Origin of the sequence: Streptomyces purpurascens (assembly GCF_045040895.1) — a bacterium.
GTDB classification, from domain to species: domain Bacteria; phylum Actinomycetota; class Actinomycetes; order Streptomycetales; family Streptomycetaceae; genus Streptomyces; species Streptomyces purpurascens.
On the sequence record NZ_CP108341.1, the window covers coordinates 7,571,126 to 7,627,893 of the forward strand.

The 56,768-nt window shown below is 70.5% G+C and carries 49 protein-coding genes and 4 pseudogenes (2 of these 53 running past the window's edge); 31 read left to right on the forward strand and 22 right to left on the reverse strand.

Going from position 1 to position 56,768, the window contains the following annotated elements; translation table 11 throughout:
- From OHU35_RS34445 to OHU35_RS34455, 3 genes are all read left to right on the forward strand, one after another.
- Nucleotides 1-1,383: the end of a DEAD/DEAH box helicase gene (locus OHU35_RS34445; protein ID WP_189721286.1), read on the forward strand. The gene continues 1,488 nt to the left of window position 1, outside the view; the window shows 1,383 of its 2,871 coding nt (coding positions 1,489-2,871); its start codon lies off the left edge, out of view; it ends in the stop codon at nt 1,381-1,383.
- Nucleotides 1,380-3,620 carry an SWIM zinc finger family protein gene (locus OHU35_RS34450; protein ID WP_189721284.1) on the forward strand — a complete coding sequence of 747 codons (2,241 nt, stop codon included), beginning with the start codon at nt 1,380-1,382 and terminating at the stop codon, nt 3,618-3,620. The genes OHU35_RS34445 and OHU35_RS34450 overlap by 4 nt, the downstream gene beginning before the upstream one ends.
- A 171-nt stretch (nt 3,621-3,791) precedes the next feature.
- A complete protein-coding gene (locus OHU35_RS34455) occupies nt 3,792-5,903 on the forward strand; it encodes an acyltransferase family protein (protein ID WP_189721282.1) in 2,112 nt (703 codons plus the stop codon).
- A gap of 173 nt (nt 5,904-6,076) precedes the next feature.
- On the opposite strand, the gene OHU35_RS34460 is transcribed toward OHU35_RS34455, so the two are convergent.
- Both OHU35_RS34460 and OHU35_RS34465 read right to left on the reverse strand, forming a co-directional pair.
- The gene (locus tag OHU35_RS34460) at nt 6,077-7,018 is read right to left on the reverse strand and encodes an SDR family NAD(P)-dependent oxidoreductase (RefSeq protein WP_189721280.1); all 942 of its coding nucleotides are present in this window, start codon (nt 7,016-7,018) and stop codon (nt 6,077-6,079) included.
- A 250-nt stretch (nt 7,019-7,268) separates the two neighbouring features.
- A complete protein-coding gene (locus tag OHU35_RS34465; RefSeq protein ID WP_189721278.1) occupies nt 7,269-7,685 on the reverse strand; it encodes a DUF4345 domain-containing protein in 417 nt (138 codons plus the stop codon).
- A gap of 91 nt (nt 7,686-7,776) precedes the next feature.
- Between OHU35_RS34465 and OHU35_RS34470 the strand changes: the two genes are divergently transcribed.
- Nucleotides 7,777-8,406 carry a TetR/AcrR family transcriptional regulator gene (locus OHU35_RS34470; RefSeq protein WP_405508083.1) on the forward strand — a complete coding sequence of 210 codons (630 nt, stop codon included), beginning with the start codon at nt 7,777-7,779 and terminating at the stop codon, nt 8,404-8,406.
- Between the two features lie 60 nt (nt 8,407-8,466).
- Complete coding sequence (locus tag OHU35_RS34475; protein ID WP_229872749.1) at nt 8,467-9,261, forward strand: DUF1963 domain-containing protein; 795 nt, start codon at nt 8,467-8,469, stop codon at nt 9,259-9,261.
- Nucleotides 9,262-9,287: 26 nt separating this feature from the next.
- Here OHU35_RS34475 and OHU35_RS34480 read toward each other — a convergent pair whose 3' ends face one another.
- Entirely contained in the window at nt 9,288-9,665 is a 378-nt protein-coding gene (locus OHU35_RS34480) for a VOC family protein (protein WP_189721274.1), read from the reverse strand.
- Between the two features lie 757 nt (nt 9,666-10,422).
- A pseudogene (locus OHU35_RS34485) lies at nt 10,423-10,837 on the reverse strand (GTP-binding protein); the annotation flags it as partial.
- 171 nt (nt 10,838-11,008) lie between these two features.
- Between OHU35_RS34485 and OHU35_RS34490 the strand changes: the two are divergent.
- On the forward strand, nt 11,009-11,164 hold the full coding sequence (locus tag OHU35_RS34490; protein WP_010059700.1) for a hypothetical protein: 156 nt from the start codon (nt 11,009-11,011) through the stop codon (nt 11,162-11,164).
- 386 nt (nt 11,165-11,550) lie between these two features.
- Here the strand turns inward: OHU35_RS34490 and OHU35_RS34495 are convergent, their stop codons facing one another.
- Both OHU35_RS34495 and OHU35_RS34500 read right to left on the reverse strand, forming a co-directional pair.
- Complete coding sequence (locus OHU35_RS34495; RefSeq protein WP_189721272.1) at nt 11,551-12,048, reverse strand: aldehyde dehydrogenase family protein; 498 nt, start codon at nt 12,046-12,048, stop codon at nt 11,551-11,553.
- Nucleotides 12,006-12,299, reverse strand: a pseudogene (locus OHU35_RS34500) (ATP-binding protein); the annotation flags it as partial. The gene OHU35_RS34495 and the pseudogene OHU35_RS34500, both read right to left, overlap by 43 nt.
- A gap of 331 nt (nt 12,300-12,630) precedes the next feature.
- On the opposite strand from OHU35_RS34500, the gene OHU35_RS34505 reads away from it, so the two are divergent.
- The 6 genes from OHU35_RS34505 (at nt 12,631) to OHU35_RS34530 (ending at nt 16,556) form a co-directional block, all read left to right on the forward strand.
- Nucleotides 12,631-12,759, forward strand: coding sequence for a hypothetical protein (locus OHU35_RS34505; RefSeq protein WP_372498742.1), 129 nt, complete (start codon nt 12,631-12,633; stop codon nt 12,757-12,759).
- 11 nt (nt 12,760-12,770) lie between these two features.
- On the forward strand, nt 12,771-13,058 hold the full coding sequence (locus tag OHU35_RS34510; RefSeq protein ID WP_372498745.1) for an ATP-binding protein: 288 nt from the start codon (nt 12,771-12,773) through the stop codon (nt 13,056-13,058).
- Nucleotides 13,059-13,713: 655 nt separating this feature from the next.
- Complete coding sequence (locus tag OHU35_RS34515; RefSeq protein WP_023586116.1) at nt 13,714-13,917, forward strand: cold-shock protein; 204 nt, start codon at nt 13,714-13,716, stop codon at nt 13,915-13,917.
- A 338-nt stretch (nt 13,918-14,255) separates the two neighbouring features.
- The gene (locus OHU35_RS34520; protein WP_405508087.1) at nt 14,256-15,746 is read left to right on the forward strand and encodes a DEAD/DEAH box helicase; all 1,491 of its coding nucleotides are present in this window, start codon (nt 14,256-14,258) and stop codon (nt 15,744-15,746) included.
- Nucleotides 15,747-15,792: 46 nt separating this feature from the next.
- On the forward strand, nt 15,793-16,197 hold the full coding sequence (locus tag OHU35_RS34525; RefSeq protein WP_405508089.1) for a CBS domain-containing protein: 405 nt from the start codon (nt 15,793-15,795) through the stop codon (nt 16,195-16,197).
- Nucleotides 16,198-16,247: 50 nt separating this feature from the next.
- Complete coding sequence (locus tag OHU35_RS34530) at nt 16,248-16,556, forward strand: SCO5918 family protein (protein ID WP_189593233.1); 309 nt, start codon at nt 16,248-16,250, stop codon at nt 16,554-16,556.
- Between the two features lie 101 nt (nt 16,557-16,657).
- On the opposite strand, the pseudogene OHU35_RS34535 reads toward OHU35_RS34530, so the two are convergent.
- Both OHU35_RS34535 and OHU35_RS34540 read right to left on the reverse strand, forming a co-directional pair.
- Nucleotides 16,658-17,017 (reverse strand): annotated as a pseudogene (locus OHU35_RS34535) (hypothetical protein).
- Nucleotides 17,018-17,051: 34 nt separating this feature from the next.
- Nucleotides 17,052-17,443 (reverse strand): annotated as a pseudogene (locus tag OHU35_RS34540) (ATP-binding protein).
- A gap of 1,240 nt (nt 17,444-18,683) precedes the next feature.
- Between OHU35_RS34540 and OHU35_RS34545 the strand changes: the two are divergent.
- Together OHU35_RS34545 and OHU35_RS34550 are read left to right on the forward strand one after the other, a co-directional pair.
- The gene (locus OHU35_RS34545; RefSeq protein ID WP_189721264.1) at nt 18,684-19,022 is read left to right on the forward strand and encodes a MerR family transcriptional regulator; all 339 of its coding nucleotides are present in this window, start codon (nt 18,684-18,686) and stop codon (nt 19,020-19,022) included.
- A gap of 244 nt (nt 19,023-19,266) precedes the next feature.
- A complete protein-coding gene (locus OHU35_RS34550; RefSeq protein WP_189721262.1) occupies nt 19,267-19,470 on the forward strand; it encodes a cold-shock protein in 204 nt (67 codons plus the stop codon).
- A gap of 276 nt (nt 19,471-19,746) precedes the next feature.
- On the opposite strand, the gene OHU35_RS34555 is transcribed toward OHU35_RS34550, so the two are convergent.
- A complete protein-coding gene (locus OHU35_RS34555; RefSeq protein ID WP_189721260.1) occupies nt 19,747-20,307 on the reverse strand; it encodes a hypothetical protein in 561 nt (186 codons plus the stop codon).
- A gap of 257 nt (nt 20,308-20,564) precedes the next feature.
- On the opposite strand from OHU35_RS34555, the gene OHU35_RS34560 reads away from it, so the two are divergent.
- Complete coding sequence (locus tag OHU35_RS34560; RefSeq protein WP_372498746.1) at nt 20,565-21,347, forward strand: hemolysin III family protein; 783 nt, start codon at nt 20,565-20,567, stop codon at nt 21,345-21,347.
- 297 nt (nt 21,348-21,644) lie between these two features.
- Here OHU35_RS34560 and OHU35_RS34565 read toward each other — a convergent pair whose 3' ends face one another.
- Both OHU35_RS34565 and OHU35_RS34570 read right to left on the reverse strand, forming a co-directional pair.
- Nucleotides 21,645-23,330, reverse strand: a complete 1,686-nt coding sequence (locus OHU35_RS34565; RefSeq protein WP_189593230.1) for a ribonuclease J — start codon at nt 23,328-23,330, stop codon at nt 21,645-21,647.
- A 746-nt stretch (nt 23,331-24,076) separates the two neighbouring features.
- Nucleotides 24,077-24,928, reverse strand: a complete 852-nt coding sequence (locus tag OHU35_RS34570; RefSeq protein WP_405508091.1) for a YihY/virulence factor BrkB family protein — start codon at nt 24,926-24,928, stop codon at nt 24,077-24,079.
- Between the two features lie 440 nt (nt 24,929-25,368).
- Here OHU35_RS34570 and OHU35_RS34575 point away from each other — a divergent pair, with 440 nt between their 5' ends.
- Together OHU35_RS34575 and OHU35_RS34580 are read left to right on the forward strand one after the other, a co-directional pair.
- On the forward strand, nt 25,369-25,632 hold the full coding sequence (locus tag OHU35_RS34575) for a hypothetical protein (RefSeq protein WP_405508093.1): 264 nt from the start codon (nt 25,369-25,371) through the stop codon (nt 25,630-25,632).
- 532 nt (nt 25,633-26,164) lie between these two features.
- Nucleotides 26,165-26,842 carry a class I SAM-dependent methyltransferase gene (locus tag OHU35_RS34580; protein ID WP_405508094.1) on the forward strand — a complete coding sequence of 226 codons (678 nt, stop codon included), beginning with the start codon at nt 26,165-26,167 and terminating at the stop codon, nt 26,840-26,842.
- 235 nt (nt 26,843-27,077) lie between these two features.
- On the opposite strand, the gene OHU35_RS34585 is transcribed toward OHU35_RS34580, so the two are convergent.
- From OHU35_RS34585 to OHU35_RS34595, 3 genes are all read right to left on the reverse strand, one after another.
- Complete coding sequence (locus tag OHU35_RS34585) at nt 27,078-28,391, reverse strand: replication-associated recombination protein A (RefSeq protein ID WP_189721250.1); 1,314 nt, start codon at nt 28,389-28,391, stop codon at nt 27,078-27,080.
- Nucleotides 28,392-28,491: 100 nt separating this feature from the next.
- Entirely contained in the window at nt 28,492-28,860 is a 369-nt protein-coding gene (locus OHU35_RS34590) for an MmcQ/YjbR family DNA-binding protein (protein WP_405508096.1), read from the reverse strand.
- On the reverse strand, nt 28,857-29,252 hold the full coding sequence (locus OHU35_RS34595) for an MmcQ/YjbR family DNA-binding protein (protein ID WP_189721246.1): 396 nt from the start codon (nt 29,250-29,252) through the stop codon (nt 28,857-28,859). The genes OHU35_RS34590 and OHU35_RS34595 overlap by 4 nt, the downstream gene beginning before the upstream one ends.
- An 88-nt stretch (nt 29,253-29,340) precedes the next feature.
- On the opposite strand from OHU35_RS34595, the gene OHU35_RS34600 reads away from it, so the two are divergent.
- Complete coding sequence (locus OHU35_RS34600) at nt 29,341-30,273, forward strand: AraC family transcriptional regulator (RefSeq protein ID WP_229872747.1); 933 nt, start codon at nt 29,341-29,343, stop codon at nt 30,271-30,273.
- Between the two features lie 55 nt (nt 30,274-30,328).
- Here the strand turns inward: OHU35_RS34600 and OHU35_RS34605 are convergent, their stop codons facing one another.
- Complete coding sequence (locus OHU35_RS34605) at nt 30,329-31,321, reverse strand: aldo/keto reductase (RefSeq protein WP_189721242.1); 993 nt, start codon at nt 31,319-31,321, stop codon at nt 30,329-30,331.
- A gap of 125 nt (nt 31,322-31,446) precedes the next feature.
- Between OHU35_RS34605 and OHU35_RS34610 the strand changes: the two genes are divergently transcribed.
- Complete coding sequence (locus OHU35_RS34610; protein ID WP_405508098.1) at nt 31,447-32,070, forward strand: TetR family transcriptional regulator; 624 nt, start codon at nt 31,447-31,449, stop codon at nt 32,068-32,070.
- An 83-nt stretch (nt 32,071-32,153) separates the two neighbouring features.
- Here the strand turns inward: OHU35_RS34610 and OHU35_RS34615 are convergent, their stop codons facing one another.
- Together OHU35_RS34615 and OHU35_RS34620 are read right to left on the reverse strand one after the other, a co-directional pair.
- Entirely contained in the window at nt 32,154-33,176 is a 1,023-nt protein-coding gene (locus OHU35_RS34615; RefSeq protein WP_189726298.1) for an alcohol dehydrogenase catalytic domain-containing protein, read from the reverse strand.
- A gap of 73 nt (nt 33,177-33,249) precedes the next feature.
- Entirely contained in the window at nt 33,250-34,686 is a 1,437-nt protein-coding gene (locus OHU35_RS34620; protein WP_405508100.1) for a carboxylesterase family protein, read from the reverse strand.
- Nucleotides 34,687-35,115: 429 nt separating this feature from the next.
- On the opposite strand from OHU35_RS34620, the gene OHU35_RS34625 reads away from it, so the two are divergent.
- From OHU35_RS34625 to OHU35_RS34640, 4 genes are all read left to right on the forward strand, one after another.
- Nucleotides 35,116-35,823 (forward strand): tyrosine-type recombinase/integrase, encoded by a 708-nt coding sequence (locus tag OHU35_RS34625; protein WP_359887944.1) that lies wholly within the window; start codon nt 35,116-35,118, stop codon nt 35,821-35,823.
- A gap of 456 nt (nt 35,824-36,279) precedes the next feature.
- Nucleotides 36,280-37,584: a 4-carboxymuconolactone decarboxylase gene (gene pcaC, locus OHU35_RS34630; RefSeq protein WP_189726296.1), complete on the forward strand. Its 1,305-nt coding sequence runs from the start codon at nt 36,280-36,282 to the stop codon at nt 37,582-37,584.
- Between the two features lie 33 nt (nt 37,585-37,617).
- Nucleotides 37,618-38,253 carry an MBL fold metallo-hydrolase gene (locus OHU35_RS34635; RefSeq protein WP_189726295.1) on the forward strand — a complete coding sequence of 212 codons (636 nt, stop codon included), beginning with the start codon at nt 37,618-37,620 and terminating at the stop codon, nt 38,251-38,253.
- Between the two features lie 83 nt (nt 38,254-38,336).
- Nucleotides 38,337-39,116, forward strand: a complete 780-nt coding sequence (locus OHU35_RS34640; RefSeq protein ID WP_189726294.1) for an exodeoxyribonuclease III — start codon at nt 38,337-38,339, stop codon at nt 39,114-39,116.
- Nucleotides 39,117-39,167: 51 nt separating this feature from the next.
- Here OHU35_RS34640 and OHU35_RS34645 read toward each other — a convergent pair whose 3' ends face one another.
- Nucleotides 39,168-40,928, reverse strand: coding sequence for an SGNH/GDSL hydrolase family protein (locus tag OHU35_RS34645; protein ID WP_189726293.1), 1,761 nt, complete (start codon nt 40,926-40,928; stop codon nt 39,168-39,170).
- A 219-nt stretch (nt 40,929-41,147) separates the two neighbouring features.
- On the opposite strand from OHU35_RS34645, the gene OHU35_RS34650 reads away from it, so the two are divergent.
- On the forward strand, nt 41,148-41,555 hold the full coding sequence (locus OHU35_RS34650; protein WP_184588678.1) for a DUF6278 family protein: 408 nt from the start codon (nt 41,148-41,150) through the stop codon (nt 41,553-41,555).
- Between the two features lie 140 nt (nt 41,556-41,695).
- Nucleotides 41,696-42,439 (forward strand): amino acid ABC transporter ATP-binding protein, encoded by a 744-nt coding sequence (locus tag OHU35_RS34655; protein ID WP_189726292.1) that lies wholly within the window; start codon nt 41,696-41,698, stop codon nt 42,437-42,439.
- A gap of 223 nt (nt 42,440-42,662) precedes the next feature.
- Here the strand turns inward: OHU35_RS34655 and OHU35_RS34660 are convergent, their stop codons facing one another.
- On the reverse strand, nt 42,663-44,231 hold the full coding sequence (locus OHU35_RS34660; RefSeq protein WP_189726291.1) for a CocE/NonD family hydrolase: 1,569 nt from the start codon (nt 44,229-44,231) through the stop codon (nt 42,663-42,665).
- A gap of 116 nt (nt 44,232-44,347) precedes the next feature.
- Nucleotides 44,348-45,106, reverse strand: coding sequence for a hypothetical protein (locus tag OHU35_RS34665; protein WP_189726290.1), 759 nt, complete (start codon nt 45,104-45,106; stop codon nt 44,348-44,350).
- A gap of 105 nt (nt 45,107-45,211) precedes the next feature.
- On the opposite strand from OHU35_RS34665, the gene ggt reads away from it, so the two are divergent.
- Complete coding sequence (ggt, locus tag OHU35_RS34670; RefSeq protein WP_405508102.1) at nt 45,212-47,017, forward strand: gamma-glutamyltransferase; 1,806 nt, start codon at nt 45,212-45,214, stop codon at nt 47,015-47,017.
- Nucleotides 47,018-47,068: 51 nt separating this feature from the next.
- Here the strand turns inward: ggt and OHU35_RS34675 are convergent, their stop codons facing one another.
- Entirely contained in the window at nt 47,069-49,588 is a 2,520-nt protein-coding gene (locus OHU35_RS34675) for an ATP-dependent Clp protease ATP-binding subunit (protein ID WP_189726288.1), read from the reverse strand.
- 194 nt (nt 49,589-49,782) lie between these two features.
- Entirely contained in the window at nt 49,783-50,550 is a 768-nt protein-coding gene (gene map / locus OHU35_RS34680) for a type I methionyl aminopeptidase (protein WP_359887930.1), read from the reverse strand.
- Between the two features lie 32 nt (nt 50,551-50,582).
- Here map and OHU35_RS34685 point away from each other — a divergent pair, with 32 nt between their 5' ends.
- The 5 genes from OHU35_RS34685 to OHU35_RS34705 all read left to right on the forward strand — a co-directional run.
- On the forward strand, nt 50,583-50,834 hold the full coding sequence (locus OHU35_RS34685; RefSeq protein ID WP_405508104.1) for a helix-turn-helix domain-containing protein: 252 nt from the start codon (nt 50,583-50,585) through the stop codon (nt 50,832-50,834).
- 112 nt (nt 50,835-50,946) lie between these two features.
- Entirely contained in the window at nt 50,947-53,154 is a 2,208-nt protein-coding gene (locus tag OHU35_RS34690; protein ID WP_405508105.1) for a hypothetical protein, read from the forward strand.
- Nucleotides 53,155-53,324: 170 nt separating this feature from the next.
- On the forward strand, nt 53,325-54,167 hold the full coding sequence (locus tag OHU35_RS34695) for a nitrilase-related carbon-nitrogen hydrolase (protein ID WP_359887923.1): 843 nt from the start codon (nt 53,325-53,327) through the stop codon (nt 54,165-54,167).
- Nucleotides 54,164-55,450 carry an aspartate aminotransferase family protein gene (locus tag OHU35_RS34700; protein WP_405508107.1) on the forward strand — a complete coding sequence of 429 codons (1,287 nt, stop codon included), beginning with the start codon at nt 54,164-54,166 and terminating at the stop codon, nt 55,448-55,450. The genes OHU35_RS34695 and OHU35_RS34700 overlap by 4 nt, the downstream gene beginning before the upstream one ends.
- A 27-nt stretch (nt 55,451-55,477) precedes the next feature.
- On the forward strand, nt 55,478-56,768 hold the 5' portion of the coding sequence (locus OHU35_RS34705) for a PucR family transcriptional regulator (protein WP_359887918.1). Its footprint extends 275 nt past the window's final position; the window shows 1,291 of its 1,566 coding nt (coding positions 1-1,291); it begins with the start codon at nt 55,478-55,480; its stop codon lies off the right edge, out of view.

Below are 56,768 nucleotides of genomic sequence, written 5' to 3' on the forward strand. Positions count from 1 at the left end.
TGGCTCGAGCTGATGACCTCCCTGGGCCTCGGCGGCTGCCTCGCCGACGACATGGGCCTCGGCAAGACCGTCACCCTCATCGCCCTGCACCTGAAGCGGGCCCGCAGCGAGCCGACCCTGGTGGTCTGCCCGGCGTCGCTGCTGGGCAACTGGCAGCGGGAGATCACCCGCTTCGCGCCCGGCGTCCCCGTCCGCCGCTTCCACGGCCCGGACCGCAGCCTGGCCGGCCTGGACGGCGGTTTCGTCCTCACCACCTACGGCACGATGCGCTCGGCGGCCCCCGCCCTGGCCGAGCGGGCCTGGGGCATGGTCGTCGCCGACGAGGCGCAGCACGTCAAGAACCCCTACTCGGCCACGGCCAAGGCGCTGCGCACGATCCCGTCCCCCGCGCGGGTCGCCCTGACCGGCACACCCGTCGAGAACAACCTGTCGGAGCTGTGGGCACTGCTCGACTGGACGACCCCGGGCCTCCTCGGCCCGCTGAAGTCCTTCCGCGCCCGGCACGCCCGGGCCGTGGAGACCGGCGAGGACGAGCAGGCGGTGGAGCGCCTGGCCCGCCTGGTCCGCCCCTTCCTGCTGCGCCGGAAGAAGTCCGACCCGGGCATCGTCCCCGAGCTGCCGCCCAAGACGGAGACCGACCACCCGGTCCCGCTCACCCGCGAACAGGCCGCGCTGTACGAGGCGGTGGTCCGCGAGTCGATGCTCGCCATCGAGACCTCCGAGGGCATGGCCCGCCGGGGCCTGGTGCTGAAGCTCCTGACCTCGCTGAAGCAGATCTGCAACCACCCCGCGCTGTACCTGAAGGAGGACCACGCGCCGGAGCACGCCCGGCCCGGCGGCGACCGGTTCGCCAACCGCTCCGGCAAACTCGCCCTGCTGGACGAGCTGTTGGACACGCTGCTCGCCGAGGACGGCTCCGCGCTCGTCTTCACCCAGTACGTGGGGATGGCCCGGCTGATCACCACTCACCTGGCCACCCGCGCGGTCCCGGTCGACCTCCTCCACGGCGGCACGCCGGTCCCGGAGCGGGAGCGCATGGTGGACCGTTTCCAGGCCGGCTCGACCCCCGTCCTGGTCCTGTCCCTGAAGGCCGCGGGCACTGGCCTCAACCTCACCCGCGCGGGCCATGTCGTCCACTTCGACCGCTGGTGGAACCCGGCCGTCGAGGAACAGGCCACCGACCGCGCCTACCGCATCGGCCAGACCCAGCCCGTCCAGGTCCACCGCCTCATCACCGAGGGCACCGTCGAGGACCGTATCGCCGAGATGCTCCAGGCCAAGCGCGCCCTGGCCGACGCCGTCCTCGGCTCCGGCGAGTCGGCCCTCACCGAGCTGACGGACCGCGAGCTGTCCGACCTGGTCTCCCTGCGGAGGACGCCATGACCCACAGCGGGGCCGACGAGGCGCGCCGGGCCCTGCGGGCGGCCCGGGAGAAGGCGACCCGGGACCCGGACCCGGCATCCCCTCCCCGTCCGGCACCTTCCCCCGCCCCGTCGCCCGCCGGCCAGGAGACCTCCCGACCGGGGGACGCGGCCCGCGAGGCACTGCGCAGGGCGGTGTCCGAGCGTCGCGGAGCCGACGGGGGCGAGGCGGGCTCCCCGGGTGACGCGCGGGCGGCCGAGGACGCCGATGACGCGGTGACCGGGCTGCCGGATGGCTCGTCGAGCCACAGTGGCGGCAGCGGCGACCACAGCGGAAGCACCGAGGGCGACGGCGGCAGCAGTGGCCCGGGGGCGGCACCGTCCGGCGGGCCGTCCGAGGACGAGGGCATGAGCGCGCCCGCCGACGTGCCGCGCCGAGGCACCCTTGACGATGCTCCCGGCGGCGCCACCGAGCAGCCCGGTCTGCGCGCCGGGGACGTCGCGCGCGAGGCGCTGCGCGCGGCTCGGGACGACGCGCGGCGGGCACGGGAAGAGACCGCCCGCGAAGGGATCGGGCGCAGGCGCCGGGCTGCCCGGCAGGGTGCCGCCCACGAGAGGCCGGGGCCTGAGCGGTGGGCGCGCGAGCACACCGTCGGCGGGGGAGCGCGTGACGTACGCCAGTTGCTGGGCGACCTCTTCCAGATGCCTCCGGAGTCGGATGAGCCGGACGCGGAGCCCGAGGGCTCCGACGAAACGGGCCCCGGGCGCTCGCCTCACCACGGGGCCGACGCGCCGCACAGCCCGGCGAGCCCCGGCACGTCGACTCCCGGCACGTCGACTCCCGGCACGTCGACTCCCGGCACGTCGACTCCCGGCACGTCGACCCCTGACTCGCCGACTCCCGACCACCCCGCGACCTCCAACCCCTGGCCCACCCCGCCCCCAACCCCCCGAACAGCGGTCCCCCCGCACGCCACTCCCCAGAAGCCCCGCTCCATGGCCGCCCCCAGCCGCGACAGCGAACTCCGCCGTACCTTCCCGGCCTTCCCGCCCCGGGAGCCCGAGGGCAAGGGATTCGCCGAGAGCTGGTGGGGAAACGCGTGGGTCGCCGCGCTGGAGCAGGGCGCGCTGGACGCCAAGCGGCTGGAGCGCGGGCGCGGATACGCGGGGCAGGGGAATGTCGACGCCATCACGGTGACGCCCGGACTGGTGCTGGCGTACGTACAGGGCAGCCGCCCGCGCCCGTACCGTGTGCAGGTGCGGCTGCGCACGCTCGACGACGCCGACTGGGAGCGGTTCCTGGACGCCGCCGTCGACCGGCCCGGGCACATCGCGGCGCTCCTCGACAAGGAGATGCCCCACTCCCTCGCGGACTGCGGTGTGCCCCTGCTGCCCGGTCCCGGCGACCTGGAACCGCGGTGCAGCTGCCCCGACCGCGGCCACCCCTGCAAGCACGCCGCCGCCCTCTGCTACCAGACCGCCCGGCTGCTCGACGCCGACCCCTTCGTCCTGCTCCTGCTGCGCGGCCGGGGCGAACGGGACCTGCTCGACGCGCTGTCCCGGCTGAGCGCCACCCGCGCGGCGCGTGCCGCCCAGGACAAGGAACCGGAGCCTCTCCCGGGAGTGCGGGCCGGTGACGCCCTCGCACCGCGCACCCTCCCGCCCCTCCCGGCGCCGCTGCCCACGCCCGCGCACCCCGAGCAGCCCCCGGCCTACCCGGCATCCCCCGGCGGCCCGGACCCCTTCGCGCTGGACCAACTGGCCACGGACGCCGCCGCCCGGGCGCACGCCCTGCTCGCCACCGGCCGTGACCCGGTCGGGCAGTTGACCCTCTGGCAGGACGCGGTCCGCCTGGCCGCGGCCCGCCCCGGCTCGGGACTCACCGCGGGCACCCGGGCGCTCTACTCCTCCCTCGCCTCCGCGGCGGGCCGCACGCCGTCCGAGCTGGCCCGCGCGGTCGCCGCCTGGCGTCAGGGCGGACTGGAGGGCCTCGCCGTACTGGAGGAGCCGTGGGACCCGCCGGCCGGCCGGTTCGACCGGGCCCGCCCGCTCCTCCTCGCCGCCGACCTGCCCGCCTTCCGCCCCGGCCGCAACCACCTCACCCACCCCCACGGCCACGTCCAGCTCCGCCTGGGCCGCGACGGCCTGTGGTACGCCTACGAGTCCGAACCGGGCCACGACGACTGGTGGCCGAGAGGCACCCCCGACCTGGACCCCGTGGGCGCGCTGACGGGCCTCGGCCTGCCGAGCGACCTCTGAGGGCCCACCACTCGATGTCCCGTGTCATCGGGCTGAACGAGGTGAACCGATGGTTTCGGACGGTTGAACCTTCGCGTCTGAGGCGAAGTGGGGGCGCCGACAGCGGAACCGGGTGAGGCGGCCGGACCGATCTTCTTAGCGAAGCAAGTCGGTCGCCCGAGGAGTCACCCGATGTCGAGCATCACGTCCGCCGAGATACGTACCGTCCCGGCGAGCGGCAGATCCGCACCGCCCCGAGGCCACGTCCTGCGGCTCGACATCCAGGGGCTGCGCGCGGTGGCGGTCGGGCTGGTGGTGCTCGCCCACGCCGGCGTGTCCCAGGTCAGCGGCGGCTACATCGGTGTCGACGTCTTCTTCGTGATCTCCGGCTTCCTCATCACGTCGCTGCTGCTGCGCGAACTCTCCCTCACCGGCCGGGTTTCGGTCCGTTCCTTCTACGCCCGCCGGGCACTGCGGCTGCTCCCCGTGTCGTCCCTGGTCATCGCCGTCACGCTGGGCGGGTCGTGGCTGTTCCTGTCGAAGGCGCGGCTCGCCGAGTACGCGGGCGACGCCCTCGCCAGCGCGCTGTACGCGGTCAACTTCCGGCTGGCGGCGGCCGGTACGGACTATCTCGCCCAGAACAGCCCTCCGTCGCCGTTCCAGCACTTCTGGTCGCTCGCCGTGGAGGAGCAGTACTACCTGGTGTGGCCGCTGCTCCTGCTGCTCACCTGGCGGGTCGCCCGCGGCCGGCGCCGGCTGGTCGCGGTGCCGCTCGGCGTACTGTGCCTGGGGTCGTTCGCGGCGGGCGTCCTCATGACGAACTCCTCGGCGCCCTGGGCGTACTTCGGCTCCCTCACCCGGGCCTGGGAACTGGGGGCCGGGGCGCTTCTGGCGCTGGGCACCGGCCGGCTGGAACGGCTGCCCGCCGCCCTCGCGGCCCCGCTGACCTGGCTCGGCCTGGCCTGCGTCACGCTGGCAGCGGTCTGGTACGACGATCAGACACCCTTCCCCGGCTACCACGCTCTCCTGCCGGTCGCCGGTACCGCGCTCGTCCTGGCCGGGGGCTGCGCGCCCACCCCGCACGGCGCGGGGTGGCTGCTGGGGCGGCGGCCGCTGGTGTGGCTCGGCGGACTCTCGTACGGCTGGTACCTGTGGCACTGGCCGCTGCTGGTCATAGCCCCGGCGGCGCTGGGCCGCGCCGACGGCACGGCCGGCGTGCCGCTCGCGCTCGGGCTGTCCGTGGCGGCGCTGGGCCTGGCATGGCTGACCCTGCGCCTCGTCGAGAACCCGGTCCGCTTCCACCGGGCCTTCCGCGGGCGCCCCCGCCGCGCCCTGGTGCTCGGGGCCGCGCTGTCGGCCGCCGCCTCGGCGCTGTCCCTGACGGCGACGGCGGTCCCGCCGACGATCGAGGTGGGCGGCCCCGCGCCCGCGCTGACGCGGGCTCTCTCCGACGCACCGGCCCCGCAGGCGCGTCTCACCGAACTCCTCGCGTCGTCCCCCACCGCCCTGCCGAGCAACCTCACTCCGCCCCTGCCGAAGGTGAAGTCCTCCCGCTCCGCGGTCTACCGGGACGGCTGCCACGTCGACCACGCCGCCACCGGCACCCGGCCCTGCGTCTACGGCGACCGGACCTCCTCCCGTACGGTCGTCCTCTTCGGCGACTCCCACGCGGCCCAGTGGTTCCCGGCCCTGCAACGGCTCGCGACCGCACGAGGCTGGAAGCTGGTCTCGCTGACGAAGGCCTCCTGCAAGGTCGCCGACGTGACCATCACCAGCGGCCACAAGCCGTACACCGTCTGCGACACCTGGCGCTCCAACGCCATGGCGAGGATCAGGACCCTCCGCCCCGACCTGGTCGTCGTCTCCTCCTCGGACGCCGGAGACCCGGCCCGCCCCGCCGGCGATCCCCTCCACCAGTGGACCACCGGCTTCGAGCACACCTTCCGCACCCTGGGCACCTCCGGCGTCCGGGTCGCCGCCCTGCTCGACACCCCTTGGCCCAAGGGCGACCCGATCGACTGCGCCGCCAGGAACTCCCTGCAACTACGCGCCTGCGCCCACCACTTGCCGGACGCGATCCACGACGCGACCCGCGGTACCGCCCTCCGCGCCGCCGCATCCACCACGGCCACCACCGTCATCGACCCCACCCCCTGGCTCTGCGCCCCTCGCACCGGCATCTGTCCCGTGGTCGTGGCCGACACCGCCGTCTACCGCGACGACAGCCACCTCTCGGAGGCCTACGCCGAGGCGCTCGCCCCGGTTCTGGCGCCCTCGCTGGATCGCCTCGTGGGTGCGCCCTGAACGCACCGGGTGATCACACCGGCGAGGTCGGGCGACTGCGTCTGATCTTCATGGGCAGTGTGCCGGTGGTGAGGGTGAAGGTGGGCACTAACCCTTCGTCGATGCACCCGTGCGGGCCGAGGCCGAAGGGCAGATACCCGGGAGACACACCGCGCCCCGTGGTGCGAACGGAGCTAACCGGTGACGGTGTCGAGGTCGATGCCGGTCAGATCACAGCTCGCGTCCCACAACCGCGCCGCGACGGATGCGTCGGTGAGGTGGTTCCACACCGGTTCACGGCGGGGCTCGCCGCGCAGGCCGAAGACGCGCGGTCCCCACAGTTCGCCGCCACGCACGGCCGGGTCGAGCACCGCCCGGACCGCGGGCCACGCGCCGGCGTGCTTTCCCTGGACGAGGAGTGCCGCAGGTGCCGTGCCGAGCCGTGCGCTGGTGGGTCGCACATGGACCGGCGGCCGTGACGGGGTGAGGGAGTCCAGCGCGCCGCCTGGATGCACCACCACACTCGCCACCGTGCTGCCGGCAGCGCGCAGGCGGCGGTCGAGTTCGGCGCCGAAGTACATCTGTGCCAGCTTGGAGCGTCCGTAGGCGCGCTTGGGCCGGTAGTCCTTCCGGGACTGCAGGTCGTCCAGGTCGAGCCGCTCGGACTTCGCCGCGAAGCTGCCCATGGTCACCACCCGGGCCGCAGGCGCGGTCGACAGCAGCGGCATCAGCCACCAGGTCAACGCGAAGTGCCCGAGGTGGTTCGTGCCGAACATGAGCTCGTGAGCGTCCCCGGTCTCCCTGCGCGGCGGCTTGTCGAGCGCGACCCCGGCGTTGTGCACCACCGCGTCCAGCCGTTCCACCTCCAGCGATTCCACCGCTGCTTCGAGCGACGAGAGATCGGCGAGGTCCAGTTGCACGGCCCGCACCCGCGCGCCGGGGACACGCGTCCGGATCGAGGCCATGGCGGCCTCGGCCTTGGAGGGACTCCGGCTGCCGAGTACGACGGTGGCTCCGGTCGCCGACAACTGCTCCGCGACGAAGTACCCGATACCGGCGTTGCCACCGGTGACCAGAAAGACGCCGTCATCCGCACGCGGCAGCTGATGGACATCCCAGGGCGGAGTGGAGGACATGGACAACACGGCGACGGGGCTCCCTTGTCGTTGAAGGCGCCCGCGGCTGCTCCGTCGGCACCTCGACACCCACGGTTCCAACGGCCGCCGACACATCACCTACGGCTCACCGACATCCCGCCGACACGGTGCGGTCGTCCGGCGGCGTTGTCCCGCCGGCATCTCGGACCCACACGCACGGTCCGCTGCTCGCCGGACGCACCCCGGTTCCAGTGCCGGCACGCCGGCTTGCAATCGAACTCGGGCACGTTCAACGTCCTGCGGGCACGCCCTCCGCATCGCTGTCCGGGGCCGCCCGCTCCTCCGCGTCGGCCAGCCAGAACAAGACCGGCGGCAGACCGAGCTCGATCACCGTCAGCGCGATCTGGAACCACTGCGGCCGGCCGTGCACGGCGAGCGAGAGGAGCCGGCCCACGCCGCCCAGCAGGAAGACGCCGGCCAGCCACCGCACCGCCCGGGCCGGGATCGGACGCTGCCGTGCGGCCCAGAGCCAGGCCAGTCCGTAGCCGGTGAAACTGGCCCCCATGAACCGGCCCCAGCTGTCGACCGTCGGGCCGGCGGAACCGGCGCCCGGGATCGCCGCGTTACCGAGTGCCACATGGAACAGGCCGATCATCACGCAGGCCCAGCCCATCAGTTGGGTGAGGGCGCGCAGAACCCTGGCCATGGTGCCTCCAAAGCCGTCTCGGCAGAGCTTAGTTGACATGTGTCTACTACGATGGATGCGCTAGTAGATGTATGTCAACTAGGCTTCGTCCGTGCCTCCCCGCAAGCGACTCACTCCCGCCGACCGCCGCGCCCAGCTCCTCGCCGTCGGCGCACGGCTCTTCGCCGCGCACCCCTACGCCGACGTGCTGATGGAAGACGTCGCCGAAGAGGCCGGTGTCTCCAGGGCCCTGCTCTACCGTCACTTCCCCAGCAAGCACGCCCTCTTCGCGGCCGTGTACCAGCAGGCGGCGGACCAACTGCTCGTCGAGACGCGGTTCGACCCCGCCGACTCCCTGGTGGAGCAGCTGATCCAGGGGATGGACGTCCATCTCGACTACTTCGTGGCGAACCGCAACGCCGTTCTCGCCGCGAACCGGGTCCTCGCGGGCGACCCGGTGATCCAGACGATCATGACGAACGAGCTGGACGCGCTCCGGGAGCGGCTGCTGGCCGTACTCCCGCTCGCGGACGAGAGCGCGCGCGAGGCCGTGTCGGGCGTCCTGAAGAGCTGGCTGGTCTTCGTCCAGGTCCTCTGCGTCGACTGGCTCACCCACGAGACCTGCACCCGCGTCCAGCTGCGCGACGTCTGCGTCGGCGCGGTCCTCGGCGCCCTCCGGCCGCTGCTCGCCCACGACCCGGCTCCCGACTGGCCGCCGCAAGGACCCGGCGCGGGTGCCTAGGGCTGCCTCGACCATGCCGGTTCCACCGGCTGTGTCAGTGCCTTCCTCTACGGTCTGCCCATGACTCCTGACATGCGGGACCTGTTACGTCCGTTCCGTGACGAGGCGATCGCGCGGGACATACCCGTCGACGACGTAGAGCGGTGGCTGGGCACCGCCCGCCCTTGCGCGGTGCTGACGCGGGACGGGGACCGAGGCGGGGACGGCCCGGTCGTGGGCCGGTTCGGCGGTCCGCTTCTGCTTCCGGCCGATGTCCCGGACCCCGTCCACCCCTTCGTCGCCTCCATCGACCTCGCGGCCCTGCCCGCCGACGCGACGGACCTGCCCCTGCCTCCGGACGGCCGGCTGCTGCTGTTCGCCTTCCCCGAGACCGCCAACGACTACGAGACCATGGGCAGCGTGGTGTACGTCCCCGCCGGCACGGCCGTGACGGAACGGGACAGAAACGCCTGGAACTCCTTCGACTTCGAGGACGAGAAGGCGATGTTCGAGGCGTTCCCCCAGGGCCCGCTGCGGGCGACGGCCGGCGTGTCGCTGCCCTACCACCACGCGGCCGCCCGGGGCGCCATCGCCCCCGCCGGGCCGCTGCAGATCGGGGGATACGCCTGGGAGGAGGCCATCTGCACCGACCCCGTCGCCGATGCCGTGTCCCATGCCGTGAAGGCGGCGGAGGCGGGCCGGTGGGACGGGCGGGTTTCGGGTGACGTCTCGGACTGGGTGCTCCTGGCCGACTGGCAGGCCGGCATGGACGTGGAGGGCTGGGAGAGCGCTTCCGTCCACTGGGTGATCCAACGTGAGGACCTGGTCGCGCGGCGCTTCGACCGTACGTTCACCGATGTCTTCTGGAACCCCTGATGTGTACCTGGGCAGGTGGGCTTGCGTCAGTGCCTGACGAGACAGAACGGGTGACCTGCCGGATCCGCGAAGACTCGCCAACTGCGCCCGGTGTCATCCTCGTCGAGCACCGTGGCACCCAGATCGAGGACGTCTGCCTGAGCCTGGTCCAGATCCTCGACCCTCAGGTCGAGGTGGAACTGCTGGGGCCGGTCCGGATCCGCCCACCGTGGTGGCCGGTGGTCCTCCACCCGCTGGAAGGCCAGCACGAGGCCGTCGTCGGTGTGGAGCGTCGCCCAGTCGTCGCCGAGCGACCACCGCGGATCCGGCTGGTTCACCACGCCACCGAGCAGCGACTGGTAGAACCGGGACAGCTCATCGACATCGGCACAGTCCAACACCACGCACTGCAGCTTGGCGATCATGCAGGCCAAGGATAGAGCTGTACCCCGCACCGGCCTACGGTGCCTCTGTACGATGCACGCGCGTCGTGCCTCACGTACCTGGCCGGCGGACGCGGCGGCCACCGGGCGGCAGTACGTGAAGCCGGGTGTCGAAGATCTTCGCGGAGCCGCCACAAAGTGGGATGGGTTGCATGGGGTTGCGCCCCAGGTACGTGAGAAATCGTGAGACGTGGGAGCGTGAGTCGGGTGAGTGAGAGTACGACCAACACCCTTCAATACCGCTTTGACGGGCCAGAAGACGCACCTGTCCTGATCCTGGGCCCGTCACTCGGTACAACCTGGCACAGGTTGTAGAGACCGTCCAGGTACGTCTATCCCAGTCCAGTGCGGGATGGAATTGCAGGTCAGAGCCTCTTGGTCCGGGAGGGTCTGACCAGTTGGTGATGGCTGTGTGATACGGCGAGACCCCACCGAGGTCCGTCCGGGCGGGATCTCTGCGCGGATCCGTGAGACGGCGAAGCCGCACCGGAGCACTCCGGTGCGGCTTCGCCGTGAGGTCGAACGCGCTGGCGCACAAGACGCGTTCGGCTCCTCACTCAGTCAGGTTCCTGCGTTGCTTGTGGGGACGACGGATTTGCGATCGCATCCGCTGTCAACATTGCAGCCGTGAGACGACGGAACCCCGCGGGAGGCAGGGCGGGGCTGGCGCCAGAAAAGTTTCGTGTCAGGGACCATTGAAGCTCCGCCGTGGCTGCGACCACCGACTGGCCCCGGAGTTTCAGTGCCCCGTCACCGTGGTGAGGGGGTCGTGCTCATGCGCGCATCTCTCGCAGGAGCCGTAGGTGTCCCAGGCAGGGAAAGGGATCGGAAGCGGGCAGAGCTACGCTTTCCTGCATGAGGCAGCCGTTCAGGTCGGCCCGCAGCAGCTCCGCGTCCACCTGGGGCCGATGAAGACGAGTTCCTGCGCATAAGGGCTGGCGGTGTCACGAGCAGAGGAAGGCTCGAAGCGAGCCACCGAACCGGCCTGCGGCCACAGTCCCGTCACCCAGGGCCGGCTGGCTAGGGTGAAGAAGCCCTTGGACCTGAGGACCTGCCTGTAGGCGCTGCTGCCCGGGGTCTCCGTCACCAACGTCCAACCGTCCGGGGTGGAATGACCTTCCGGAGCAAAGGACGGTCGCTGAGATGGCGTACTGAACGAAGTTTCCAAGGAGGGCGTGAACACCGTGTCGCCGGGCACAAGGGCTATTGCACCGAGGTCCTGGCATTCGGAGCTGGTCGGGATCTACCCACCAAGGGACGAACTCAGGCCCTTGTGAAGCTCATACGCACACGCGCCTGAGCCGGAATTGACGATGGGGTTCAAAATGATCATTCTTGGGCTTATTCTGCTGATCATCGGCCTGCTTGTCGGCATGGGTCTGCTGACGACGATCGGTGGCATCCTCATTCTGGTTGGCGCCATCCTGTGGATCCTGGGTGCGACCGGTCGCGCGGTCGGTGGACGCAAGCACTTCTTCTAAAGTCAGGGCGCCTCACCAACTCTCTGCGACGAGCGACGTGTCCATGACTCCCTCCGCGTCGGAAAGTCCACACCGTGAGGAGCTTCTGGACCACTCGAGGCCGGGACGAGGTGAGAGCCCGGCCAGAGAGACAGTTGGGAACCCCGTGGGCGGAGCCATGCGCCGACCCCGCCCTGTCTCGTTGGCGATGAGTTTGCCCTGAGCCGGGCCCTGCCCGCCGGTCGTCGAGCGCAGAGCCTGGCTGCGGGGTGAGGCGGATGCTGCCGCTTTGATACAGGAAGCGATGGGCGTGCTGCATCGGTGCCCAGAGTGCCCACCCGATCAAGCTGAACCCCGTGCAGGAACGCCTGGGGCGCAGGACCGCCTCGGCGAGGAACTGGCGCGGGTCACCGGGGGAGTTTCAACACGGCGAGGACGGGGGCGAAGTGCTCCGTGGTCAGAGCTGGTCCGGGTTCCGCCGGGGCGAGACCTGTGATCAGCACGCGGCCTGCTCCGAGCCGTTCGGCGTCGTCGCCGTACGTGTCGAGGGCGTGGGCGCCCCGGTCGTCGCTGCCGGGGTAGTGCGGGGAGCGGGCGGGTGCGTCGGCCAGCGCGGCTCGCAGGTGGGCCAGGAAGCGGTCCTTCTGCGCCCAGTCGGCATTGACGACGACCGCCTGGCTCGCTACGCAGTTGTAGCCGTTGTGGTGCAGCTTCTGGGTGGCGATGTGCTCGGCCTGGTAGCGCAGGTCCGCCTCGGACCAGCCGCCCGGCAGCACGATCGTGGGGGAGACCCCGCCCAGTTCGCTGGTGGCCGGCTTGTCGAGCAGCGGTGTACCCGCCTTCTTGCGGCCGGCGCCCTCGCATCGGTGGCCGTCGCCACTGGCAGGACGGGATCGCTGTCCCACACGACCACTTCCACGCCGGCGCCGGTGACGCGCAGTTCCATCAGCACGGGGCCGGGGGCGTACTTGCGGGCGTTGGTGACGAGCTCGCTGACCACCAGTTGGGTCAGGTCCATTGCGCGAGCGGACACCGGCAGGCCGTGCTCCGCCTGGACACGGGTGAGGAAGTCCACCGCCCGGTGGCGTGCCTCAGCGATCATGTGCCCGTCACCGTCCAGCGCGACGGTGTCCTGTATCTGAGGGGCGTCCGGCATCACGGTGCCCTCACCCTCGGGGACTGATTCTGCCGGGTCCACCCTCGTTCCCCCTTCACGCGTCCTGCGCGTACCCGGCACTCTGCCTCACATGTCCCGTGAGAACCGGGATGGCTGAGTATCGCCGGCGCCCGGGAATCGGTGCTACGGCTCCTTGAGATCGTCGGCCTGGACAAGGTCATCGGCTGCCATCCCACCGTCGACCAGGCCCTGACCGCCTGACCCGCGCCGTTCCCGACCACCGCGTTTCTACCCGGCTTCCGCGTTTGGGGCATCCCGCCGACGTCACGAAATCGGTGGCCGCATTCTGGAAAAACGTCTGCAGAAGCCCTTGGACGACGATCTGGCACTTCTGGTGACCCAGGTGCGCCGACTTCTCGAAGATGCCACTGCCACCTGGGAGCTGGCCGCCGACCCAGCCTCGTCGCAGGGATACGCCGTCAAGTCGCCGACCGGCTGACCTCCTGGGAGCTGGAACATCTGGTGTTCACCACAGAGCTGATCGTCAGCGAGCTGGTCACCAACGCCATCCGCTACGGCGGTGCCCCAGTGGGCCTGCGGCTGATTCGGGATCAACGTCTGATCTGCGAGGTCTCCGATCCCAGCCAGACGCAGCCGCATCTGCGACGGGCCCGGTGGACGGATGAAGGCGGCCGCGGTCTGGTCCTGGTGGCGCAGCTGACCCATCGCTGGGGCAGCCGCTACACCGTTGCGGGCAAAACCATCTGGACCGAACAACTGTTGGAAGAAGTTCCCTGACCTGTCGGCCCGGTTGTCTCATGTGATGCGGGCGCTTCAGCCGACGGTCACCAGCACACGTCGCACCGTCGGACTGCCTGGCCACTCGGTCGGAGTAGTACACGAAGATGTCCCGTCGGCATACGCGGGAGTGCGAACGGTTCATCAAGCACTCCGAGAGCCTGATCACCCGGGCGGCCATCACCCTCATGACCAGGCGCCTCACCCGCACTGAAGAGGTGGGCTCGCTCATCCGGGACTGGGAACGGCAGCCGCTGCGGCATGGTCGTCCCACAGTCTCGCAGCTGCGTTTCCTGGGCGGCAGCGGCTTTTCCCCAGCCGTCGCGCTGCGTGCCGGTCGGCAACTCTTCCTGAGACATTGAACTCCGGGTGAATCAATATCTGTTCCCGAGGGATCAGATTTTGGGGGGCCGTGCGGCGGGAGTTTTTGCCGCGAGGAGCAGCGTGGAATTATCCAACGCACAAGGGTCGTTCCGGCGTGCTACTGTCGTTCTCAGTTGCAGTTGTGGTTCCCAAAGCTTCAAGTGCCCCCACCAGGCTTCTGCCGGTCGGAGCGCTTTTGTATTTCCGGTCATTTCCGGGCGGGGTAATCATCGCGGCGACACGGCGTCCGCGTGGTGCGGATGCCGATGCACTGCCCCAAAGGAGATATGACATGGCTGCTGGTACCGTGAAGTGGTTCAACGCGGAAAAGGGCTTCGGCTTCATCGAGCAGGACGGTGGCGGCGCCGACGTGTTCGCCCACTACTCGAACATTGCCGCGCAGGGCTTCCGTGAGCTGCTCGAGGGCCAGAAGGTGACCTTCGATATCGCGCAGGGCCAGAAGGGCCCGACGGCCGAGAACATCGTTCCGGCCTGACGCTCACGCACAGACTGCAGCTGGGGCCCGCATCCTTCGGGGTGCGGGCCCCAGCTGCACGCGTATCCCGCAGCGGTTTCACCCGCGGGACGACCCGGAGGAATCCGCAGTACCACCGTAAGCGGTTCCTCCCTCAGGACGCAGGCGCATCCTGAAGCGCTGCACCGCAGCCGGCCCCCGGATCGCAAGGTCCCGATCGCGTCACCCATTTCAGCACCTGTGCCCACGGACGTTTTCGCCGGCCAGATCTGCTTTCTTTTTCCACCGGTCCATACTTGTAATTCTCCGTGCCGTTCATGGGAATTCCTTGATATGTGCCACATCGAGGAAGGTTCCGCATGAACCGCGCGTACACGAATGACCGCCCCGCCCGCACCCGTGACGGCCGTGCCGACGCCGGAAGGGGTGGCAGCGGCCGCTCGCAGGCACCGCGCCGTACCGGCGCCCCCGTCCGCTCCGGCGGTTACGGCCGTCGGCCCGCCGCAGCGCAGGGTGAGTTCGCGCTGCCCAGGACGATCACCCCCGCGCTGCCCGCCGTCGAGGGCTTCGCCGATCTCGACATGCCCGAGCAGCTCCTGGCCGAACTCGGAAGGCAGGGTGTGACCGTACCGTTCCCGATCCAGGGAGCGACGCTGCCGAACTCCCTGGCGGGCCGTGACGTGCTGGGTCGCGGGCGCACCGGCTCCGGCAAGACCCTCGCGTTCGGCCTCGCCCTGCTCGCCCGCACCGCTGGACAGCGTGCCGAGCCCCGTCAGCCCCTGGGGCTGATCCTCGTACCCACGCGTGAGCTGGCGCAGCAGGTGACCGACGCGCTGACCCCGTACGCCCGCTCCGTGCGGCTGCGGCTGGCCACGGTGGTGGGCGGCATGTCGATCGGCAGGCAGACCAGTGCGCTGCGCGGCGGAGCCGAGGTCGTCGTCGCGACCCCGGGGCGGCTCAAGGACCTCATCGACCGTGGCGACTGCAGGCTGAACCACGTGGGCATCACGGTGCTCGACGAGGCCGACCAGATGGCCGACATGGGTTTCATGCCGCAGGTCACCGCGCTGCTCGACCAGGTGCGTCCGGAGGGGCAGCGGATGCTGTTCTCCGCCACCTTGGACCGTAACGTCGACCTGCTGGTGCGCCGCTATCTGACCGACCCCGTCGTGCATTCGGTCGACCCGTCGGCAGGTGCGGTCACGACGATGGAGCACCACGTCCTGCACGTCCACGGCGCCGACAAGCACGCCGCCACGACCGAGATCGCCGCCCGCGACGGCCGCGTGATCATGTTCCTGGACACCAAGCACGCCGTCGACCGGCTGACCCAGGACCTGCTCAACAGCGGGGTACGGGCCGCCGCGCTGCACGGTGGCAAGTCGCAGCCGCAGCGCACCCGCACGCTGGAGCAGTTCAAGACGGGGCACGTCACTGTGCTGGTGGCGACCAACGTCGCGGCGCGCGGCATCCACGTCGACAACCTCGACCTGGTCGTCAACGTCGATCCGCCGACCGACCACAAGGACTACCTCCACCGCGGCGGCCGTACCGCCCGCGCCGGCGAGTCCGGCAGCGTCGTCACCCTGGTCACGCCGAACCAGCGCCGAGGCATGGTCCGCCTCATGTCGGACGCCGGAATCCGGCCGCAGACCACCCAGATCCGCTCGGGCGACGAGGCCCTGAGCCGGATCACCGGCGCCCAGGCCCCGTCCGGCATCCCGGTCGTCATCACCGCACCGGTGGTCGAACGCCCCAAGCGCAGCACCACCTCCCGAGGCCGACGCCGCCCCGCCTCGGCGACTAGGCGCACCCCCGTACGCCAGCCCGGCTTCGGCGCGGCGGCCTAGAACTCTCGTGATCAGGAAGCGTACCCATCTCTGCAGGAGGCACCTTGTGACGCTGGTTCAGACACAGCCCCGCCCGGCGAACGCCGACTCCGCGCACAGGCCGGCGGTGGAGGTCATGGACGCGGCCGGACCGCAGGTCTGTGACGACATGAGCGTCGAGGTGGCGCTGGCCGTCATGGCCGCCGCCCGCACGGTCCGACTCGTCGTCTGTGACCAGGACGGCCAGTGCACCGGCCTGGTCACCCGGACCGAACTCGCCGCCGTCCGAGACAGCTCCGACTACACGGACCGTGTCCGCCTGCGCGACATCCTCGGCGACCACGGCTCGTTCGCCTCACCCGTGACCACGATGGCCGAAGCCGAGCACGCGATGCGCACCCGTCGGCTCGGTGTCCTGCCGGTGGTCGACGAGCAAGGCAGCGCCCTGGGCATCGTCGCCCTTTCCCGCTGAAACACCTCGCCCCTGGCCGGACCGTTCTTTCCTTCCCTCTGTGAGGCCACATGCGCTGCGTCATCGCCCGCTTCCCCTTCGAGCTCACCAAGAGCGGCGTGCTGGAATCGATGAAGGGCATCAAACCCGAACCGGTCACCGGCGAATCGGTGATCATCGGCCGCCGCCACTACCCCGTCAAGCAGGTCGGCCAGGTCATCACCCGCCAGGACCGCCGTGACTTCAGCGCCGCCGAAGTCCTGCGGGCCATGGCTCAGCTCGGCTTCACCTGCCGCGCCGTCCCTGAGGCAGCGCCCCTGGGCATTCTCAGCCCGATGCAGCACGCCTCCGCGATGCTCGGCACCCCTCTCGCGGTCTGACCCCGTAAACAGACACGAGCCGACACCTGACCAGCAGTGTGGGCCCGACCGGTACACCGGTCGGGCCCACACTGCGTGCAGCCGGCTCCCGTCGCCGTCGCTCAGGGGTCGGAACAGCTGAAGGCGCCCACGGTCCAGGCGCTGGCGTCCTCGATCGCAACCCGGTACATCCCGCCCGTCTCCGGGGTTCCCACCGTGCCCTGGAGGATCCGGGCGACATGGAAGTGCAGATGCGTCGGCTGCTCGTCGTCCTTCGCGGGGGCGTCGAAGACGGCGGCGAACTCGCCCAAGCGGGCGGATTCCCTCAGCACATCCGACACCCTCTATCTCCACACCGCTTCGGCAGCCAACCGATCGGTGATGACAGCGCCACCGATGGCCACGCATCTGGTTGCTCTGGCCAGACTCCACCAGGGCGGCACGTCAACCAGCAATTCGTCAGGCGGCGTGAGGCGGACCATATTCGCCGGCCATCCGGCTGCTTGAGCGGTGACGCTACCGAGCAAGGAAGGCGCTCACGGTCTTGCCGCCGGAGGCCCGGCGGGTGACCGCCGTGGCGTGGGCGAGGCGGGTGACCATGGGCCAGCCGAAGCCCCCGGTGCCGCCGTTCAGGTCTGGGGTGCGCATGCGCGGCACATGCCGGCTGGGATCGTGAACGGCAACCTCGATGGTGTTGGGGTGCGCAGTCAGTTCCAGTGTGCAGCGGCCCCCACCGTGGCGCAGGGCATTGGTGACGAGCTCGGACACGGGCAGGACCACGGTGTCCGCCACTCAGGGGCAACGGCCGGCTGCTGCAAACCTTCGAGGAAGGCTCGTGTCGTGTCGCGTGCGTCGGCAATGGCTGTTGTGGAACGCACGGCTGCGGCGCTGGCAGTCACCGTGATCATCAGGGTCACCCTGGTTTCTGAAGAGTCCATGCCTCTGCCCGTGCCTACCCAGCCCCTGTGCCCCACCCCTCCACCCCGCCAACCCCGCAGAGCCACAGTGCTTGCCTGAAGGGGACGGAGGAGCACAGTCGATGCATGGCGGCACCTGCTGCCGTGAGCCCGTGTCTCAGCAGCCCGCGGTCTGCTCGAGTCAGGGGCCGTGCCGGTTCGCCACGAGCTGTTCGATCACCCCGGGATCGTCGAGGGCGGCGCGGGGCCTCCTGCCACGCTCGTCAGCGGCCGACCTGCGGGGGCGTCACGGCTGGAATCTTCGTCCCGGCCGGTGGAGTGGCCCACGAGACGCAGTGTTGGCCGGTGCCCGCCGACGGTAGCCGCAGCGCAGTCGGCGACGTCACGATCAGCCCGACGTGCTACGCGGCTAGGGTCCCTGCGCGCCGGACTGGGCCCCGAAGCTGCCTGAACCATCTATGGACTGGTCGGGACGGACTACCTCATCTTCGAGCACGTGGAAATCTATGCCAGCCAGAGTAGACATTCGTCGGCGGTGTGACTATGGTTTCTCTCGTAGCCGAGATCGAGCAAGGCCCGGCAGAGATGAACTGCCGGGCAGTAGTACGCAGTTGCAGTTGGCAGGACGGTGCGGTGGTGGAGTTCCGAAGCCAGAGCAGGTTGCAGGACGGCGACGGGACTGACGACCGGGCCGGGTGGCCCGCAGTGATCAGGGGTCGCCATGAGCAGTACCGCAGTGGCAGTACCAGTAAGTGAAGGTTCGCAGTACACAGCAGTGAAGTCAGTGAGCAGTACCTCGGTGAAGGCGTCGGCTGCGGGCGCGCGCACCGGGAGGTTCGGCAGTGGGGTTCCAAGCCGTAGCAGACGCAGGACGGGCGACGGGGCTGGCTGCCGAAGGGTGGCGTTGTTTTTCGAGGCCACCAGCAGTTTGCGGTACCAGTAGTTCGCAGTTTCCGTTAGTGAGTAGTTGCTCAAGAGGGAAGAACGGAGGAGCTGAGCGCCATCAGGATCGCCCGGGTGGAAGTCTTGGACCCGGGTACCGCAGGACATCGATAGTGAGGTGGTCTCCGGTCAGGCAACAGCGATCCACGCGCCCCCGACATCTCGGTCGGGTCTGCGGAAACAGAGGGCCGGTGCAGTATCAGGGCCGGCAGATGGTGTAGTAGTTCCTTCGGGGCCCTGGTGCCAGTACGGCGTCAGGGCCCCTCCACGCGTTCCACAGAGAGGTGCAATGACAGCAGACGACACGTTCGGCCGTCTCGACGACGACGATTACCCCGCCTACACCATGGGCCGGGCCGCCGAGATGCTCGGCACCACACAGGGCTTCCTCCGCGCCATCGGCGAAGCCCGCCTCATCACCCCACTCCGCTCCGCAGGCGGCCACCGCCGCTACTCCCGCTATCAACTGCGCATCGCCGCCCGCGCCCGGGAACTCGTCGATCGGGGCACCCCCATCGAGGCCGCCTGCCGGATCGTCATCCTCGAAGACCAGCTCGAGGAAGCCCAGCGCATCAACGCCGAATATCGCCGCGCCGCCGAATCAGCGAACCCGACGGCAGCAGCGTGAGATGAGCGTGTCCGTCAGCCTCGGCGGGCACCGCGCGCACGGTCTCGGTGTGTGGCCTGATCATTTTCTGTGGTGACGCGGTGTGTGGGCGTGTAGCGTCTGCGTCAGCTGTCGTGGTTCGGATTTCCCTCTTGCCCACGCCTATGGTGTGGGCGTTTTGCTGTGCTGTGCCGCAGGGACCAGGGCGATCACCTCCGTCTGCCACAGGGAGTGGGAGACGTTCATCGACTGGAAGGCATAAGACATGGCAACGGGAACTGTGAAGTGGTTCAACGCGGAGAAGGGCTTCGGCTTCATCGCGCAGGACGGCGGCGGCCCGGATGTCTTCGCGCACTACTCCGCGATCAACTCCTCGGGCTTTCGTGAGCTCCAGGAGGGCCAGAGCGTGACGTTCGACGTCACTCAGGGCCAGAAGGGGCCGCAGGCCGAGAACATCAACCTGGTCTGACCTCGCGACCCGCCCGAGAGATCACGCACGCCGCGTCCAGGTGGCCGCCGCCCCTGCGGGCCCTGCCACCCACCCGGACGAAGGCGCCTGCTCTCGTGCCGGGCCGGCAGGATCAGGGGCCGCGCAGCAATGGCTGCGCGGCCCCTGATCTGTGTAAGGGCCCCGGGCCGGTGCGACTTCGGCCCGGAACCTCCCAACCTCAGTCGCTGCAAGCGTCGTCGGGCACGGGAGCCGCATGTCCTGCCCGGCTGCCGTGCAGCTCGAAGGAGCCGACGCTCAGACGCTCGTCCAGGCGTCCAGGAAGGCTTTCCGTCCAGCCGGGTGGTCCGACCTGCGGTCTGCGTGCAGGACGCGCCAGGCGGTGAGCTCGAGATCTCGAAGCCACAGTTCCCCGATGACCTGTGACTTGAGGTCGGGCAGATGGTCGGACTCGACGAGGGCCTGACCGATCACCTCCCCGGCCGCGACGCGCTGGGGCGGGGTCATCTCATCGACGGCCGAGAGGACCTGCCGGGCCAGGGCGGTTCCTTCTCCTGCCAGCGAACGCAGCACCGGGGCCTTGATGTTGACGGGCAGCAGGTACGCGGTGCCCGACGACCTCCACCGGTCCGACCAGAAGCGTTCTCCTGTCTTGGTGGGGGCAGGCAGCGCGGCCAGCAGCCCGAGGAGATGGCCGGTGGCCGCATAGCCATCGGAGTGCGCGGCTGCGACCACCGCAATTCCGGCGACGCGCTCCACATCGAGCTGGGCGGCCTCGAGATGCGGATCCAGGTCCAGTTGGTGATCCAACTGGTCTGCGAGGGCGGTGGATACGTGGGGGCGGACCTCAGGAAGCATCGGCGATCCTGCGCGTAGGCGAGCGGAGATGCCCGTTCGGAAGCCCTGATCGTTCCCATGACCAGCCGTCCTACTCGGCTTCGGCAAGCCCAATCGGCGGCAGCGTCAAGGGGACTGAAGTTCACACGGCGGCGAACCACCCCGGGCCCGGCGACGTCGCTGTGGACCGACCTCCCGTCATGTGTCCGGGCGAGGTTTCCTAGCATGACCGCATGGTTGCCAGCGACACCCAGGAGCCCGGGGGAGGACGAGAAGCTGTGTCCCGCGACGCCGCTGAAGTCGAATGTGGTCACGTCGTGTCAGCGCGTGGAGAGGGCCGTGCAGACGGGCTGCCCGACCCATCACAGGGCCAGGCGGGGGAGGGAGCTCACTCGGTTGCTGCTCTGGTGGAGCGGGTGTCTGACCTGGCCGAGCCGATCAAGCCGAGGTTGCGTGGCTGGCTCCATGCCGGAATGGTCCCCGCCGCACTGATCGCAGGCATCGTGCTCATCTGCCTGGCCCGTACTCCGCAGGCGGTCGTGGCCTGCGCCGTGTACTCGGTCACCGCCTGGCTGCTGTTCGCGACGAGCGCCATCTACCACCGCGGCACCTGGGGACCGCTCGGCGAGGCTCTTCTGCGACGCCTCGACCACGCCAACATCTTCCTGATCATCGCCGGCACCTGCACCCCCCTGGCCGTGATCCTCCTCCCGCCGGATCAGCGGTCCGTGCTGCTGTGGATCGTCTGGACGGGAGCGTTGGCCGGCATCGCGTTCCGGGTCCTGTGGGTCGGAGCCCCGCGCTGGCTGTACACCCCGTGCTACCTGGCCCTGGGGTGGGCACCGGTCAGCTACCTGCCCGACTTCCTGCACACCGGCGGAGCAGCCGTAGTCGTCCTCATCGTGGCCGGCGGTCTCCTCTACAGCGCAGGCGCGGTCGTCTACGCCCTCCAGCGGCCCGACCCCGCACCCCGCTGGTTCGGCTTCCACGAGGTCTTCCATGCGCTGACCGTGCTGGCCTTCACCGCGCACTACACCGCCATCTCCCTCGCCACTTACTGACCCCGCGACAGTGTTCCGGTCCGCCGCTCATCGCCCACGTCGCCGCGTGCTGGACCGCGACGGCCGGGCGGTCGCCGACGCAATCGCCCCGCGCGTGAAAGCCGTCCGCCGTCCGGCCTGCAAGTTGGCTGCTCTCCAGGGGGTGATGCTCCGTAGGAGGTAAGGGGGGAGCGGGGAGGAAGACGATGTGGAGTGCGTTGCCACCCCGGTCTCCTGGGGTGGCTGCTGACTCCCGTGCCCGACCTCGATGCCCGCGGGCCGCGACCGGAACCGGGCGCCGTGCTGCCGGGCCGTGGTTCAGGCGTCGATGATGACGGGGATGACGAGGGGCTTGCGGCGGTGGGTGCGGAACGCCCAGTTCGCCACGGCGCGGGCGAGGAGTTGTTCGAGTTGGCGGGCGTCCCCGACGCCTTCCTCGGCCGCGGTGGCCAGGGTCTTCTCGATGACGGGGACGACCGGCTCGAAGGTGGCGTCGTCGTGGACGAAGCCACGGGCCAGGAAGTCGGGGGCCTCGGCGAGGGCGCCGGTGTCCGCGTCGACGATCGCCACCACCGTGACCACGCCTTCGGCGGCGAGGGTGAGGCGGTCCTTGAGGGACGCTTCGGTGGCGCCGCCGACTTCCATGCCGTCCACGTAGACGTTGCCGGCGGGGACCTTGCCGGTGATGGACGCGCGTCCGTCGACGAGGTCGACGACGACGCCGTCCTCGGCGATGACGACCCGGTCGGGGGCGACGCCGGTACGGATGGCGAGGTCGCCGTTGGCCCGCAGGTGGCGCCATTCGCCATGCACGGGCATGACATTGCGGGGTTTGACGATGTTGTAGCAGTAGACGAGTTCGCCGGCGCTGGCGTGCCCGGAGACGTGCACCTTGGCGTTGCCCTTGTGGACCACGTGGGCGCCCCACCGGGTGAGTCCGTTGATCACCCGGTAGATGGCGTTCTCGTTGCCGGGGATGAGGGAGCTGGCGAGCAGGACGGTGTCGCCCTTGCCGATGCGGATCATGTGGTCGCGGTTGGCCATCCGTGACAGCGCGGCCATCGGTTCGCCCTGGGAGCCGGTGCACACCAGGGTGACTTTGTGGTCGGGGAGCTTCTCCAGCTCCTTGGTGCTCACGACCAGACCGGAGGGGACCTTCAGATAGCCCAGGTCACGGGCGATGCCCATATTGCGGACCATCGACCGGCCGACGAAGGCGACCTTGCGGCCGTGCTCGTGGGCGGCGTCCAGGACCTGCTGGATGCGGTGCACATGGCTGGCGAAGCTGGAGACGATGACCCGGCGCGGCGCGGTGCGCATCACCTGCTCGATCGCCGGGTTCAGCTCACGCTCGGAGGTGGTGAAGCCGGGGACCTCGGCGTTCGTGGAGTCGGTGAGGAACAGGTCCACACCCTCCTCGCCGAGGCGGGCGAAGGCGCGCAGGTCGGTGATGCGGTCGTCGAGAGGGAACTGGTCCATCTTGAAGTCGCCGGTGTGCAGCACCATCCCGGCGCCGGTGCGGATCGCGACCGCGAGGCTGTCCGGAATGGAGTGGTTGACCGCCACGAACTCGCAGTCGAAGGGGCCGAAGCCGCGCCGGTCGCCCTCCCGCACCCGCACCGTGCGCGGCCGGATGCCGTGTTCCTTGAGCTTGGCCTCGATGAAGGCGAGGGTGAGCTTGGAGCCGACGAGGGGGATGTCCCTCCGCTCCCGCAGCAGATAGGGCACGCCGCCGATGTGGTCCTCGTGGCCGTGGGTGAGCACCACGGCCACGATGTCGTCCAGCCGGTCCCGGATCGAGGTGAAGTCCGGCAGGATCACGTCCACGCCGGGCTGGGTCTCCTCGGGGAACAGCACGCCGCAGTCGACGATGAGCAGCTTGCCGGCGTACTCGAAGACGGTCATGTTGCGGCCGATCTCCCCCAGGCCGCCCAAGGCGACGACCCGCAGCCCTCCCTCGGGAAGGGGCGGGGCGGCTTTCAGCTCGGGGTGCGGATGACTCATACCTCGACGGTACCCGGAGAGTGGGACGGCATGATCCATTGCCTGTGTGATCTCTTCTTCCCGACGGAGCGGGGCGTCCGCAGTGGATGCCCCGGGACGATCGGATCACGCCGGCGGACGGCCCGGGCACGCACTCGCAGACGGAGTGCAGCGGCTGGCGTGGGCACCGTTGTACTCCGGTCCTCCGCGGGCCCGGTCAGCCGTCCCCGGTGGTCCGGCTCACCAGTGCGCCGTACGCCAGTCGCAGCGCGTCCGCGCCGGCCAGTGCCGCGAGCGCGCCCGTGGCGGACCGGGTTGCCCGCGGCATCAAGCCCCGAGTCGGTGTGGCAAAGCCTCACAACCTTCCGATCGAAAGATCATTACGAGACAAGCCTTGGCCCAGGTTGATGGAAGGCGGGACGGAAGTCCCCGCACACGCCGCTTCCGGTCCGCACCCGGGACGGCGTCCCGTGCGCCTCGCAGTCTGAACGCCCGTCGGAGGTTGCCTCTTCGGCTACGGCGCAGCAGCGAGGTCCTCAGGGCTGGTCAGGTGCTCTGAAGGCCACCCCTTTCAATGTCGTCCAGGAGCGCAGGCAGGTCTGCGATGGTTACCCCGCCTGCGAGGGGTACTCGCCTCCTGCGGTGCCCTGCCGGTCCAGGCGGCGGACGGCGCGCCGCGCGAGGCCAGAGGCCGCCACTGCCCACGTGGCCGCAGCGAACCGGCCCCAGGGGTACGGGCGGTCAGCCGCAGGTACGAGAAGACCGGCTCATTCCCCGTGCGCAGGCTTCATCAGCTCTGCGTTGAACTGAGCGCCGATCAGGAGAGACAGGTTGGAGAGCCACAGCCAGACCAGGAACACCACGACGCCTGCCAGTGAACCGTACAGACGGTCATAGGTGCTGACCAGGGAGGTGTAGACGGCGAATCCGAGTGAGACGGTCAGCAGGAGCGCCACCGCCAGTGTGCCGCCGGGCGCCATCCTCCGGACAGGGCGGGAGGACGCCGGTCCTGACCGGTACAGGACGAGCACCAAGGTGACGGCTACGGCGGCCACGACCGGCCACCGCAGCGTGTCCCAGGTGGCCTGGGGCCCGGTGCCCAGACTCAGAGCCTGACCCAGACGCCGGGCCATGCCGCCGGTGAGCAACAACGCCAGGGTCGACGTCAGAAGCAGGGAGCTCAGGACGAGTGCGGTGGCGATGATGCGCGGAGCGGTACGCCAGACCGGCCGGTCCGCGCTGATCCGATGCATGGAATACAACGCCCGGCGGAAGACGCTCAGATAGCTGCATCCCGACCACAGGGCTCCCGCCCCTCCGACGAAGATCAGCGTCCATGCCGCCGTCGGCTGGGCGACCATCTGCCGCAGGGTGCTGCGCAGCAGAGCGCGGGACTCGGCCGGGGCCGCCTGCGTCATGCGGTTGATGACCTCCGGCTTGGCCGTGGGCATGGTCAGACCCAGGATCGAGAGGATCACCAGCAGCAACGGGAACAGGGCCAGAACCGCATAGTAGGTCAGCGCAGCGGCCCAGTCCGTGACGTCGTCGTTCCAGACGGCCACCGGCGTCCGGCGCAACGCCACCCACCACCGAGCCGTGTGACCGTCTGCATCATCCATGACGCGGATGCTCTCACTCTTCGTCCTGGGGCCACCATCAAGCTTATGGCGGTCTACGCCTTGCGGTCGTCCACCCGGACCGCGGCGAGATCGATGCGGTCAGCCTCAGCTTCCTGGACCACGGCACCTTCCACCGCCGCGACGTGGCAAGCAACAGACCCCTGAACAATTCCACTCACGGCACCTTCAACAAGTACCACCGCGCCGGTCAACCTCCGCGGGAGGGAGCTGAGTTCACCGGGCTTCGCGACGCCATCGAGCAATACACCGCTGTCTGGTTCCCGGGGGCATGGGCGGCGTCCGCGCCGAACCGCGCCGCCAGCAGGAGCACGCACACGGCTCCCGCCCCGCCAACCGCGCGCGGCGGCGCTCGCACTCGCTGAGCCGCACCCTTCCAACCCGACCGACACCGACCGCCGACGGCAGCGGTGATCAACTCCTTGAAGACGGCGGCCCGGAACGGCTCGCCGATCAGCGTCTCCGGCATCGCCCGCCTTGCCGGCGTGGACCGCACGTTCCTCTACCGCCACCGAGACCTCCTCGCCCTAGTGCACGCCGCTGAACTCGAACCGGCCGGCCAGGACGGCACGGGAGCCGCCCCGGTGAGCCGTATCTCGCTGGCGCTCTCAACCCTGTTCCACTGTCCGTTGGGGTTGATGAGTCTCACGACAAGGAAGGCCGACGCGGCTTCGTCGCAGCCGTGACAACACCACTGCGAAGTGACAACCATCGCGGCAAGGCACAGCTGCCGCTGGCCACGACTGCCTTGGGTGAGACGGCTGTCCCGTCTCAAATGATCTGGTCTCGGACCAGCCCTGTGACCTGTGACGACCAGATCTGTTGAGACGCCCAGAGGCCGGAAATCTCAGCTGATGTGGTCCAGGCTCAACGAATTGACCGCCGCTGGCGGTAGGCCTTCTGGCGGCAGCGGTGAGAGCACGTGCGGCGTGTGGCCTGGCCGCGTCCTGGCGGGAGGGGGCCATGCGGACCATGCAGGTCAACGTGCGCGGGGGTTGGGTGTCAGCGGAATGGGGTGAAGCCGCCGTTTCCGGTGCAGTTCCTCCTGGTCCAGAGCCTGTCGCCATCCGTGCTGCCATCCCGGGTCCGGCTGCCGACCGGACGCGGCCTCAAGACACTTGACCTTGCCCAGAGGACAAGGCCGACCGTGACTGTGGCGACCAAGCCGACGAACTGAGTGCGTTCGGCTCTGCCCGAACCCGGACGAGAGGAACCCGCATGGACGACGACGCTCTGCTGACAGAGCAGATGGCCTACTACCGGGCCGGAGCGGCCCAATACGACCGGCCCTACGCAGAGTACGAAGCCCTGCAGGAGTTACTGACTGTCGTCGATGACCTCCCGATTACCGGGGACGTACTGGAGTTGGCCTGCGGAACGGGCCAATGGACCCCGAGGCTCGCCGCTCGGGCGCAGTCCGTGACGGCTGTCGACGCGTCACCCGAAGTGCTGGCCCTCGCCCGTGCGCGCACCACATCCCCCACCGTCCAGTTCCTTGAGGCCGACCTGTTCCAGTGGCAGCCACCACGACGCTACGACACCGTGTTCTTCGCCTTCTGGCTCTCCCACGTCCCGCCGACACGGTTGCCCGACTTCTGGAACACCGTCGCCACCGCGCTAGCGCCGGGCGGCAAAGCGATCTTCATCGACGACGGCCCCGCCGCAGCCGCCTACGAGGAAGTCCTCGCGGACCAGCCGACCCCGACGGCGCTTCGCCGGCTCGACGACGGCAGCCAGTACCGCATCGTGAAGGTATTCCACGATGGCCAGACGCTTACGGACGACCTCACAGCGCAGGGGTGGTCGGTCCGCATCCGGCCCATGGCCGGGAACTTCATCGGCATCGCAGAACCGCTGACTACCGCCGGCCCAGGCGAATCGGACCAGAACACCTGAGACAGAGACCAGATCGATAGAGACGGGACAACGGCGACTGAGTTCGTTGAGAACGGACAGTTCGTGTCCTTCGACAACGAAGTTAGTCGCGCGCAGCGCGCTGGCCTGCGTCGACTGGATTGGATGTCAACCCGGCGGTCGAAAGCCTGGATCATTGTGTCGGAGCGAATGCTGGATGCGGATGGTGCACGACATCTGCCGTGTGCTGACTCTGGGCGCTGCCCACCTGTCCGGGTCAGCCGCGTTGCAGGCGGGCACGCAGAACGGCCCAGTGGCGCAGGCGTTCGGTGATCTGGGCTTCGTAACCGTTGCGGGTGGGCTGGTAGTACGTCTCGTGGTCCATGCCGTCGGGGAAGTAGTCGGCGCCGGAGAAGCCGTCGGTGGTGTCGGGGTCGTACTGGTAGTCCTTGCCGTAGCCGAGGTCCTTCATCAGCCGGGTCGGGGCGTTGAGTATGTGGGCGGGCGGCATGAGTGAGCCGGTGCGGCGGGCGGAGCGGTGGGCCGCGTTGAAGCCGCGGTAGATGGCGATGGACTTGGGGGCCGTGGCGAGGTAGACGACCGCTTGGGCGATCGCCAACTCGCCCTCGGGGGAGCCGAGTCGCTCGTACACGTCCCAGGCGGCGAGGGCCTGCTGGACGGCGTGCGGGTCGGCGATGCCGACGTCTTCGTTCGCGAAGCGGACCAGGCGGCGGGCCACGAACAGGGGGTCCTCGCCGCCGTCGAGCATGCGGGCCAGCCAGTACAGGGCCGCGTCCGGGTCGGAGCCGCGCATCGACTTGTGGAGCGCGGAGATCAGGTTGTAGTGGCCCTCCTGCGCCTTGTCGTACAGCGGGGCGCGCTGCTGGATGTGGTGGGCGAGCGCGGCGGTGTCCAGGGGGATGCCGGGGTCCGGGAGGGCCTGGAGCTGTTCGGCCATGTTGAGGAGGTAGCGGCCGTCGCCGTCGGCCATGGCGATCAGGGCGCGGCGGGCGTCGTCGTCCAGGGGCAGCCGGTGGCCGGTGAGGTCTTCGGCGCGGTCGAGGAGTGTGGACAGGGCGGCTTCATCGAGGCGTTTGAGGACGAGGACCTGGGCGCGGGAGAGGAGGGCGCCGTTGAGTTCGAAGCTCGGGTTCTCCGTGGTGGCGCCGATCAGGGAGATCGTGCCGTCCTCGACGTAGGGCAGGAAGCTGTCCTGCTGGGCGCGGTTGAAGCGGTGGATCTCATCGACGAACAGCAGGGTGCCCTGGCCGATGGTGCGCCGGCTGCGCGCGGCGGCGAAGACCTTGCGCAGGTCGGCCACGCCGGAGAAGGTGGCCGACACCGGTTCGAAGGCCAGGTTGCTGCCGTCCGCGAGGAGGCGGGCGATGGTCGTTTTCCCCACGCCGGGCGGGCCCCACAGGATGGCGGAGCCGAGGCGCTGCGACGCGACCATGCGACCCAGTGGGGCGTCCGGGGCCAGGAGGTGGTCTTGCCCGACGACGTCTTCCAATTGAGTGGGACGCAGGCGGTCGGCGAGTGGCCGGGCGGGCTCCTCGTCGAAGAGCGGCAGGGTCGCTTCGGTCGGTTCCATCGGTCTCTCGGATCGCAGGCGGAGGTGTGCGGGCGTGGCGAGCCTTGCACGGGGCACTGACAGGCGCGGGCTCAGCGGCTCGTGGGCGCGCTCGCGGCGCTCATCGGGTACGGGGGAGGCCGCGCCCGGGCAGCCGCTCGACGGCCAGGTCGTAGGAATCCTCGACTGCGTTGGTGACCAGCCGCTTGGTGATGCCGGGGCCCGGTCCGAGCGAGATCCAGTGCCGTTTGTCGAGGTAGCGGCCCGGTGTGATCGAGGCATAGCCGTGCACGTGCGCGCGGGCGTGTTCCGGCTCGCACTTGACCGTGATGATCTGCTCGTCCGGGTCGTCGGTGACGATCAGGAACACCTTGCCCGCGACCTTGTACACGTCCAGGTGCTTGGTGAACGGGTAGCCGTGGTCCGTCCCGGGCAGCGCGAGGGCCGCGTGGCGGGCGGTGTCCTGGAGGCGGTCGCCGGCCGCGCTCACCGGGCCGCCCGCATGCGGCTGCCGTAGGTGTGCGGGTCGACTGGCCGCTCGGCCTTGGGCAGGTGAGCGACGACGAGTCGGTATGAATCGGTGACGAGCTCGTCGACGAGTTCCTTGTCGACGTCGTCCCCGCCCTCCAGGGTGATCCAGTGCTTCTTGTTCATGTGGTAGCCGGGGGTGATGTGGCTGTACTGCTCCCGCAGGGCGTGGGCCTCGCCGGGGTCCGCCTTGAGGATCACGACGGGGCGTCCCGGGACCTCTGTCATCAGCATGAACACTTTGCCGCGCACCTTGAAGACCTCCCAGACGTCGCCGAAGGGATGCTCCAGCTGGGCTCCGGGAAGCTCCTCGGCGCAGTCGGCGGCGGTCTTGTGCAGGGTCGTTCCGTTCATGGGGCGTTGCCTTCCTCACGAGGTGGTCCCGGCGGCACCCCCGATTCTTCCTTTGAAGCTGACAAAGAGGGCAGTAGGCTGCGGACACGTGATGGTCGACAAGCGACACCTCAGCCGGAGCGGACAGGCCGGGCCGGCCGCGGTCCCGTTGTACGGTTTCCAGCCCCCGGTCGGCACCCCGTACGGCCTTGAGGTGAGCACCGTCGAGGACTTCTTCGCCCAGCATGACGACTGGCCGTGGAACCCGGCACGTCCGGGCCGCGCCACCTTCCACTACCTCATCGCCGTCACCGAGGGCGAGCTGCGGCACGACGTCGACCACCTCACCTGGACCATCGTCCCCGGCCAGTGGCTGTGGGTGCGCCCGGGGCACGCGCAGTGCTGGCATCCGCCCGGCACCGCCCGCGGCCCGTTCATCCTGTTCGAACCGGATGTACTGCGGCCCGACATCGCCCGCCTGCTGGCCCCGCTCACCGCACACGAGGCTCCTGCCGTGCTGAGCCCGCACCCCGACGACGCCGCCTGGCTCCAGCAGACGGCACTCCAGCTTCTGGACGAACACCGCGCACTCGGGCGCCGCCCCCTCGACGTCCACCACGCCCTGCGGCGCAGCCTGCTCGAATCGCTGCTGCTGCGCCTCGCCAACGCCCCCGGGATCACCACCGCCGACAGGAGTGCTGGCACGCGCCGTGGTGACGCCTACGGACGGTTCGCGGACGCCCTGGAGCTGCACTTCCGCGAACTGCACCGGGCCGCGGACTACGCCGAGTTGCTCGGCTGCTCGGTCCGCACCCTCAGCCGCGCCGCCCGGGACGCCACCGGCAAGGGAGTACGCGAGCTCATCGACGAGCGGCGCCTGCTCGAAGCCCGGCGCCTGCTGGGCAGCGCCCGTTGGGATGCCCGATCCGTGGCCGGCCACCTTGGCTTCACCGATCCCGCGAACTTCGGCCGCTTCTTCCGCGACCGCACCGGTCTCACCCCGGCCGCCTTCGCGGCCCGCGCAGTGAGGACCGACGCGTGATGGAAAACGCGGCGCAGGCCCCTTGCCCGTCAGGAGGCGATGGCTCCCGGCGTGGTCAGTCCGTGGTGAAGCTGGACAGCAGCGCAGCGGGGTAGCGACTGCCGGCCGAGCCGTGGGGAAGGATCTCGGTGATGCGGGCCAGATCGGCGGCGGAGAGCTGGACGTCGGCGGCGCCTGCGTTCTCCTCGAGGCGCTTGGTGCTGCGGGTGCCGGGGATGGGCGCGATGTCCTCGCCCTGGGCGAGCAGCCAGGCCAGCGCGAGTTGAGCGGTAGTGATGCGCTTGGTGGCGGCCAGATTCTTGAGCTGTTCGATGGCGCGCACGTTGTACGTGTAGTTCTCGCCCTGCCAGCGCTCGTCCCAGCTGCGCATGTCGTCCGCCGGGTACTCGCTCGCGGGCTTGACCTGGCCGGCGAGGAAGCCGCGGCCGAGCGGGGAGTAGGGCACCAGGCCGATGCCGAGTTCCCGCAGAACGGGAAGGATCTTCTCCTCGACCTCCCGCTCGAAGAGCGAGTACTCGTACTGGAGCACGGAGACCGGGGTTACGGCGTGGGCGCGGCGGATGTACTGGGGGCCGACGTTGCTCAGGCCGAAGTGCTTCACCTTGCCCTCGGCGATCAGGTCGCCGACCACGCCGGCGACTTCCTCGACCGGTACGGCGGGGTCGGAGATGTGCTGGTAGAAGAGGTCGATGTGCTCGCTCTGCAGGTAGCGCAGGCTGTTCTCGGCGACCTTGCGGATGTTTTCCGGGCGGCTGTCGAAGCCGGGGCTGTGCAGCGGGGCGGTCATGTCGAAGCCGAACTTGGTGGCGAGGACCACCTCGTCGCGGAAGTCCTTGACCGCCTTGCCCAGGAGGATCTCGTTGCTGCCGGTACCGGCGCCGTACAGCTCGGCGGTGTCGAAGAAGTCGATCCCGACTTCGTGGGCACGGCGGATGGTCGCGATGCCCTCGTCGTCGTTCGAGGCGCCGTAGCCCATGGACATCCCCATGATCCCCAGGCCGAGCGCCGAGACGCGCAGACCCTGAGAGCCCAGATTGCGGTGCTGCATTGAGTTCACTCCCTCAGTGTTTCGTCGGCTTCACCCACAGAGGCCAAACCGAACTGTTCTGTTTGACACTACGCGCCAATCGCCCGGATGCCAAACCGAACGGTTCGGTGCCTTATCCTCGGGTTATGTCCCCGTCCCGCGACTCAGGCCAGACCGCAGCGCCCACCGCCTCCGGCGGCGACACCACGCGCGAGCGCATCCTTACCGCCGCCATGGAGGACTTCGCCCGCCACGGCATCGCCGGCGCCCGCGTGGACCGCATCGCCAAGCTCGCCAAGACCAGCAAAGAACGCGTCTACGCCTACTTCCGCAGCAAAGACGCGCTCTATGCCGCTGTCGCGGCACGGGAGTATGTCGTCATCGCCGAGGCCACCCAGATGGACCCGTCCGACCTCCCTGGCTACGCGGGCCGGCTGTTCGACTACTTCGTCGCCCGACCGGACCACCACCGCCTGATCACCTGGGGCCGCCTCGAACTGCCGGGCACCACAGCCGGTGCCGACGATCCCGACCAGGCAGTGATCGCCCGCAAAATCGACCAGCTCCGCCGGGTGCAGCAGGCTGGACAACTCGACCCCGCCTGGGACCCGGCCGACGTCCTCGCCCTGGTCAACCAGATCGCCATGACCTGGGCGTCGCAACCCGAACTCAGCGAGGCCGCCGCCGCACACGCCGTGGACCCCACCACCGCCGCCCGCCGCGCCGCGGTGGTGACCGCAGTCGAGCAGCTATTCCCCCGAGCGCACTGAGGCCCCCGGACCGGCGGCCGCCCTGCGCGAACAATCCGTGACGGCGCCGACCGCTCTTGCCGCTCAAGTCGAGGGATCCGGGCTCAGTCGTCCAGGACGACGACGTGTTTGCCCGGCGTGGTGCCGGACTCGAGGTCGGCCTGGGCATCACGGACCTGTTCCAGGCCGTGGTAGACCTTCGCGACCGGGACCTTGAGGCTCCCCGCGGCGATGGCCTGGAGCTGGTGGGCGAAGACGTCGGCCGGCAGGTCGGCGGCCTCGCCCGCGTAGCTGGTCAGCCGCACCCCGCTGGGGATTATGAACGGGGTGAAGTCGGGGATCGTCCATTGCCCCGCCAGGGCTCCGGTGAAGCAGACGGTGCCGTGGCGGCGGACGGTGCGGAGGGTCTCGGCGAGGACTGAGCAGCCCACCAGTTCCAGTGCGGCGTCGACGCCGTCCGGCATCAGCTCGCGCACCTGGTCGGCGATGGTGCCGTTGTCGACGAGGGGATGGTCGACGCCCACGGCCGTGAGTTCCCCGGCCCGGTCCGGGCTGCGGGTGGTGGACAGCACGGTGGCTCCGAGGTCCTTCGCGATGGTGGCCGCGCTCAGCCCGACTGTGGAGGTGCCTCCGCGGATCAGCAGCGTCTGCCCCGCCCGTAGGCCCAGGCCGGTGGCGAGGGAGCCGTAGGCGGTCTGGAACATCTCCGGCAGGGCGCCGACGAGGTCCCACGGCAGGCTGGTCTCGAATGGGATGACCTGCGCCGTGGGGACGGTCACGTACTGGGCGTACGAGCCGTCGAAGGAGCGGCCCATGTTGCCCATCATGGTTGCCACCTGCTGTCCCGGCCGCAGTCCGCTGGCCTCGTCGGTCTCGTCGACCACGCCGACGCCCTCGATGCCGGGAACGCGCGGGTAGGTGACCTCTGCATCCGACTCGCCCTTGCGGGTGGTGATCTCGGACTCGTTGACGCCGAACGCCTTCATCTGGATCCGCACCCAGCCGGGCTTACGTACGGGCACCGGCACATCCTTGATCTCCAGTGCGTCCAGGCCGCCGGGCCGGGTGACGACGACGGCCCGCATCGTCGCCGGTGCGGCGTCGCCGGCTGCTGTCCCTTGGCTCATACCCAGCTCCTTTACCGTGTTCGTCCCCGGGTGGCTCTGTGCTGTTCCGCATGTCCGTATTGCCCGATGGCCGTCAGGGACGGTCGATGCCCTCCCACAGGCCGAGGGCCGCCTGGTAGTGGGCGCTCGCCTCGAAGGGAGGGTTGCCGACGCTTTCCGAGGTCGGACGGTCCGTGACGGCGGGCCACAGACGGGACTGCTCGCCGGTTACGAAGTCGAGCAGGATGTCGCGGATACGCGTGTCACGCTCGTCCTGCTCGGCACTGCGGCCCGGCTTTTCCTGGCCGACCAGGGCGTACATCTCGGTGCCGTGTACGGCGGGCGCGCCCTCGGCGGGCCCGATCACCAGGAGATGGGCGTTGCCGCCCGCGGAGGCGTGGGCCAGGGCACCGCGGGCGGCGGGGAGCGCGAATAGGTAGTCCGCCATGAGCGCGGCGCGAACCTCGGCCGGGGTACGGCCGCCCTGGTCGTAGGCATGGACTATCTTCTTGGCGCGGGAGCGGGAAATGCGCCACCCCGCGACCTCGTCGGTGACGCGGTCGAGCGTGTGCGGGTCGAACCGGTCGAGGTCGTTCGCCACCCACCAGCCCATGTCGTCGCTGGCCATGCTCAGCAGCACGTCGACACCGCGGTGCGCGCCCGAGGCCAGGACGTCCATGGGGTGGGCGTGCACCACCGCGCCGGGCTGTCCGATGTCCAGGACGACGCCGGTGGCCTGGTTGTCCACCCCGCCACGGACCCCGAGATCCGTCGGGGCGACCTTGTTCAGGGCGGCCACCAGGGAGGCCGTGTCGAGGTCGATCAGCTTGTCGGGGTTGTCTGCGACACCGAGTTCCGTGACGAACCGGTGCGCAAGCTCCTCGGCCCACCAGGCCGGGATGGAGCGGGCGGGCCCGCCGGAGAACCCGGCCAGGCGCCGGTACAGGCCGTTGGCGGAGGAGGCACTGAGCAGCCCGAAGGTGGTATAGGCGCCGCCGCTGTGGCCATAGACGGTGACGTTGTCGGGATCGCCGCCGAAGTGGGCGATGTTCCGCTGGATCCAGATGAGCGCGGCGATGGCGTCCTGCAGGAAGAGGTTGCTGGCCTCGGCGAGCCGCCCGCCGTACTGCGAGAGTGAGAGCGCGCCCAGGGCGCCGAGCCGGTAGTTGATCGACACGCCCACCACGCGCCCCGTCGCGGCGAGGCCAGCAGCGTTCGAGGTGATCTGCGTGTTCGCGCCGTACTCGAATCCGCCGCCGTGGATGTACACGGCCACCGGCAGCGCCTCCCTGGCCGGCTGCTCGGGAGCCCACACGTTCAGGTTCAGGCAGTCCTCGCCCATCCCGCTGTCCGCTTCGAGCCAGTCACCGCTGTCGGGCTGGACGGAGACGACGTCCTTGCGGTCATAGGGGAGGTCCGGATCGAACTCCGCGACCACGGGGCGGCGGTACCGCTCGGCGATGGCGTACGGGATTCCCCACCAGGACCGTACCCCTGGTGCAGTCGGAGCCTTGGGTGTGGTGGCGGCCATGACATGTCCTTCCGGCGCGGTTCGGGTGATGTGGGAGGGCGCCACGGCGGCTGATTGCTCGCCGTGGCGCCCTCCCATCCTTCCCCGGGATCCGACAAATCGCCCGGCGGAAGCGGTCACCCGATGGTCACCAGGTGACACTTTGGCGCTCCTCTTCTTCGTCATCCACGGCTCCTGCGTCCCTGCCGCCCCGGGCGGCACTCCGCTGCCCCTCAGCGTCGCCGCCCCGTGCAGGCTCGGTGGCGTCGCTGTCTACGACGGCCGTGACCTATGCATGCGGCTCGGGTATGGGGCTCGTACTTCACCGCTTCAGGGAGAGGCGGCTGGGGCCGCTGTCTGCGCCTCTGGGTTCCCTACTCGTGCTGACGCCGTTCGAAGTCGCGTGTATCTGATGTAGTGCCGAATGCTGCGGTAGGTGACCAAGTAGTCGTGGTGGTCCATGAGGTCTGTCCAGATCTGCCTACCGTTGAGCCCTCTGCTGATCATGCTCTCGATCAGGTCGGGGAGTCCGCCTGTGATGAGGTCGCCCAGTTGACCCGACTCGGTGGCGGTCAGGCGTGGGATCTCCAGGGCCAAGCGGATGTCCCCGCAGTGGAGGTTGTAGCGCTTGGCAAGCGTGCGGACTTGCGTGCCTTTGAGGGCCTCTTGGGTGATGCGGTGGGCCAGGCCCTGGCGCGAGGTGAAGGGATTCTTCATGGGAAGGCGTCGGCGTGGTCTGTTCGTGCCGCCCAGGGCGTTCGCGTGCCGCTGCCGGCGCTGGTGCTGGGAGCCCTCAAGGCATTCCGGGCTCTCCAAGCCGAGGAGAGGCTCGCTCTGGGGGAGGCGTACACGGTGTCGGGCTACGTGCTGGCGCATGAGGCGGGCGACGCCTTCACGATCAAGCAACTTCGCCGACGCGCGTACCGGCTTATGGAGCTTCTCGGGCTCCGTCGCGTCAGGCTCTACGACGCACGCTCGTCGTGCTTCACCTTCCTGGCCAACAACGGCGTCCCGGACCACATCCTCGCGCGATGGGCCGGACATACGAACGTAAAGACGACCAAGCGGTGGTACGTCAAGCCGGATGTAGAAGATCTTCGCGGAGCCGCCACCACTTGGGATGGCCTGCACGGGGGTGCGGCAGAGGGGCAAGAGTGAGCCACGCGGACTATGAGCCGAGCAACTTACGCGCCGTATGGCCTGCAGGATCGGGGCGAAGTGGCTTCGGAGTCCGCTTGCTGGTTTTGGACCGGTGGCGGCAACTGAGAGCATCCGGCTACGGCCAAGCCTTCTACCAAGCGTTCACCGTGTGGTGATTAAGCTGCTGTTGGGGGGATTTCGGAAGGTTTCCATGTGGATCACGCCGAGCTTCGTTCGTGCCACCACACTCGATGCTGCTTCCTGAACCGCCTGGAGGCCGTGATCAAAGAGGAAAGCGTTGCTCGTAGCGACTGAAGGAGGGCACGCGCCCGGAGGGCCCACTGCCGACACGGCCACAAGTACATGCCGGGGAATGTATACCTGGGTTCTCGTTGGCAGGACCGGAGCGGGGCAAGGCCCGCTAGGTCCACCCCGGCGATGTGACATCTCGTGACAGATGAGAGGCTCAGACGGGTGAGCGAGACACCACCGAACACCCTGCAATACCGCTTTGACGGGCCAGAAGACGCTCCCGTCCTGATCCTGGGTCCCTCACTGGGTACCACATGGCACATGTGGGACCGCCAGATCCCCGAGCTGATCAAGCACTGGCGCGTCTTCCGGTTCGACCTGCCGGGACACGGCGGCGCTCCCGCGTACCCGGCGGGCTCGGTCAACGACCTCACCACACGGCTGCTGGCCACCCTCGAAGGGCTCGGCGTGCAGCGCTTCGGCTACGCGGGCTGCGCGCTCGGCGGCGCGGTCGGCATCCAGCTGGCCCTGCGCCACCCCGAGCGGCTCGCCTCCCTGGCGCTGATCGCGGCCTCGCCCCGCTTCGGCACGGCCGACGAGTTCCGGCAGAGAGGCGTGATCGTCCGCACGAACGGCCTCGACCCCATCGCCCGCACGTCGCCCGAGCGCTGGTTCACCGGCGGGTTCGCCGCCGCGCAGCCCGCGATCACCGAGTGGGCCGTGCAGATGGTCCGCACCACCGACCCCGGCTGCTACATCGCCGCCTGCGAGGCGCTCGCCTCGTTCGACGTCCGTGCCGAACTGGGGCGCGTCGGCGTACCGACCCTGGTCCTCGTCGGCTCGGACGACCAGGTCACCGGCCCCGCCGAGGCCCGCACCCTGGTCGCCGGCATCCCGGACGCCCGCCTCGCCGTCGTCCCCGGCGCCTCCCACCTGGTGCCGGTGGAGCAGCCCGCGGCGGTCACCGACCTCCTGGTGCGGCACTTCTCCACCGCCTGGCAGCCCGCCTTCGAGACCTCCACCGGCCAGACGGCCCTGCCCGCGGCCGCCCTCAAGCCGGTCCTGTCCCCGGCACCACCGCAGCCCCTCCAGACCGGGCCCGTCGCCGAGATCGCCCCGGTCGTGGCACCCCAGGGCCAGGGGCGGCCCGACCCGTACGACGCCGGGATCAAGGTCCGCCGCGAGGTGCTGGGCGACGCGCACGTCGACCGGGCGCTGGCGCAGGCCGACGACTTCTCCGGGGACTTCCAGGAGTTCATCACCCGCTACGCCTGGGGCGAGGTCTGGGACCGCCCCGGGCTCGACCGGCGCACCCGCAGCTGCGTCACCCTCACCGCCCTGGTCGCCGGCGGTCATCTGGACGAGCTGGCCTTCCACACCCGGGCCGCCCTGCGCAACGGCCTCACCCCGGGCGAGATCAAGGAGGTGCTGCTCCAGGCGGCCGTCTACTGCGGCGTCCCGGCCGCGAACAGCGCGTTCAAGGTCGCCCAGCAGGTCATCCGCGAGGAGACCACGCCCCAGGAGTGAGGGCGCGCGCGACCCGGGAGGCAGGATGGAGTCATGAAGCTCACGAAGATGTCGCACGCCTGCGTCCGCCTCGAGAAGGACGGCCGGACCCTCGTCCTGGACCCCGGCGGGTTCAGCGAGGAGGACGCCGCGCTCGGCGCGGACGCGATCCTCGTCACCCACGAGCACCCCGACCACTTCGACGAGTTCCGGCTGCGCGCCGCGATGGAGAACAACCCGGCCGCGGAGATCTGGACCCTGCGCTCGGTCGCGGAGAAGATCTCGTCCGCCTTCCCCGGCCGGGTCCACACCGTCGGCCACGGCGACACCTTCACCGCCGCGGGCTTCGACGTCCAGGTCCACGGCGAACTCCACGCGGTGATCCACCCGGACATCCCGCGCATCACCAACATCGGTTACCTCGTCGACGGCGGCAAGGTCTTCCACCCCGGCGACGCCCTCACCGTCCCCGACCACCCGGTGGAGACGCTGATGCTCCCGGTCATGGCCCCGTGGAGCAAGATCTCCGAGGTCATCGACTACGTCCGCGAGGTTCGGCCACAGCGCGCCTACGACATCCACGACGCCCTCCTCACCGACCTCGCGCGCCCGATCTACGACCGTCAGATCGGCAACCTGGCCGGGGCGGAACACCTGCGCCTCACCCCCGGGGCGTCGGCCGACCTCTGAGGCCGACCTCTGAGGCCGGCCTCCGAGCGTCGGCCTCCGAGGCCGGGACGGCGTTGTCAGACCCTCCGGGTAGGTTGTGGGACATGCGCATCGCGACCTGGAACGTGAACTCGATCACCGCCCGCCTGCCGAGGCTCCTGGCCTGGCTGGAGAGCAGCGGCACGGACGTGTTGTGCCTCCAGGAGGCCAAGGTCGCCGAGGAGCAGTTCCCCGCGGAGCAGCTGCGCGAGCTGGGCTACGAGTCGGCGGTCCACGCGACCGGCCGGTGGAACGGCGTGGCGGTGCTCTCCCGCGTCGGCATCGAGGACGTGGTCAAGGGCCTGCCCGGCGACCCCGGGTTCGACGGCTCGGTGGAGCCCCGCGCCATCTCGGCGACCTGCGGCCCGCTCCGCGTCTGGTCGGTGTACGTGCCGAACGGCCGCGAGGTGGACCACCCGCACTACGCCTACAAGCTCCAGTGGTTCGAGGCCCTCAAGGCCGCCGTCGCCGGTGACGCGGCCGGCGGCCGCCCCTTCGCGGTGATGGGCGACTACAACGTGGCGCCGACGGACGACGACGTCTACGACCGCGCGGCCTTCGAGGGCGCGACCCACGTCACCGCCGCCGAGCGCGCCGCCCTGGCCTCCCTGCGCGAGGCGGGCCTGTCGGACGTGGTCCCACGGCCCCTGAAGTACGAGCACCCCTTCACGTACTGGGACTACCGCCAGCTCTGCTTCCCGAAGAACCGCGGCATGCGCATCGACCTGGTGTACGCCAACGCGCCGTTCACGAACGCGGTCAAGGACGCGTACGTCGACCGCGAGGAGCGCAAGGGCAAGGGCGCGTCGGACCACGCGCCGGTCGTGGTCGACCTGGACGTGTAGCCCACAGCGGCCGCGAGGTGACCGGCTCACAGCGGCCGCAAAACGACCAGCTCACAGCATCCGCAGGTCCACCGACTCCGCCAGCGCCGCCAGCCCCGCGTCCCCGGGGTGCAGGTGGTCGCCGCTGTCGTACGCGGGCAGCATCCGCGCGGGGTCGGCCGGGTCGCGTACGACGGCGTCGAAGTCGAGCACCCCGTCGAAGACACCGCCTTCGCGGATCCACTCGTTCACCGCGACCCGCTCGGCGTCGACGGCTGCCGTGCACCGCGTCTCGCCCTCGCACGGCAGGATCGTCGCCGCGAGCATCCTGAGCCCCCGGGCGTGCCCGCGCGCCGCCAGCTCCCGCAGCCCTGCGATCACCTGCTCCGCCGAGGTGCCCCAGCGCACGTCGTTGACGCCCTCGAAGACGATCGCCGTACGCGCCGACGGCTGGGCGAGGACGTCCCGGTCGAACCGGTGCAGGGCACTCACCCCGGCCGTGTCCGTGGACACCCCGTCGCCCGGATACCGGTCGGTGACCACACGATTGCCCGAGACGCCCTGGTTCAGCACCCCGTAGCGCGGCACGGCGCTCTGCCGCAGCAGCCGCGTGGCCAGCACGTTCGGCCACCGCCGGTTCGCGTCCACCGTGGACTTGTCGCCGTCGGTGATCGAGTCCCCGAGCAGCACCACCGACCCGGGCCCGCCGCTCACATCGACCCCGGCGAGCAGCGGCCAGCTGGTGATCACCGAGGTGTACGCCCCGGCGGTGCCGTCCGCCGCGTGGTCGCCGGGCTCGCTGACGTACGACCGCTGCTGCGCGAGCCGGTGCAGGGGCGCCGCCGGCACCGCGCCGGGCAGATGGAAGCTCACCAGCAGGTTGGCGTCCGACGGCACCGCGAAGCCCAGCGGATCGCTGTACGCCTGGGCCCCGGCCGGGATCTCCACGCCTTCCTCACCGGCGAAGGACAGCGGCACCGGCGTCCCGCGTGCCGCCGCGCCCGAGGCCTGCACGGCGACCGTCGCGCCGCCGATCCGTACCGGGGCCGCCGCGAAGGTGTTGTCGAACCGCATCCGCACCCGGGGCCCGCCCGCCGACGTGCGCACCACCAGCCGCAGCGTCCGGTCCGTCCAGGGCCCCACGGCCGCGTAGCCGCCCGTCGACGTCGTCCAGCTGCCCGTCCAGCCCTGCGTGGCGGTCCGTACCGACACCGCGAAGACGTGCAGTCCGGCGGCGCGCGGCAGCCGGACCGAGGCGAGCTCGCGCCCCGGCGTCAGCGGCACCGTCACGACGTACAGGCGGGCCTGCTCGGCGAGTTGCCCGCCGGGCGTGTTGATGTGCGGCAGGGCCACCGCCTTCGTGGCGAGCGGCCCGGTGCGCCAGTCGGGCGCGGTCAGCCGGTAGCCGGAGCGAGTGCCGTTCGCGTACGTGACCGTGCCGGGGCCGCCCGCCTCCGTGCCGGCCGTGCCCGCCACCAGGAAGGCGAGGGCGTCCCCACGCCCCGTGACACGGACGTCCTGTCCGGCGGCGCGGACGTTGTCCGGCTCGCCCGGATCCCGCCGCGGCCAGGTCAGCCGGGCCCCCTGGACGGTCAGGGTGCGACCGGGCGCCCAGCCCGCGGCCGTGAGGTCCCGCGCCGACAGGGAGGCGCCGGCGCCGTCGAAGTCGGCCGCCGCGGGCCGGCTGTCGTCGCTGACGGCGATGTTGTCGAACAGCCGCTCAAGCGGCACCGGCGCGGCCCGTCTCTCCTCGACGGCCTGCGCCGACACCGCCGACAACAACGACCCGCACAGGGTCAGGACGACCAGGACCCCCCGGACACATCGGCGCACGGCCGACTCCTCCCGCTCATCGACACACGACGCGACAACACCGAACGCAGGGACGGAACAGAAGACACCATGAACGCCGAGACACAAGACGCACGGTGAAGCTAGAGAGACAACAGGGACTCGTCAACGCGCCATGCGCGAACTCGGCGTGAACTCGACCGTCATCGAAGGCCCGCGCGCCTGTGGTGCGTACGGCGGTACGAATGACACGCTGGACGTATGAACATCCCTTTCCTGGGCAACCGGCGCCAGAAGGTCGGGTTCCCCGACCCCGCGGGCATCGCGGACCTGCTCGCCGAGTGCGAACTGCTCCGCTCCCAGGCGTCCCGGGCGGGGGTCCGGCTGGACGACTCGGCGGCCTCGCTGGAGGCGCTGGACCAGCTGCTGCCGCGCTGGCGGGACGACGAGGAGACCCTGGCCTGGCTCGGCAACGACGCCGGGCTCTACCTGGGCACCGTCATCGTGCGCACCGTGCCGGGAGCCGCCTGGGAGATCCGTTCCGACGGCCAGCCCGTCGTGCGGCTCACCTCCGGCAGGGAGTTCGACGTCGTCGACTCCGGGCACGAGTGGGCCGCGTACGGTGTGCCCGAGCTGTCGCAGCTGTACGCCGAGGTCGCGGAGGCGTGAGGCCCATGAGCGTACCCTTTGAGCCAAAGTGCGATGTAAATACGGCTAATGATCGAAAAGTGCGTGTCGCCCGACAAGTCCGATCTTGCCTGGATACGTTGCGGCAACCACCACACAGCTGAGAGTGAGTAGGGCTGAGTATGGCCGTAGATCCGCTGATCGAGCTGCGTGACGTCAACAAGCACTTCGGGGAGCTGCATGTCCTGCGGGACATCAACCTCACCGTCGGCAAGGGGGAGGTGGTCGTGGTCATCGGCCCCTCGGGGTCGGGAAAGTCGACACTGTGCCGGGCGATCAACCGGCTGGAGACCATCGAGTCGGGGACGATCGTCCTCGACGGACAGCCGCTGCCCGAGGAGGGCAAGCCCCTGGCCCGGCTGCGCGCCGACGTCGGCATGGTCTTCCAGGCGTTCAACCTCTTCGCCCACAAGACCGTCCTGCAGAACCTCTCCCTGGGGCAGATCAAGGTGCGCGGGCGCAAGAAGGAGGACGCCGACAAGCGCTCCCGGGAACTCCTCGACCGGGTCGGCGTCGCCGACCAGGCGGACAAGTACCCGGCACAGCTCTCCGGCGGCCAGCAGCAGCGCGTGGCCATCGCCCGCGCCCTGGCCATGGAGCCCAAGGCGATGCTCTTCGACGAGCCGACCTCGGCCCTCGACCCGGAGATGATCAACGAGGTGCTGGAGGTCATGAAACAACTGGCCCGCGACGGCATGACCATGATCGTCGTCACGCACGAGATGGGCTTCGCCCGCTCGGCCGCCAACCGCGTCGTCTTCATGGCCGACGGCGGGATCGTCGAGGACCGCACCCCTGACGAGTTCTTCACCAACCCCACCAGCGACCGCGCCAAGGACTTCCTCTCCAAGATCCTCAAGCACTGAACGGGCAGGCACCGGACGGCTCATCGGATCGGACCTCGACTACGATGTGCCCTTCATCCCTGTCGGAGAGGGGGACTTCGCCGAAATCCGCCGATCCCGTCAGGGGTGAGCAGACCGCCCGCCCGGTCCGCGGGACGTTCCCGCCGGGTGTGGCCCCCACGGCCCTTCCGGCCACGGGGGCGGCGGTTCACATCGGCCAGGCCCGTCCGGCGGCAGCCGGAGATCACTGCTCGCGCAGCGGGACCGACACGTACGACGGGTCGTTCGCAGGCGAGGAGAAGGTCAGCTGCGCGCCGGACGGGTTGTGCTCGATGTAGAGCGGGTCGACCGTGTCGACGACCAGGGCGAGGCGATGCCCGGCCGGGACGTCGTAGGCCGTGGAGTACAGCTCCAGGTCGACGCCGAACGGCTTTCCGGGGGTGCGCCCGTGGAAGGTGTACGGCGCGTTGGAGACCAGCTTGCCGAGGCCGAGCGGCCCCACGTCGTAGAGGTAGGCGACGAGGGTGCCGCTCTCCTTGGTCGGGGTGAGGGTCGTGTGCAACTTCGCGGTGCCGCGCACCTGTTGGGCCTGCGCGTACTTCTCCGACTGCCACACGGCCGCCCAGCGGCGGGGGAGCAGCGGGATCGAGGCCATCGGGGGCAGCTGGGCCACCTGGTCGAGGATGCTGGACAGGAACACGACTCCGCCGTCCGCCCCCGAGTTCACGTTCGCGCGGATCGTGGTCGTGCCGGCGAGGGAGATCTTCCGGTCGGTCGCGGCGACCGACTTCCAGTCCGGGTAGCCCTCGTAGCCGCCCGAGGAACGGGACTTGAGCTGGACGGGCTGCTCACGGTCGATGCCGTTGTCCTCGCCCCTGAGGTAGTGGTCGAACCAGCGCGCGGTGTCCTTCCACACGTCGTTGGGCAGCCCGAACAGGCCGGTCAGCTCGGCCGTGGCGTGGTCTCCGGGCCGCATCTCCAGCCGCTTCGGGCCGGTCAGCTTCTCGTAGAAGTCGGCGTACTGGTTGGGCGGGAAGATCGTGTCGCCCCAGGCGTTGGCGAGCATGATCGCCGCGCCGTTCTTGTTGATCTGGTCGACATAGGTCGCAGCGGAACGTTTCTTCCCCCAGGCGATGAGCTCCGGCTCCTTCGCCAGGTTGGAACTGTAGAAGTCGTCGAAGGTCTGCCGGAGTTCGGCGCTCTGCCGGCCCGTGACGATGCTCGCGCCGTCCAGCAGGGCGGACGCCTGGAGGTGCTGGGTGCGTCCGGCGTAGATGGAGTCGATCAGGTCCGCCCAGCCGCTCAGTGACGCGACCGCCTTGACCCGCTTGTCCTGCGCGGCGGTGAGCAGACTGATGCCGGCGCCGTAGGAGACGCCCGCCATGCCGATGTGCCCGGCGTCCGAGGGGGTGTGGGCGAGCGCCCAGTCGATGACCTTCGACGCGTCGGCGATGTCGGGTGGGCCCGCTACTTCTATCTCGCCGCCCGACTGCCAGAAGCCGCGCACGTTGTACGTGACCACGACGTACCCGGAGTCGGCGAGTTTCTGCGCCTGGGCCAGATACTCGACCTGGGGCAGGCCCCAGCTCGTGGGCATGACGAGCAGCGGGTAGCGGTGCGTGCCGTCGGCCCCGGCCGGGGTGACGACGTTGGCCTTGAGGACGGTGCCGCCGTCGCCGGTGATGTCGACGAAGCGGACGGGGTTCGGCGCCGCCTGTGCGGTGGGGGCGAGTCCGAGGGCTGTGCCGGCGACCAGGGTGGCCGAGACGGCGCCTACGGCGGTGGTGCGCAGGGCCTTGCGGGTGTGTCCCACGGGTCACTCCTCACTCGTGTAAGTGCAAAGTGACCAGACGGTAACCTCGCGCCCTTACCAGTGGTAACCCGTCGGTAAGTTACGTGCCAGTAACGATTGTTGAGGAGTGGAGGACTTCAGGAGGCCCGGTGGGTGTTGCGTGGAGTCGCCGCGGCGGGCAGCGGGGTCTGAGCCGCCCGCGTCACGTCCTCCACCAGTTCGACGACGTCCGGGCCGTACGCCTGCGAGTTGATCACCTTCAGCAGCAGCGCGAAGGAGCTGTTGCCGTACTTGCGGGCCAGTCTCTCGTGGTTGCGGGCGAGGTAACGGGTGGTGGCCTGGTTGGTGATCGCGGTCTGGCCGCAGAAGAGGTAGACGGGCCGGGTGTTCTGGCTGCGCTCGGCGGTCAGCCGGGCGAGCAGCGCGTACTCCTCCTTGCCGTTGTCCACGCGGTAGCGCTCGGAGCCGATCTGGAACGATCCCCGGTCCGGCCCCGGTTCGGAGTCCACGTTCACCCGCACCCCGGGGAGCAGGGAGGACAGATGGGCCGCCATGCGGCGGTTGGAGGCAGGGCCGCCGACACAGAACTCCGTCCGCTCGCCGAAGCCCTGACGTGCCGTGTCGTGCGGCAGTATCTGGGCGTGGGCGTTGCAGTCCTTGATCAGCGCGGCGAGTTCGAGGAGGGCGAACACGTCGTAGCGCATCACCGCCAACTCGGGTCCCCCGGCGCCCCGGTTCACCACCAGCAGCGATTCGGAGTTGTCGGGCAGCCCGAAGAAGGACTGCTTCCGGCGGAGCCTGCGCTTCCACAGATAGGTGCGGGCCACCCAGCCCAGCGCGGCGCTGATCCCCGCCGCGACCACACCCAGGACTATGTTGCGCACGTCGTCATTCATGGGCGCGCATGCTAGCGGGCGTCGACGCACCGGTGTTCTACGCGTGCCTGACGCGACCATGGCGATGAATTAAGCTGCGCGAACGGCCTTTGACTGGAGGTGCGGATGCGTCGCCCTGTCGCGCGAAATCTGACGGTCCTGGCGGTTTCGGCCGCCGTGGTGGTGTCGGTGGGGGCGGCGGCGCCACCCGCCGCGCAGACCACCGGCGGTGAGAAGACTCCCCTGGCCGTCGGCTACGGCGGCGCTGTCTCCAGCGTCGACCCGGACGCCTCGGCCGCCGGGATCGAGGTCCTGCGCAAGGGTGGCAACGCCGTCGACGCGGCCGTCGCCACAGCCGCCGCGCTCGGCGTCACCGAGCCCTACTCCGCCGGCATCGGCGGGGGCGGCTACTTCGTCTACTACGACGCCAAGTCCCGTACGGTGCGCACCATCGACGGACGCGAGACCGCTCCGCTGTCCGCCGACAAGAACCTGTTCACCGAGAACGGCAAGCCCATCCCGTTCGCCGACGCCGTCAGCAGCGGCCTGAGCGTCGGCACGCCCGGCACGCCCGCCACCTGGCAGACGGCGCTGGACCAGTGGGGCAGCCGGCGGCTCGAGAGCGTCCTGAAGCCGGCCGAGCGGCTGGCGCGCGACGGTTTCACGGTCGACGAGACCTTCCGCTCGCAGACGGCGTCCAACGAGACCCGCTTCCGCTACTTCCCGGACACCGCCGAGCTGTTCCTGCCGGGCGGCCGGCTCCCCGTCGTCGGCTCCACCTTCAAGAACCCCGACCTCGCCCGCACCTACGCGGAGCTGGGGAGCAAGGGCGTCGGCGCGATCTACCGCGGCGGCCTCGGCCGGGAGATCGTCGACACGGTCAACAAGCCGCCCGTCGACCCGGCCTCCGGCTGGAACGCCCGCCCCGGCGACCTGTCCGCGAAGGACCTGGCCGCCTACCGCACCAAGCTCCAGGCACCCACCAGGACCTCCTACCGCGGCCTCGGCGTCTACTCCATGGCGCCCTCGTCCTCCGGCGGTACGACGGTCGGCGAGGCGCTCAACATCCTGGAGCGGACCGACCTGTCGAAGGCGAGCAAGGCGAAGTACCTGCACCGCTTCATCGAGGCGAGCCGGATCGCGTTCGCGGACCGGGGCCGGTGGGTGGGCGACCCCGCGTTCGAGAACGTGCCGACGAAGGAGCTGTTGTCGCAGAGGTTCGCCGACTCGCGCGAGTGCCTGATCAAGGACGATGCCGTGCTCTCCAGCCCGGTGCCGCCCGGTGATCCGCGTCATCCCGAGCGGTGCGGCTCCGGTGGTACGGCCGCTCCGACGACGTACGAGGGTGACAGCACCACGCATCTGACGGCGGCCGACAAGTGGGGGAACGTCGTCGCCTACACGCTCACCATCGAGCAGACCGGTGGCAGCGGCATCACCGTGCCGGGGCGCGGGTTCATCCTCAACAACGAGCTGACGGACTTCTCCTTCACGCCGGCGAACCCCGCCGTGCACGACCCGAACCTGCCCGGGCCCGGGAAGCGGCCCCGGTCGTCGATCTCGCCGACGATCGTGCTCGACCGGCATGACCGGCCCGTGGTGGCGCTGGGGTCGCCGGGTGGGGCGACGATCATCACGACTGTTCTGCAGACGCTCACGGGGTTCGTCGACCGGGGGTTGCCGTTGGTCGACGCGATCGCCGCGCCTCGGGCGAGTCAGCGCAATGCCGCGCAGACCGAGCTGGAGCCGGGGTTGTACGACGACGCCGAGTTGAGGAAGCAGCTCGAGGCGATCGGGCATTCCTTCAAGGTGAACCCGGAGATCGGGGCGGCTACGGGTGTTCAGCGGCTGCCCGGTGGGAAGTGGCTGGCAGCCGCTGAGACGGTACGGCGGGGTGGTGGTTCGGCCATGGTGGTGCGGCCTGTGCGTTGAGTGCCGGGTGCGGGTGCGTGGGGGCTGGTCGCGCAGTTCCCCGCGCCCCTGTCAGGGCGCCGTACTGAACGCGAGACGACCGTCCTCCACGTCCACCCTCACCTGTCCGTTCTCCTCCACCCTGCCGTCCAGGAGCAGTCGGGAAAGCTCGTTGTCCACCTCGCGCTGGATCGTTCGGCGCAGCGGGCGGGCGCCGTACTCCGGCTGGTAGCCGTGGTCGGCCAGCCATTCCACCGCTCGGTCGGTGAAGGTCACCGTGATGCCCTTGTCGTGCACGAGGGAACGGGTGCGGTCCAGCAGGAGGTTGGTGATCCGGCGCAGCTGTTCCGTGGTGAGCTGGCGGAAGACGACGATCTCGTCGATACGGTTGAGGAACTCGGGGCGGAAGTGCTCGCGCAGCGGGCGCAGGATCTGCTCGCGCCGGGCCTCCTCGTCCGCGTCGGCGCCGCCTGACGCGAAGCCCAGGGTGCCGCCGCGGCGGGTGATCGCCTCGGAGCCGAGGTTGCTGGTCATCACGATGACGGTGTTGGTGAAGTCCACCGTGCGGCCCTGCGAGTCGGTCAGCCGGCCGTCGTCGAGGACCTGGAGCAGGATGTTGAAGACGTCCGGGTGCGCCTTCTCCACCTCGTCGAGGAGGAGGAGCGAGTAGGGATGGCGGCGGACGACCTCGGTGAGCTGGCCGGCCTCCTCGTGGCCGACGTAGCCGGGCGGGGCGCCGATCAGGCGGCTGACGGTGTGCCGCTCCTGGTACTCGCTCATGTCGAGGCGGACCATGCGGTCCTCGCTGCCGAACAGCGCCTCGGCGAGCGCCCGGGCCAGTTCGGTCTTGCCGACCCCGGTCGGGCCGAGGAAGAGGAAACTGCCGATCGGCCGGTCCGGGCTGGCCAGACCGGCTCGGGAGCGCAGCACCGCGTCGGAGACGACCCGTACGGCCTCGTCCTGGCCGACCACCCGCTCGTGCAGATGCTCTTCCAGGCCCAGCAGCCGGTCCTTCTCCTCCTGGGTGAGGCTGCTGACCGGGATGCCGGTCTGCCGGGACACCACCTCGGCGATCGACTCGGCCTCGACGACGAGGTCCTGGCCCTCGTCGATCTCGCTGTCGCCGCCGGCCTGGGCGATCCGCTGCTTCACGTCCAGGATCCGGTCGCGCAACTGGGTGGCCTGCTCGTACTGCTCGTCCGCGACCGCCTGGTCCTTGTCCAGGGTCAGCTGCTCCAGCTCCCGCTCCAGGGCCCGCACGTCCGTGCCCTTGGTCCGGGCCCGCAGCCGCACCCGGGCACCGGCCTGGTCGATCAGGTCGATGGCCTTGTCCGGCAGGCGGCGGTCGGTGAGATAGCGGTCGGACAGCTCCACGGCCGCCACCAGCGCCTCGTCGGTGTAGCGGACCTGGTGATGGGCCTCGTAGCGGTCCCGCAGGCCGCGCAGGATCTCGATCGCGTCCGCGGGGGTCGGCTCCGGGACCATGATCGGCTGGAAGCGGCGGGCCAGCGCCGCGTCCTTCTCGATCCGGCGGTACTCCTCCAGGGTGGTGGCGCCCACGATGTGCAGCTCGCCGCGGGCCAGAGCCGGCTTGAGGATGTTGCCGGCGTCCATCGAACTGCCGTCGCCGCCACCGGAACCGGCGCCCACGACCGTGTGCAGCTCGTCGATGAAGATGATCAACTGCTCGGAGTGGGCGCGGATCTCACTGACGATGTTGTTCATCCGCTCCTCGAAGTCACCCCGGTAGCGGGTGCCCGCGACCACGCCCGTCAGGTCCAGGGCGACCACGCGGCGCCCGATCAGGATGTCGGGCACGTCTCCCTCGGAGATGCGCTGCGCCAGCCCCTCGACGATGGCGGTCTTGCCGACGCCCGCGTCACCGATCAGCACCGGGTTGTTCTTGCCACGGCGGGAGAGGACCTCGACGGTCTGCTCGATCTCCTGGTCCCGGCCGATCACCGGGTCGATACGCCCCTGCCGGGCCAGTTCCGTGAGGTCGCGGCCGTACTTGTCCAGGGTCGGCGTGTTCGTCGGGCGCGGCCGCTCGGCCTGGGGGACCTCCGGCGCCTCGGGCGGGGTGGAAGGCGCGAAGCGGGCCGCGTTCAGGATGTGCCCGGCGGCCGAGTCGGGGTTCGACGCCAGGGCGCTGAGCACATGCTCCGGGCCGATGTAGCCGTAGCCGCGGGCCCGGGCCATGTCGTGCGCGTCCAGCAGGGCCCGTTTGGCGGCCGGGGTGAGGGACAGCGTGGTCGGCGGCGGCGCGTCCTCCGGGCCGTGCTGGGCCGGGCCCGACCGGTCGTCGATCTCCGACGCCAGCGAGTCGGGATTGGCCCCCGCCTTGCTGAGCAGGGTCCGGGTGGGCTCGGTGGCGAGCGCCGCCCGCAGCAGATGCTCCGTGTCGAGGTCCCGGCTGCCGTGCTCGGCGGCGTACTGGGCGGCGCCGCGGACGAGCTCCCGGGCCGGCTGGCTGAGCAGCCGCCCGAGGTCGATCTGCCGGGGACCCGGACGCGGTCCGCCGAAGAAGCGTGCGAGGAATTCTCCGAAGGGATCCGAGCCGTAGCCCTCCGGGCTGGTGAAGCCGCTGCTCATGGGCCTTCCGTTCCCGGCGTCCCCGGCGCCCGCGCGGGGGGACGCCCTCGCTGGTCGACGTGCCGGGGTCGGGTAACCCGGGTGGCAGCCGGTTACACCTGGGGCGCGCTCGTAGAACACCTTCGCACGATCGTCGGCAGCAGGCACCTTCGGGACATTTCCGGAGGATTCTGGATGGCCGGTGTGGTGCGGCTTCAGCGCGCCGTCAGGATCCTCGGTCCGGAATCCGTGATCGCCACCGTGTGCTCCGCGTGGGCCGCGCGGGAGCCGTCGTTCGTCTTCAGGGTCCAGCCGTCGGGAGCCGCGTGATAGTCGTCCGTACCGCCTCCGATGACCATGGGCTCGATCGCCAGCACCATGCCGTGCCGCAGGCGCATGCCCCGTCCCGGCCGGCCCTCGTTCGGCACCCCGGGGTCCTCGTGCATACGGCGGCCGATGCCGTGACCGCCGAAGCCGTCCGGGATGCCGTAGCCGGCGCCGCGGCACACCGTGCCGATCGCGTGGGCGATGTCGCCGATGCGGTTGCCCACGACGGCCGCCTCGATGCCCGCCGCGAGGGCCCGCTCGGCGGTCTCGACCAGGCGCAGATCGCCCTTGCGCGGGGTGCCGACGATGAAGCTGAGGGCCGAGTCACCGACCCAGCCGCCGAGTTCGGCGCCGAAGTCGAGGGACACGAGGTCGCCGTCGCGCAGGCGGTAGCGGCCCGGGACGCCGTGCACGATCGCGTCGTTGACCGAGGCGCAGAGGACGGCGGGGAAGGGGGTCGGCGCGAAGGAGGGCCGGTACCCCAGGAACGGCGAGGTCGCGCCTGCCTCGCGCAGTACGTCGTGCGCCACCTCGTCCAGTTCCAGCAGGGATACGCCCACGTCGGCGGCCTTGTGCGCGGCCGTCAGGGCACGGCCGACGACCTGGCCCGCTGCGTACATGGCGTCGATCGATGTGTCGGTTTTGAGTTCCACCATGCCAATTACTATACCGGTATTAGAATGGGGGCATGGTGCGCACCCCTCTCACCCCCGAAGAGCGCGAACGCGGCGAGCGGCTGGGCCGGCTGCTGCGTGAGGCGCGTGGCGACCGGAGCATGACGGAGATCGCCGCGAACGCGGGCATCTCCGCCGAGACCATCCGGAAGATCGAGACCGGGCGGGCCCCCACGCCCGCCTTCTTCACGGTGGCCGCGCTGGCCGGCGTGCTCGGGCTGTCCATGGACGAAGTGGCGGAGCGGTGCGTGCCTGCACCGGTCTGACGACCTGGCACTGAGGCTCCCGCGTCGCGCGCGAAAACTCCCCGTAGCACTCCTGTAACACGACTGGTGTTGCCTACGGGGCGGAGCGCTCCGGTCAGGCGGGAGTTGAGCGATGGCAGCGGATCAACTCCCGAGCAGGGTCCGGGAGTTCGCGAACTACCTGGACGGTCTGCTGGCACGCCTTGACCCGTCCGGCGGCTGGTGCGCGGTGTTCTGGCAGCGCGACCCGGAAGGCATGCGGGCCTGTCTCGACGGGCATGAGATGCCGCCCTGGGACGTGGTGGAGGCGCTGCTCCAGGACCTCGCCGGGCAGTACGGCCCCGGGGGCGCGGGCCCCGAGACGGAACGCGCCCGGTCCCTGCATGCCGCCGCCCTCACCGCCTACGATGCCCGGCCGGGCGGCCGCGACGCCCTCGGGGACCGGCTGGACGTCATGCTCCGCGAGCAGCGATACGCCGCCGAACGCCAGGCCGACCTGAGCCGCCTCCTCGCCTCCGCCACCACCCGAGAGCAGGCCGACGCCCTCCGCCTCGACCTCGCCTGGGCCCACGACGACCACGAACGCGCGACGGCACGCTGCGCGGAGCTGCGCGAGCGGATGACCCGCCTGGACCACCGCGCCCGCGGCGAAGCCGCCTTCTTCGAGGGGCGGGGTGTCGCGACCGGGCCGGGGGGTGTCCCGGGGGCGCCGGGGGCCTTCGGCAGCGGGGGAGGGGCCGGGGCCGCGCGCGGTGGGGCGGCTCCGGGGCGACCCGAGGGTGCGCGTGGCGGGGCGGCTTCGGGGCGTGCGGAGGGTGTGAGTGGTGGGGCGGCTTCGGGGCGACGCGAGGGTGCGCGTGGCGGGGCTGCGTCAGGGGCTGCCGCGGCGGTGTCCGGCGGCGGGGCGCCGACGGATACTCCGCGCGGCGACGCCGGCCCGAGTGGGTCGGCTGATGTGTTCGGCGGCGCGAGGCCGGCGGCAGGCGCACCGGCGTTCGGGGCTGGTGCGGCCGGGGACGGATCCCGTCCGTTCGATGGCGGTGCGGTCGGGGGCGGATCCCGTGCATCCGGCGGTGGTGCGGCCGAGGCGGGTGTCGGAGCGTTCGGTGGTGGCGGGGCCGAGGGTGGTGCCCGTGCGTACGGCGCCGGCCCGAGTGGGTCGGCTGATGTGTTCGGCGGCGCGAGGCCGGCGGCGGGCGCACCGGCGTTCGGGGCTGGTGCGGTCGGGGACGGATCTCGTGCGTTCGATGGCGGTGCGGTCGGGGGCGGATCCCGTGCGTCCGGCGGTGACGCGGTCGACGGCGGTGTCCGTGCGTACGGCGACGGGAGGGCGGCGGCCGAGGGGGCTCCCCGGGATCAGCGTGGCCAGGGCGGCCCGTACGACCCCGGGACGCCCGCCGCGCCGTGGCACCCCACCCGGCAGCCGGCCTCCGGCACGGCCGGTGGCGCCGGTCCGCATGACACCCGGCATGCGGCCGCCGGCCCGGAGCCGGAGCGTGACGCCCAGGAGCATCCGGCGGGCCGGGCCGTTCCCCCGGAAGCCGGCGGTGCCCCCACCACGTTTCCAGCCCCCGAGCCCCCGGCTCCCCGACAGCCCACCCCCAAGCAGCGCAAACGCCGTCGCGGCAGTGCCCGCTTCGCCGGGATGGACGAGGAGGAGGCCGCGCCCGTCGTCGTGCCGCCCGCCGCCGTACCGACGCTCCCCGAACCCGCCCCCGCCACCGGCCGCACCCGGCGCGGTGCGAGATTCGCCGGGGCCGCCGAGGAATCCGCGGCCCAGCACGTGGAGCCGCGGGGCGAGGCAGGCGGCGCGACGGACCCGACGGAGGTCGCGCGCACCGTCGAGACGCTGGCACGGCTGCGTGCCGAGGGGCGCAGCGGGGAGGCCCACGTGCTGCTGGTCGAGCTCACCTCCTCGGCCCCCGCCCGGTTCCCGCTGCTCGCGGGCGAGCTGGAACGGGCCGGGCTGGGCGCGGACTGGCAGACCCTGCTGTGGGAGGCCGCCTCGCTGCCCGCAGGACGGCTGGTCGCCGCGGCGGACGCGCTGGGTGCTGCCGGGCGCGTGGCGGACGGGCAGCAGATCCTGCGGCAGGGCGTCGCCCGGCCGCCGGCCGAGGTCGGTGCGGCCGTCCTCGGGCTGGTCGCCGAGGGGCGCCACCGCGAGGTGCGCGCGCTGCTCGACGCGTATGTGAGAGCCCGCACGCCCGAGGAGGCCGCCCGCAGCGCCGAGCCCGATCCGGGGCGCCTCGTACCGCTCCTGCTGGAGGCCGCCCAGGGTGTGTCGGACGAGCGCCGCTGGGATCTCGTGCACGCGCTCCGGGTCGCCGGATTCGCCGCCTGACCGGCGACGCCGTGCCCCGGGCGACTCACCCACAGGAGTGCGAATCGCGCTCTGCCCAGCGGGTTGGGGACGATGGTCTTGGCAAGCCCGAGCCGGAGGCTTACGTTCGTGGCTCTACTGTCCGCTTCTACGGGCGTAGAGACGCAGACGTCGCGTCGAAGGAGCAGCTCATGGCCAACGTCGTACGTGCCGCTCTGGTCCAGGCCACCTGGACCGGCGACACCGAGTCCATGGTGGCGAAACACGAGGAGCACGCCCGCGAGGCGGCTCGCCTGGGCGCGAAGATCATCGGCTTCCAGGAAGTCTTCAACAGCCCCTACTTCTGCCAGGTCCAGGAGCCCGAGCACTACCGCTGGGCCGAGCCCGTCCCGGACGGCCCGACGGTGCGGCGTATGCGGGCGCTCGCGCGCGAGACCGGCATGGTGATCGTCGTGCCGGTGTTCGAGGTCGAGCAGTCCGGCTTCTACTACAACACCGCGGCCGTGATCGACTCCGACGGCAGTTACCTCGGCAAGTACCGCAAGCACCACATCCCGCAGGTCAAGGGCTTCTGGGAGAAGTACTACTTCAAACCCGGCAACCTCGGCTGGCCCGTCTTCGACACCGCCGTCGGCAAGGTCGGTGTCTACATCTGCTACGACCGCCACTTCCCGGAGGGCTGGCGCGAGCTCGGCCTGAAGGGCGCCCAGCTGGTCTACAACCCCTCCGCCACCCACCGGGGCCTGTCGTCCCACCTGTGGCGGCTGGAGCAGCCCGCCGCGGCTGTCGCCAACGAGTACTTCGTCGCCGCGATCAACCGCGTCGGCCAGGAGGAGTACGGGGACAACGACTTCTACGGGACGTCGTACTTCGTCGACCCGCGCGGTCAGTTCGTCGGCGAGGTCGCCAGCGACAGCAAGGAGGAGCTCGTCGTCCGCGACCTGGACCTCGGCCTCGTCGAGGAGGTGCGGCAGCAGTGGGCCTTCTACCGCGACCGCCGCCCCGACGCCTACGAAGGGCTGGTGCGGCCGTGACCGACGACCTGCTGGGCCGCCACCGGGCCGTGCTCCCCGACTGGCTCGCCCTCTACTACGAGGAGCCCCTCGAGATCACCCACGGCGAGGGCCGCCACGTCTGGGACGCCCACGGCAACCGGTATCTCGACTTCTTCGGCGGCATCCTCACCACGATGACCGCCCACGCGCTGCCCGAGATCACCAAGGCGGTGAGCGAGCAGGCCGGGCGGATCATCCACTCCTCGACCCTGTACCTCAACCGGCCCATGGTCGAACTCGCCGAGCGCATCGCCCAGTTGAGCGGCATCCCGGACGCCCGGGTCTTCTTCACCACCTCCGGCACCGAGGCCAACGACACCGCCCTGCTGCTGGCCACGACGTACCGGCGCAGCAACACGATCCTGGCGATGCGCAACAGCTACCACGGCCGTTCCTTCAGCTCGGTCGGCATCACCGGCAACAGCGGCTGGTCCCCGACCTCGCTCTCCCCGCTGCAGACGCTGTACGTCCACGGCGGCGTGCGCACCCGCGGCCCCTACGCGGCCCTGAGCGACGGCGAGTTCATCGCGGCCTGCGTCGAGGACCTGGAGGACCTGCTCGGCCACACCCGCCCGCCGGCCGCGCTGATCGCCGAACCCATCCAGGGCGTCGGCGGCTTCACCTCACCGCCGGACGGGCTGTACGCCGCCTTCCGCGAGGTGCTGAACGAGCGCGGCATCCTGTGGATCGCAGACGAGGTGCAGACCGGCTGGGGCCGCACCGGCGAGCACTTCTGGGGCTGGCAGGCCCATGGGCGGAACGGGCCGCCGGACCTCATGACCTTCGCCAAGGGCATCGGCAACGGCATGTCCATCGGAGGTGTCGTCGCCCGCTCCGAGATCATGAACTGCCTGGACTCCAACAGCATCTCCACGTTCGGCGGCACCCAGATCACCATGGCGGCGGGCCTCGCCAACCTCAACTACCTCGTGGAACACGACCTCCAGGGCAACGCGCGGCGGGTCGGCGGCCTGCTCATCGAGCGGCTGCGGGCCGCCGCCGCGCAGGTGCCGGCCGTACGGGAGGTCCGCGGGCGCGGGCTGATGATCGGCATCGAGGTGACGAAACCCGGCACCGACGAAGCCGACCCGAAGGCCGCCACGGCCGTCCTGGAGGCGGCCCGCGAGGGCGGGCTGCTGCTCGGCAAGGGCGGCGGCCACAACACCAGCTGTCTGCGCGTCGCCCCGCCGCTGTCCCTCAACGTCGCGGAGGCCGAGGAGGGCGCCGCGATCCTCGAGAACGCTCTGAGGAGCATCCGGTAGCAGCGCACTGAGGCAAGGGAAGTCGCCATGGCCACCACCCCGGACACCTGGGAACCCGCTCTGTCGGTCCGGCAGGTCCTCACCCTGGAGCGGGTGCTCGCCGGGGAGCCCGAGGTGGTGGCAGGGGCGAGCCATCTGGACCGGCCGGTGCGCTGGGTGCACGTCGCCGAGGCCGCCGACGTCGGCGTGATGCTCAGCGGCGGCGAGATGGTCCTCACCACCGGAGTGCTGCTCGCCGGCGACGAGGACAAGCAGGCCGAGTACGTCCGGTCACTGCACCGCGCGGAGGCCGCCGCAGTCGTCCTCGGACTCGGCCGCGCCTTCCCCGCCGCGCCGGACGTGATGCGCCGGGCGGCCGAGCGGTGCGGGCTGCCGATGGTCGTCCTGCACCGGCCCTTTCCCTTCGCCGAGCTGACCGAGGAGGTCCAGTCACGGCTCGTGCGGCGCAAGTTCGCCGCCGTCAGCCTCTCCGAGGCCGTCCGCACCGAACTCACCGCCCTCATCACCGCGGGCGCCCCACTGCAACGCCTGCTCGACGAGGTCGCCCGGCACAGCGCCTGCCCGGTCGTCGTCACCAACCTCGCCCACCGCGTCCTCGGCACGGCGGGGGAGCGGCCCGCGGTCGACGACGTCCTGCGCGACTGGGAACGCATCGCCCGCCAGGCCGGCGGCACCGAGGGCGACGGCTGGATCCGGGCCGAACTGGGCGGGCGCGGGGAGCGCTGGGGACGCATCGTGCTGTGCGGCTACCGCGGGGACACCGCCACCGGGCGGCTGCTGGCCGACCGCGCCGCCGAGGCCCTCGTCCTGCACCGCATGCTCGGCGGCACCGCCGCGTGCTCCTGGGAGGAGCAGTCCGCGCAGAGCCTGCTGACCGACCTGGTCAGCGGTGTCGTACCGGCACGGCAACTGCTGCCCCGGGCCCGCGCCGCCGGACTGCCCGTCAACCGGCGGACCTTCGTGCCGCTCGTCGTCCACGACGGCGACACCGGCCGGCTCGACCGGCTGCTGCGGCTGCTGGGCCTGCCCGGTCTGGTCGCCGAACTGGCCGACGGCGCCACCGCCGTACTCCTCAGTCTCGCCCGCGACCAGGACGCGGGTGCTCTCGCCGCGCACTTCGCGACCCGGCTGCGGAGCGAGTCCGGTTCGGCCCGCACGATCGTCGCCGCCGCCGACCCCCGGGTCGTCTGGGACGACGTACCCGCGGGACTGCGCGAGGCCCAGCACGTGGCGGACGCGGTCGCCGACTCCGCGGCGGTCCTCGACCTTCCGCCGGTCGTCCGCCTGAAGGACGTCCACCTGCGTGGTCTGATCCGTC

Excerpts from the sequence above, each read along its gene's own strand:
- OHU35_RS34450 (WP_189721284.1), top strand. The coding sequence starts at position 1,380 with ATGACCCACAGCGGGGCCGACGAGGCGCGCCGGGCCCTGCGGGCGGCC.
- OHU35_RS34455 (WP_189721282.1), top strand. The coding sequence starts at position 3,792 with ATGTCGAGCATCACGTCCGCCGAGATACGTACCGTCCCGGCGAGCGGC.
- OHU35_RS34460 (WP_189721280.1), bottom strand. The coding sequence starts at position 7,018 with ATGTCCTCCACTCCGCCCTGGGATGTCCATCAGCTGCCGCGTGCGGAT.
- OHU35_RS34465 (WP_189721278.1), bottom strand. The coding sequence starts at position 7,685 with ATGGCCAGGGTTCTGCGCGCCCTCACCCAACTGATGGGCTGGGCCTGC.
- OHU35_RS34475 (WP_229872749.1), top strand. The coding sequence starts at position 8,467 with ATGACTCCTGACATGCGGGACCTGTTACGTCCGTTCCGTGACGAGGCG.
- OHU35_RS34480 (WP_189721274.1), bottom strand. The coding sequence starts at position 9,665 with ATGATCGCCAAGCTGCAGTGCGTGGTGTTGGACTGTGCCGATGTCGAT.
- OHU35_RS34490 (WP_010059700.1), top strand. The coding sequence starts at position 11,009 with ATGATCATTCTTGGGCTTATTCTGCTGATCATCGGCCTGCTTGTCGGC.
- OHU35_RS34515 (WP_023586116.1), top strand. The coding sequence starts at position 13,714 with ATGGCTGCTGGTACCGTGAAGTGGTTCAACGCGGAAAAGGGCTTCGGC.
- OHU35_RS34520 (WP_405508087.1), top strand. The coding sequence starts at position 14,256 with ATGAACCGCGCGTACACGAATGACCGCCCCGCCCGCACCCGTGACGGC.
- OHU35_RS34530 (WP_189593233.1), top strand. The coding sequence starts at position 16,248 with ATGCGCTGCGTCATCGCCCGCTTCCCCTTCGAGCTCACCAAGAGCGGC.
- OHU35_RS34545 (WP_189721264.1), top strand. The coding sequence starts at position 18,684 with ATGACAGCAGACGACACGTTCGGCCGTCTCGACGACGACGATTACCCC.
- OHU35_RS34550 (WP_189721262.1), top strand. The coding sequence starts at position 19,267 with ATGGCAACGGGAACTGTGAAGTGGTTCAACGCGGAGAAGGGCTTCGGC.
- OHU35_RS34555 (WP_189721260.1), bottom strand. The coding sequence starts at position 20,307 with ATGCTTCCTGAGGTCCGCCCCCACGTATCCACCGCCCTCGCAGACCAG.
- OHU35_RS34565 (WP_189593230.1), bottom strand. The coding sequence starts at position 23,330 with ATGAGTCATCCGCACCCCGAGCTGAAAGCCGCCCCGCCCCTTCCCGAG.
- OHU35_RS34570 (WP_405508091.1), bottom strand. The coding sequence starts at position 24,928 with ATGGATGATGCAGACGGTCACACGGCTCGGTGGTGGGTGGCGTTGCGC.
- OHU35_RS34580 (WP_405508094.1), top strand. The coding sequence starts at position 26,165 with ATGGACGACGACGCTCTGCTGACAGAGCAGATGGCCTACTACCGGGCC.
- OHU35_RS34585 (WP_189721250.1), bottom strand. The coding sequence starts at position 28,391 with ATGGAACCGACCGAAGCGACCCTGCCGCTCTTCGACGAGGAGCCCGCC.
- OHU35_RS34595 (WP_189721246.1), bottom strand. The coding sequence starts at position 29,252 with ATGAACGGAACGACCCTGCACAAGACCGCCGCCGACTGCGCCGAGGAG.
- OHU35_RS34605 (WP_189721242.1), bottom strand. The coding sequence starts at position 31,321 with ATGCAGCACCGCAATCTGGGCTCTCAGGGTCTGCGCGTCTCGGCGCTC.
- OHU35_RS34610 (WP_405508098.1), top strand. The coding sequence starts at position 31,447 with ATGTCCCCGTCCCGCGACTCAGGCCAGACCGCAGCGCCCACCGCCTCC.
- OHU35_RS34615 (WP_189726298.1), bottom strand. The coding sequence starts at position 33,176 with ATGAGCCAAGGGACAGCAGCCGGCGACGCCGCACCGGCGACGATGCGG.
- OHU35_RS34620 (WP_405508100.1), bottom strand. The coding sequence starts at position 34,686 with ATGGCCGCCACCACACCCAAGGCTCCGACTGCACCAGGGGTACGGTCC.
- OHU35_RS34635 (WP_189726295.1), top strand. The coding sequence starts at position 37,618 with ATGAAGCTCACGAAGATGTCGCACGCCTGCGTCCGCCTCGAGAAGGAC.
- OHU35_RS34640 (WP_189726294.1), top strand. The coding sequence starts at position 38,337 with ATGCGCATCGCGACCTGGAACGTGAACTCGATCACCGCCCGCCTGCCG.
- OHU35_RS34650 (WP_184588678.1), top strand. The coding sequence starts at position 41,148 with ATGAACATCCCTTTCCTGGGCAACCGGCGCCAGAAGGTCGGGTTCCCC.
- OHU35_RS34655 (WP_189726292.1), top strand. The coding sequence starts at position 41,696 with ATGGCCGTAGATCCGCTGATCGAGCTGCGTGACGTCAACAAGCACTTC.
- OHU35_RS34665 (WP_189726290.1), bottom strand. The coding sequence starts at position 45,106 with ATGAATGACGACGTGCGCAACATAGTCCTGGGTGTGGTCGCGGCGGGG.
- ggt (WP_405508102.1), top strand. The coding sequence starts at position 45,212 with ATGCGTCGCCCTGTCGCGCGAAATCTGACGGTCCTGGCGGTTTCGGCC.
- OHU35_RS34675 (WP_189726288.1), bottom strand. The coding sequence starts at position 49,588 with ATGAGCAGCGGCTTCACCAGCCCGGAGGGCTACGGCTCGGATCCCTTC.
- map (WP_359887930.1), bottom strand. The coding sequence starts at position 50,550 with ATGGTGGAACTCAAAACCGACACATCGATCGACGCCATGTACGCAGCG.
- OHU35_RS34685 (WP_405508104.1), top strand. The coding sequence starts at position 50,583 with ATGGTGCGCACCCCTCTCACCCCCGAAGAGCGCGAACGCGGCGAGCGG.
- OHU35_RS34690 (WP_405508105.1), top strand. The coding sequence starts at position 50,947 with ATGGCAGCGGATCAACTCCCGAGCAGGGTCCGGGAGTTCGCGAACTAC.
- OHU35_RS34695 (WP_359887923.1), top strand. The coding sequence starts at position 53,325 with ATGGCCAACGTCGTACGTGCCGCTCTGGTCCAGGCCACCTGGACCGGC.